The sequence below is a fragment of the Sphingobium sp. IP1 genome (assembly GCF_002708645.1).
Lineage (GTDB): Bacteria > Pseudomonadota > Alphaproteobacteria > Sphingomonadales > Sphingomonadaceae > Sphingobium > Sphingobium yanoikuyae.
Map to the genome: position 1 here is coordinate 1 of NZ_NOIW01000007.1, position 57,671 is coordinate 57,671.

The 57,671-nt window shown below is 65.1% G+C and carries 47 protein-coding genes and 1 tRNA gene (1 of these 48 running past the window's edge); 36 read left to right on the forward strand and 12 right to left on the reverse strand.

All coding sequences use genetic code 11. The annotated features are described in order from the left end of the window. Positions 1-313 precede the first annotated feature (313 nt). The 6 genes from CG471_RS03505 to CG471_RS03530 all read right to left on the reverse strand — a co-directional run bounded on the left by CG471_RS03505 (position 314) and on the right by CG471_RS03530 (position 7,946). Entirely contained in the window at positions 314-1,540 is a 1,227-nt protein-coding gene (locus CG471_RS03505) for an NAD(P)/FAD-dependent oxidoreductase (RefSeq protein ID WP_099230662.1), read from the reverse strand. Between the two features lie 123 nt (positions 1,541-1,663). Next, on the reverse strand, positions 1,664-2,701 hold the full coding sequence (locus CG471_RS03510) for a rod shape-determining protein (protein WP_004212110.1): 1,038 nt from the start codon (positions 2,699-2,701) through the stop codon (positions 1,664-1,666). Between the two features lie 144 nt (positions 2,702-2,845). Next, a complete protein-coding gene (locus CG471_RS03515; protein WP_099230664.1) occupies positions 2,846-3,889 on the reverse strand; it encodes a choice-of-anchor A family protein in 1,044 nt (347 codons plus the stop codon). Between the two features lie 220 nt (positions 3,890-4,109). After that, positions 4,110-4,499: a DUF4440 domain-containing protein gene (locus CG471_RS03520; RefSeq protein ID WP_099230666.1), complete on the reverse strand. Its 390-nt coding sequence runs from the start codon at positions 4,497-4,499 to the stop codon at positions 4,110-4,112. A gap of 140 nt (positions 4,500-4,639) precedes the next feature. Beyond that, positions 4,640-6,994 (reverse strand): TonB-dependent siderophore receptor, encoded by a 2,355-nt coding sequence (locus CG471_RS03525; RefSeq protein ID WP_099230668.1) that lies wholly within the window; start codon positions 6,992-6,994, stop codon positions 4,640-4,642. Between the two features lie 229 nt (positions 6,995-7,223). Next, a complete protein-coding gene (locus tag CG471_RS03530; protein WP_099230670.1) occupies positions 7,224-7,946 on the reverse strand; it encodes a GntR family transcriptional regulator in 723 nt (240 codons plus the stop codon). A gap of 157 nt (positions 7,947-8,103) precedes the next feature. Here CG471_RS03530 and CG471_RS03535 point away from each other — a divergent pair, with 157 nt between their 5' ends. From CG471_RS03535 to CG471_RS03570, 8 genes are all read left to right on the forward strand, one after another. After that, positions 8,104-9,591, forward strand: coding sequence for an aldehyde dehydrogenase (locus CG471_RS03535; RefSeq protein ID WP_099230672.1), 1,488 nt, complete (start codon positions 8,104-8,106; stop codon positions 9,589-9,591). Continuing rightward, positions 9,588-10,397, forward strand: a complete 810-nt coding sequence (locus tag CG471_RS03540; protein ID WP_099230674.1) for a carboxymuconolactone decarboxylase family protein — start codon at positions 9,588-9,590, stop codon at positions 10,395-10,397. Before CG471_RS03535 ends, CG471_RS03540 begins: the two co-directional genes overlap by 4 nt. Then, a complete protein-coding gene (locus CG471_RS03545) occupies positions 10,394-11,149 on the forward strand; it encodes an SDR family NAD(P)-dependent oxidoreductase (RefSeq protein ID WP_099230676.1) in 756 nt (251 codons plus the stop codon). Before CG471_RS03540 ends, CG471_RS03545 begins: the two co-directional genes overlap by 4 nt. Next, the gene (locus CG471_RS03550) at positions 11,146-11,955 is read left to right on the forward strand and encodes an NAD(P)-dependent oxidoreductase (RefSeq protein ID WP_099230678.1); all 810 of its coding nucleotides are present in this window, start codon (positions 11,146-11,148) and stop codon (positions 11,953-11,955) included. The genes CG471_RS03545 and CG471_RS03550 overlap by 4 nt, the downstream gene beginning before the upstream one ends. A 20-nt stretch (positions 11,956-11,975) precedes the next feature. Continuing rightward, positions 11,976-12,761: an SDR family oxidoreductase gene (locus CG471_RS03555; protein ID WP_099230680.1), complete on the forward strand. Its 786-nt coding sequence runs from the start codon at positions 11,976-11,978 to the stop codon at positions 12,759-12,761. 239 nt (positions 12,762-13,000) lie between these two features. Next, complete coding sequence (locus CG471_RS03560; RefSeq protein ID WP_257211411.1) at positions 13,001-15,286, forward strand: TonB-dependent receptor; 2,286 nt, start codon at positions 13,001-13,003, stop codon at positions 15,284-15,286. 98 nt (positions 15,287-15,384) lie between these two features. Further along, positions 15,385-17,034, forward strand: a complete 1,650-nt coding sequence (locus CG471_RS03565; RefSeq protein WP_099230684.1) for an amidohydrolase family protein — start codon at positions 15,385-15,387, stop codon at positions 17,032-17,034. Between the two features lie 39 nt (positions 17,035-17,073). Continuing rightward, complete coding sequence (locus tag CG471_RS03570; RefSeq protein WP_099230686.1) at positions 17,074-18,765, forward strand: amidohydrolase; 1,692 nt, start codon at positions 17,074-17,076, stop codon at positions 18,763-18,765. Positions 18,766-18,807: 42 nt separating this feature from the next. Here the strand turns inward: CG471_RS03570 and CG471_RS03575 are convergent, their stop codons facing one another. Next, complete coding sequence (locus CG471_RS03575) at positions 18,808-19,266, reverse strand: Lrp/AsnC ligand binding domain-containing protein (protein WP_010336120.1); 459 nt, start codon at positions 19,264-19,266, stop codon at positions 18,808-18,810. A 304-nt stretch (positions 19,267-19,570) separates the two neighbouring features. Between CG471_RS03575 and CG471_RS03580 the strand changes: the two genes are divergently transcribed. Both CG471_RS03580 and CG471_RS03585 read left to right on the forward strand, forming a co-directional pair. Beyond that, positions 19,571-21,985, forward strand: a complete 2,415-nt coding sequence (locus tag CG471_RS03580; RefSeq protein ID WP_099230688.1) for a membrane-bound PQQ-dependent dehydrogenase, glucose/quinate/shikimate family — start codon at positions 19,571-19,573, stop codon at positions 21,983-21,985. A gap of 92 nt (positions 21,986-22,077) precedes the next feature. Next, positions 22,078-23,376: a carbohydrate porin gene (locus tag CG471_RS03585; RefSeq protein WP_099230691.1), complete on the forward strand. Its 1,299-nt coding sequence runs from the start codon at positions 22,078-22,080 to the stop codon at positions 23,374-23,376. A gap of 26 nt (positions 23,377-23,402) precedes the next feature. Here CG471_RS03585 and CG471_RS03590 read toward each other — a convergent pair whose 3' ends face one another. Then, the gene (locus tag CG471_RS03590; RefSeq protein WP_004212135.1) at positions 23,403-24,023 is read right to left on the reverse strand and encodes a TetR/AcrR family transcriptional regulator; all 621 of its coding nucleotides are present in this window, start codon (positions 24,021-24,023) and stop codon (positions 23,403-23,405) included. Positions 24,024-24,109: 86 nt separating this feature from the next. On the opposite strand from CG471_RS03590, the gene CG471_RS03595 reads away from it, so the two are divergent. Then, on the forward strand, positions 24,110-25,435 hold the full coding sequence (locus CG471_RS03595; RefSeq protein ID WP_099230693.1) for an NAD(P)/FAD-dependent oxidoreductase: 1,326 nt from the start codon (positions 24,110-24,112) through the stop codon (positions 25,433-25,435). A gap of 137 nt (positions 25,436-25,572) precedes the next feature. Here the strand turns inward: CG471_RS03595 and CG471_RS03600 are convergent. Next, positions 25,573-25,649: transfer RNA gene (locus tag CG471_RS03600), tRNA-Met, on the reverse strand. 296 nt (positions 25,650-25,945) lie between these two features. Between CG471_RS03600 and CG471_RS03605 the strand changes: the two genes are divergently transcribed. From CG471_RS03605 to CG471_RS03620, 4 genes are all read left to right on the forward strand, one after another. Beyond that, positions 25,946-27,355 carry a circularly permuted type 2 ATP-grasp protein gene (locus CG471_RS03605; protein WP_004212139.1) on the forward strand — a complete coding sequence of 470 codons (1,410 nt, stop codon included), beginning with the start codon at positions 25,946-25,948 and terminating at the stop codon, positions 27,353-27,355. A gap of 91 nt (positions 27,356-27,446) precedes the next feature. Beyond that, positions 27,447-28,379 carry an alpha-E domain-containing protein gene (locus tag CG471_RS03610; RefSeq protein WP_004212140.1) on the forward strand — a complete coding sequence of 311 codons (933 nt, stop codon included), beginning with the start codon at positions 27,447-27,449 and terminating at the stop codon, positions 28,377-28,379. 21 nt (positions 28,380-28,400) lie between these two features. Continuing rightward, a complete protein-coding gene (locus CG471_RS03615) occupies positions 28,401-29,267 on the forward strand; it encodes a transglutaminase family protein (protein WP_099230695.1) in 867 nt (288 codons plus the stop codon). 27 nt (positions 29,268-29,294) lie between these two features. After that, the gene (locus CG471_RS03620; RefSeq protein ID WP_004212142.1) at positions 29,295-30,032 is read left to right on the forward strand and encodes a hypothetical protein; all 738 of its coding nucleotides are present in this window, start codon (positions 29,295-29,297) and stop codon (positions 30,030-30,032) included. 15 nt (positions 30,033-30,047) lie between these two features. On the opposite strand, the gene CG471_RS03625 is transcribed toward CG471_RS03620, so the two are convergent. Further along, on the reverse strand, positions 30,048-30,764 hold the full coding sequence (locus CG471_RS03625; protein ID WP_099230697.1) for an alpha/beta fold hydrolase: 717 nt from the start codon (positions 30,762-30,764) through the stop codon (positions 30,048-30,050). Positions 30,765-30,965: 201 nt separating this feature from the next. Between CG471_RS03625 and trxB the strand changes: the two genes are divergently transcribed. Next, positions 30,966-31,928 carry a thioredoxin-disulfide reductase gene (gene trxB / locus CG471_RS03630; RefSeq protein WP_004212146.1) on the forward strand — a complete coding sequence of 321 codons (963 nt, stop codon included), beginning with the start codon at positions 30,966-30,968 and terminating at the stop codon, positions 31,926-31,928. Between the two features lie 59 nt (positions 31,929-31,987). Here trxB and CG471_RS03635 read toward each other — a convergent pair whose 3' ends face one another. Both CG471_RS03635 and CG471_RS03640 read right to left on the reverse strand, forming a co-directional pair. After that, the gene (locus CG471_RS03635) at positions 31,988-32,275 is read right to left on the reverse strand and encodes an acyl carrier protein (RefSeq protein ID WP_099230699.1); all 288 of its coding nucleotides are present in this window, start codon (positions 32,273-32,275) and stop codon (positions 31,988-31,990) included. Between the two features lie 27 nt (positions 32,276-32,302). Continuing rightward, positions 32,303-33,307, reverse strand: coding sequence for a GNAT family N-acetyltransferase (locus CG471_RS03640; protein WP_099230701.1), 1,005 nt, complete (start codon positions 33,305-33,307; stop codon positions 32,303-32,305). A 48-nt stretch (positions 33,308-33,355) separates the two neighbouring features. Between CG471_RS03640 and CG471_RS03645 the strand changes: the two genes are divergently transcribed. From CG471_RS03645 to CG471_RS03740, 20 genes are all read left to right on the forward strand, one after another. Continuing rightward, entirely contained in the window at positions 33,356-34,903 is a 1,548-nt protein-coding gene (locus tag CG471_RS03645; protein ID WP_099230703.1) for an acyl-CoA ligase (AMP-forming), exosortase A system-associated, read from the forward strand. After that, positions 34,900-36,132 carry a pyridoxal-dependent decarboxylase, exosortase A system-associated gene (locus CG471_RS03650; protein WP_099230705.1) on the forward strand — a complete coding sequence of 411 codons (1,233 nt, stop codon included), beginning with the start codon at positions 34,900-34,902 and terminating at the stop codon, positions 36,130-36,132. Before CG471_RS03645 ends, CG471_RS03650 begins: the two co-directional genes overlap by 4 nt. A 130-nt stretch (positions 36,133-36,262) precedes the next feature. Continuing rightward, a complete protein-coding gene (locus CG471_RS03655; RefSeq protein WP_097382816.1) occupies positions 36,263-36,907 on the forward strand; it encodes an XrtA/PEP-CTERM system exopolysaccharide export protein in 645 nt (214 codons plus the stop codon). Positions 36,908-36,909: 2 nt separating this feature from the next. Next, positions 36,910-38,430 carry an XrtA system polysaccharide chain length determinant gene (locus tag CG471_RS03660; RefSeq protein ID WP_004212152.1) on the forward strand — a complete coding sequence of 507 codons (1,521 nt, stop codon included), beginning with the start codon at positions 36,910-36,912 and terminating at the stop codon, positions 38,428-38,430. A 14-nt stretch (positions 38,431-38,444) separates the two neighbouring features. Then, on the forward strand, positions 38,445-39,383 hold the full coding sequence (locus CG471_RS03665; RefSeq protein ID WP_099230707.1) for an AAA family ATPase: 939 nt from the start codon (positions 38,445-38,447) through the stop codon (positions 39,381-39,383). Next, the gene (locus tag CG471_RS03670; protein WP_099230709.1) at positions 39,380-40,984 is read left to right on the forward strand and encodes a hypothetical protein; all 1,605 of its coding nucleotides are present in this window, start codon (positions 39,380-39,382) and stop codon (positions 40,982-40,984) included. The genes CG471_RS03665 and CG471_RS03670 overlap by 4 nt, the downstream gene beginning before the upstream one ends. Positions 40,985-41,042: 58 nt before the next feature. Next, on the forward strand, positions 41,043-42,272 hold the full coding sequence (locus CG471_RS03675; protein WP_099230711.1) for an XrtA/PEP-CTERM system-associated ATPase: 1,230 nt from the start codon (positions 41,043-41,045) through the stop codon (positions 42,270-42,272). Positions 42,273-42,303: 31 nt separating this feature from the next. Continuing rightward, complete coding sequence (locus CG471_RS03680) at positions 42,304-43,152, forward strand: XrtA system polysaccharide deacetylase (protein WP_037507929.1); 849 nt, start codon at positions 42,304-42,306, stop codon at positions 43,150-43,152. Beyond that, entirely contained in the window at positions 43,149-44,219 is a 1,071-nt protein-coding gene (locus tag CG471_RS03685) for a FemAB family XrtA/PEP-CTERM system-associated protein (RefSeq protein WP_099230713.1), read from the forward strand. The genes CG471_RS03680 and CG471_RS03685 overlap by 4 nt, the downstream gene beginning before the upstream one ends. 60 nt (positions 44,220-44,279) lie before the next feature. Further along, positions 44,280-45,353 carry a FemAB family XrtA/PEP-CTERM system-associated protein gene (locus tag CG471_RS03690; RefSeq protein ID WP_099230715.1) on the forward strand — a complete coding sequence of 358 codons (1,074 nt, stop codon included), beginning with the start codon at positions 44,280-44,282 and terminating at the stop codon, positions 45,351-45,353. Further along, positions 45,350-46,579, forward strand: a complete 1,230-nt coding sequence (locus CG471_RS03695; RefSeq protein ID WP_099230717.1) for a TIGR03087 family PEP-CTERM/XrtA system glycosyltransferase — start codon at positions 45,350-45,352, stop codon at positions 46,577-46,579. Before CG471_RS03690 ends, CG471_RS03695 begins: the two co-directional genes overlap by 4 nt. After that, entirely contained in the window at positions 46,576-48,111 is a 1,536-nt protein-coding gene (gene xrtA / locus CG471_RS03700; protein WP_099230718.1) for an exosortase A, read from the forward strand. The genes CG471_RS03695 and xrtA overlap by 4 nt, the downstream gene beginning before the upstream one ends. 10 nt (positions 48,112-48,121) lie before the next feature. Next, positions 48,122-50,017 carry an XrtA/PEP-CTERM system amidotransferase gene (locus tag CG471_RS03705; protein ID WP_099230719.1) on the forward strand — a complete coding sequence of 632 codons (1,896 nt, stop codon included), beginning with the start codon at positions 48,122-48,124 and terminating at the stop codon, positions 50,015-50,017. Positions 50,018-50,361: 344 nt separating this feature from the next. Continuing rightward, complete coding sequence (locus CG471_RS03710; protein WP_099230720.1) at positions 50,362-51,732, forward strand: sugar transferase; 1,371 nt, start codon at positions 50,362-50,364, stop codon at positions 51,730-51,732. Between the two features lie 2 nt (positions 51,733-51,734). Further along, on the forward strand, positions 51,735-52,862 hold the full coding sequence (locus tag CG471_RS03715) for a glycosyltransferase (RefSeq protein ID WP_099230721.1): 1,128 nt from the start codon (positions 51,735-51,737) through the stop codon (positions 52,860-52,862). Positions 52,863-52,926: 64 nt separating this feature from the next. Beyond that, entirely contained in the window at positions 52,927-53,679 is a 753-nt protein-coding gene (locus CG471_RS03720; RefSeq protein WP_099230722.1) for a methyltransferase domain-containing protein, read from the forward strand. 14 nt (positions 53,680-53,693) lie between these two features. Beyond that, positions 53,694-54,977 carry a hypothetical protein gene (locus CG471_RS03725; protein WP_099230774.1) on the forward strand — a complete coding sequence of 428 codons (1,284 nt, stop codon included), beginning with the start codon at positions 53,694-53,696 and terminating at the stop codon, positions 54,975-54,977. Next, positions 54,974-56,113, forward strand: coding sequence for a glycosyltransferase family 4 protein (locus tag CG471_RS03730; protein WP_099230723.1), 1,140 nt, complete (start codon positions 54,974-54,976; stop codon positions 56,111-56,113). The genes CG471_RS03725 and CG471_RS03730 overlap by 4 nt, the downstream gene beginning before the upstream one ends. Beyond that, the gene (locus tag CG471_RS03735; RefSeq protein ID WP_099230724.1) at positions 56,110-56,856 is read left to right on the forward strand and encodes an FkbM family methyltransferase; all 747 of its coding nucleotides are present in this window, start codon (positions 56,110-56,112) and stop codon (positions 56,854-56,856) included. Before CG471_RS03730 ends, CG471_RS03735 begins: the two co-directional genes overlap by 4 nt. Next, positions 56,856-57,671: the 5' end (the start) of an MFS transporter gene (locus CG471_RS03740; protein WP_099230725.1), read on the forward strand. 927 nt of this gene lie beyond the right edge of the window; only the first 816 of its 1,743 coding nucleotides appear in the window; its start codon is at positions 56,856-56,858; its stop codon lies beyond the right edge, outside the window. Before CG471_RS03735 ends, CG471_RS03740 begins: the two co-directional genes overlap by 1 nt.

Consider the following 57,671-nt stretch of genomic DNA (forward strand, 5'->3'; position numbering starts at 1 on the left):
GGAAAGGTCAGCTTCTGCTCGCCTCCCGCTTGTCTTTCCTACTCGGCATTTTTCTGGTCCACCCTGTGGGATGGAATTGGCCGCTCCCATCGCTCCCATATGGACCTTGCCGCAGCGCCCTGCCGCGACAAGCCCGTCGCGTCATGGTCGCCTGATCGTCGCTTCGCTGGCGCGTCGGTGTCGCTTCACAGGCGCGCGATTGTCGCACCGCCGCCGCTTTCCGATGACCCTATGCCGGGAAAATGGCGCAAAACGGGGCGACGACACTGTGAACTTCGTAGGAAAATCCGATTGTCGCGTCGTCGCCGACCTATCAGGCCAGGCCCACTTCCTTGAGCGGGATGCCGGCATCGGCCAGTTGCGCCGGGTCGAGATGGGCGCCCGACAGCACATGGGCGCGGCCCTGGACATAGTCCTTGACCGCATTGACGCAGTCGAGCGCGATCAGCTTGCCGCCCTTCAGATAGACGACCGAGAAGCTGCGGGTGGCGGGATCGCCGCGCAGCACCGTCTGGTCGAAGCCGGTCGACAGGCCCACCGTCTGGAGCTTGAGATCATATTGGTTCGACCAGAACCAGGGCACGGCGTCATAGGCCTCTTCCTTGCCGAGGATGTGGGCCACGGCGGTCTTGGCCTGGTCATTGGCGTTCTGGACGGATTCGAGGCGCATCTGCGCGCCGCCGGCAAAGCGGTTGGCGTGCGATGCGCAATCGCCCACGGCATAGATGTCGGGCAGCGAGGTGCGGCAATATTCGTCGACGTCGACGCCATTGCCGCCGGCCGCGCCGGCCGCGATCAGCGGGCCGGTTTCGGGCACGATGCCGATGCCCACGATCACCATGTCGGTTGCGATCCGCTCGCCATCCTGCATCAGCACTGCCGTCGCCCGGCCATCCTCGACCGCGATACAGTCCATCTTCGCGCCGGTGCGCAGGTCGACGCCATGGGCGCGATGCTCCGCCTCGTAGAAGCGCGAGAGATCCTCACCCGCGACGCGGGCCAGCACCCGATCGAGCGCTTCGAGCAGCACCACGGTCTTGCCGAACTTGGAGAGGACGGCGGCCGCCTCCAGCCCGATATAGCCGCCGCCGATGATGGTGACATGGTTCACGCTGTCGATCTTCGCCATCATCGCGTCGACATCGTCGCGGCGGCGCACGGCATGGACATTGGCGGCTTCGGCGCCGCTGCAGGTGAGCATCCGGGGGCTGCCGCCGGTACACCAGATCAGCTTGTCATAGCCGATTTCCTCGTCGCCGACGGTGACGAACTTGCCGACCGGATCGACGCTCCTGACCCGCTTGCCCAGAAGCATGTCGATCTTGCGCTCGTCCCAGAAGGCGGCGGGGCGGATCAGGATACGGTCGAAGCTCTTGTCGCCGGCGAAATATTCCTTGGACAAAGGCGGGCGCTCATAGGGCGGATCCTTCTCGTCGCCGATCATGCCGACCGAGCCTTCGAAGCCGTGCTGCCGCAGCGAGATCGCCGCCTGCGCGCCGGCATGGCCGGCCCCCACGATCAGAACGTCATAATAGCTCATCCGCCCGCTCATCCTCTTTTATCCGGGGCTTTGCTTGGCGGCATTTGGCGGTGCTGGCAAGCGCCGATGTGGCGGGGCGGGCAAGCGATGCCCGCCAACCATCGTCGGGGCGGTGCGCGCCGGTCAGGACATGGTCAGAACGCCCTCATAGGCGCGATCTTCCAGCGCCTTGCCGGCACCCATGGCGACGCACATCAGCGGCGTGTCGGCGATCCGCACCGGCAGGCCGGTGGCTTCGGACAGGGCCTCGTCCAGCCGGCGCAGCAGCGCGCCGCCGCCGGTCAGGGTGATGCCCTCATCGATGATGTCGGACGAGAGTTCGGGCGCGGTCTGTTCCAGCGCGGTCATCACCGCCATCACGATCTGGCCGACCGGTTCGGACAGGGCGTCGCAGATTTCCGCTTCGCTGATGGTCATTTCGGCCGGGCGACCATTCACCAGGTCGCGGCCCTTGACGATGATCCGCTCGCCCTCGCCATCGGGCGGGGTGGCGCAGCCGATCGCGCATTTGACGCGCTCGGCGGTGGCTTCGCCGATCATCAGATTGTGGACGCGGCGGATGTGCGAGGCGATCGCGTCGTCCAGCTTGTCGCCGCCGACGCGGGCCGAATTGCTGTAGGCGATGCCGTTGAGCGACAGCACGGCCACTTCGGTCGTGCCGCCGCCGATATCGACCACCATCGCGCCGCGCGGTTCGGTGACCGGCAGGCCGGCGCCGATCGCCGCGGCCATCGGCTCCTCGATCAACTGCACCCGCGCCGCGCCGGCGTTGGAAGCCGCATCGCGCAGCGCGCGCCGTTCGACCATGGTGGAGCCGGTCGGCACGCAGATCACCACATCATAGCGGCGGCCGAAACGCCCGCCGTCCTGCGCCTTTTCGACGAAATGCTTGATCATCTGCTCGGCGACATCGATGTCGGCGATCACGCCGTCGCGCAGCGGGCGGATCGCCTGGATATTGGCCGGGGTCTTGCCCATCATCAGCTTGGCTTCATTGCCCACCACCTTGACCTTGCGGATGCCGCGGATGGTCTCGATCGCGATGACGGACGGTTCGTTGAGCACGATGCCGCGATCGCGGGCGTGGATGACGGTATTCACGGTGCCAAGGTCGATCGCCATGTCGCAGGCGGTCGAGGAGAAGAAGCGGGGCATTTTCATGGGAAAGCGGCGATCTGCAAAGATTGTGAAACAATGGCTCCCTGTGCCGCCGCCCGGCGGCGATCAGAAGGGCGCTGCGCCAGTCCGTCCGTTTCCCGCGTCTGGCCGAGGCTGAAGGGACGGAAAAGCACGGTAAAGGGCGGTTCAGGCGGTCTTGCGGATCAGTCGGCGACCCAGCAGCACCCCGGCGATGCCGAGCAGGAACAGGGTCCAGCCCGGCGCTTCGGGCACCGGCGTGCCGCCCGAGCTGCTGCCGGTCGGCGGATCGATCGGCGGGGTATAGGTTCCGGTATAGGTGCCTAGATGCATCTCGCCATTCTGGGTCAGGTTGCCGAACACGGCCGATCCCTGGATATAGTTGGCGGTGGTCGCATCGGCCCAGGGCGCCAGCAGCGATCCGCCCCAGCTGTTGGTGAGGTCGAGCGACTGGGCGTCGCCGAAATTCCAGATCACATGTTCGCCCAGATTGGCGGTGCCGCCCAGGAAATTGTCGTTGAGGCTGACCGTGCTGCCGCTGACATTGACGATCGCGGTGTCGGCGCCGTTCAGGTTGAAGGCGATCTCGCCCACCTTGTCGAGGTCGGCGGCGCTGATCGAGAAGACGGCCAGGCCGTTGGCGTCGGGGCTGGCGTTGAAGGTGGCGCGGTTGCCGCTGATGACCATGTCGCTGTTGGCGGCCAGGCCCGACAGGTTGGTCGACAATTGTTTCATGCTGCCGGCCAGCACCGTGCCCTGCGTCGCCAGGCTGGATGCGAAACCGGGGTCCGACGTGGCCAGGCCGGACTGGACGCTATTCTGGTTGATATTGGTGTTGCTGATGGTGCCGCCGACCTTCACCGTCTGGGCCGCGCCATTGAGGTTGAAGCCGCTTTCGACATTGCCGCCGACCAGCGCACCCGACCCGTTGTTCAAATTCTTGATGCCGCCGGTGACATTGCCGACCACGGTGAGGCCCGCCTGTCCGGTCGTGGAGGTGGCGGGGGTGCTGATCTGATAGCTGGAGGATGTGCCGGTGAGGTCGCCGCCAACGAAGGTGCGGCCCTCCACTTCGGAAGAGGAACTGAGGTCGCCCAGCACGATTAGATTCCATTCGCGTAGCGCGTCGGTGCCGGTGACGGGTGAGGCATGAGCGGGGGCGGCAGCCAGCAGCGCCAGCGACGCCGAAATCATGAAACCGGTCTTTTTCATAATAGATAACGCCAAGTCTTCGCATGTCGTCACAATGGATTGCGTGACGCGTGGCGAAGTCCCCCCTTCCGCTCTCTGGATTGTCGGCCCCGACTCCGGCGCCGGAGCGCCAAGGACAGGGTGGGCGCGCCATAGTCCTGTCGGGCCGGCGCAGCAATATTTTATTAACTATCTGCGAAGATCGATGTCGCTCGTCTTGCGGCGGAAAGGTGCGGACTTTTCAGGCCAGGGTCAGGTAAAGTTCCGCCTCGATCAGCCACTCGCTGCCAAGCTGCCGCCATTTGGCGGTATAGGCGCCCGAGGCGATGAGGATGCCGGACGAGGCGGCGACGCCCTGCCACTGGCCATGTTCGAAGGCAATCGGTTCGACGGGCGAGACGAGGATCGTGTCGGGCGTACGGGTGTAGATGCTGCGATCGGGTGCGGCAAATTCGCGCTTCCAGGCCATTAGCTGCGCCTTGCGCCCGGCGATGACGCCGCTGTCGGTGCCGGTCACCATCACGACATCCTGTGCCAGGATCTGCCCGATGGCGGCTAGGTCGGCATCGGCGAGGGCCCGGTTGAAACTGGCGCGGCGCAGGCGGATGGCAAGATCGGCGGTGGCGGTCATGGCGCTTCCCTTAGCAGGCAGCGCTGCCATCGCCATGCCCGAAGGTCAAAAAAAGAACGCCCGCAGCGGGCTGCGGGCGTTCCGTTCGCCAGACCGGGCCATGTCGAGGAGGGCATGGCCGGCCCGGCGGGGAGAGGGGGTTAGAGCTTGTAGCCCAGGGTCAGCACCCAGGAACGGCCTTCGCCCGGATTGGCCCAGCCATTGTTGCGGACGCTGGTATAGTATTTTTCGTTGGTGAAGTTCTGGACGTTGAGCTGTGCGGTCAGCTTCTCGTCGAACGTGTAGGACAGCATCGCGCGGTGAACGAGATAATCGTCCGCCTTGTACATCGGCGCGGTGCTGGCGTTGCTCAGATACCAGCTGCCCTGATAGGTCAGGCCATAACCCAGCTGCAGCCCGAAGGGCAGGGTGTAGGTGGTGAACAGGCTGCCCGAATGCTTGGGCGTGTTGGTCAGCGGATTGCCAGCCTGCGGATCGGACAGGGCGCAGGTGACATTGGCGGTCGCCCCGGTCGGACGATAGGTCGCGCCCGGATTGTCGAGGCAATAGTCCGAAATGCTCTGCAGCACCTTGCTCTTGAGATAGGTGTAGTTGGCAAAGATCGTCCAGTTGGACGTGATGTTGCCGGTAGCGCCCAGCGTGATGCCGTCCACCTTGTTGCGGCCGTCATTGACGTTGAGGTTGCCGATGGAGGGATCGTTGCTAGCGACCGAATAATTGGTGCGCTTGTTGCGGAACAGTGCGGCAGTCAGCTGCAGGCCATTGTCGAACAGATCGATCTTGCCACCGATCTCGAAATTCTCGGCCTTCTGCGGATCTACGCCGCACGGTTCGAGGCCAAGGTTGACCTGATCGACCGACGCCGTGCCGCAGCCCGCCCGCACGCTGCTCGATGTCGGCGTCAGGCTGTTGGCATAGGCGACATACAGGCTGGCATTTTCAGCCGGCTTGTAGACCAGGCCGACGCGGTAGGAGAAAAGATTGTCGGTCGCATTCTGCTGCGCGCCAGTGGTGTAGGCGCCGCCGGCGGCCGGCGTGGCGATCGTATCGGAGCGGAAGCGGGCACGGTTATGCTCCCAGCGTACGCCGCCGTTCAGTTCAAGGCCGTCGACGATCTTGGCCGCGGCAAAGGCGTAGATGGCAGCGTTGAACGTGTCGCCGACCTGATGACCCGACTGGATATAATTGACCGGGCCGGTGTAGATGGCGTTGGGGTTGCTGATGCTGATCGGATCGAGCGTCGGGTTCGGCGTCGCGCCATTGGCGTTGCGCTCGACATTGCCGTTGTTCAGTACATAGTCTTCCTGCTGCATCGACGTGCCGATGACCAGCGTATGGCCGCCTGGGATGTTGAAGGTCAGGTCGAGCTGGTTGTAGAGCGACTGGTTGACCGAATTGCGGAAGCCGCCACGCGGACCGCTGGGATAATAGGTGTCGGGAAGCTGGCCGGCCGCGCATGCGGCGCCGGTGGGCAGCGTGCCATTGGCCAGGCAGTAGGTGCCCTGGGGCGGGTTCACGACCAGATTCTGTTCCACCCGCTGCCAGCGCGACAGGTTGCGCAGCGACAGCAGATCGCTGAAGCGGTGATCAAAGATCGCCGTGGCCTGATCGATCGTCTGGTCCTGCTTGTCCAGATTCTTGTAGCCATAATAGCCGCTATAGGGGACGCCCGGCAGCGGGCCGTCATAGACCCCATTATTATAATAGGGCACGCCGTAGAGCGGCGTATTGTCATCTTCCTGGTGGGTGTAGAGCAGGGTCAGCGATGTCGGGCCATCAATGCCGAACTTGACCGAGGGCGCCACGCCCCAGCGCTTGTAGCGGTCGACGCTGCGCGCCGGCACGTCATTTTCATGATACATGGCGTTGACGCGGACGGCGATCATGTCGTTGACGCGGACATTGCTGTCGACCGTCGCGCGATAATAGTCCGACGTGCCGATGCCCGCCTGAACCAGCGTCTCGCTATCGGCCTTCGGGCGCTTGGTAACGAGGTTGATGTTGCCGCCGATTGCGCCCGAGCCACCGAACACCGAATTGGCGCCATTGGTGACTTCGACCTGTTCCAGGTTGAACGGGTCGGTGCGGCTATATTGGGCGCTGTCGCGCACGCCATCGATGCTGATGTCGGTGTTGGCGCTCTGGCCACGCAGGTTGATGCTGTCTCCATAGCCGCCGCCGCCTTCGCCCGCGCCGAAGGTGATGCCCGGGACGGTCGACAGCACGTCGCGCAGGGTGAGCAGGTTCTGCTTCTGGATGGTCTGGTTGCCGATCACCGTGATGGTCTGCGGCGTGTCCAGAAGGGGACGAACATATTTGGGCGATTCGGGCTTTTCCACCTTGATGGAACTGTCTTCGATCGCGGTGTCGGTGACGGTGACGCCGCCCAGTGCCTGGCCCTGGCCATTATCCTGCGCGTGCGCGCCGGATGCGAAGGCCATTGCGCCGACGCAGCTCAGTGCAAGGAAGGATGGAGTGTTTCCATATTTCGCCATTGTTTCAGAACCCCTTCGATTGTTGCAGGGGCTGCTATTGCGACCTATTCGCATTGTCAATGCTATTGCGAGTGGATATCTGTTTGACGATGCTTTTTTGCTAAATGATGTAAAAGTCGCACAGTCGGCAAAGTCGCTAACGGCCAATATATGGATCATGACGGCCAATCAGCGGCGCGTGTCTGTCAGTGGCGCCCGAACGCATCGCTTTATCGCGTGCGATGTCGCTTCAAAGGCGGTCGAATGCGCACAGGGTGGCCAGAATCTGCCGATTTTGGCGGTCCGCCTCGAAATGGGCGAGGGCCGGGTCATGATCGGCGATGGCGTCGATGATGCGCAGGCGACCGCGGCGCCATATGCTAAGGTCGAACATGTCGGCCCCGGTGCCGTCGCGCTCCACATCGCGCGCGCTCCCCAGCGCGACACGGGTCAACAGCTCGAACAGGGGCTGGCTGACCATTTTGAACAATATGTCCTGCAGCCGGCCTTCCAACTGGCCGAGCCCGTCCATGCTGTCGCACGCATCGATCTGACTGCGCAGATCGAGTAATTCCCTGTGAAGGGCCTGGTCGTCGCATCGCGCGGCAGCGGCGCAGAGCCGGTTGAACAACAGCGAGGTGATGTCGAGTATCTCGCGCCAGGAACCCGGTTCGCCGCACAGATAGGCGCCCAGCATCCGTTCCAGATCGGCCATTTGCGGTCGCCGGCCATAATAGCCGCCGCCTGGCCCGCGCCGGACCTCCAGCAAGCCTTCATGTTCCAGGATGCGCGCCGCCTGCTGGACCGTGACGATGCCGACTTCAAGCTCGCGGGCAAGGGTCTGTAGCGAACCGATCTGCTCGCCGGCCGGTGCAGCGAGGATGCGCCGGCGCAGGGCGTCGGCGGTATGGCGGACGATCTGCCGCTTGCCGGTCGCCGGTTCCATCGGGTCATTTTGCTGGATGAGGTTCATATGAATTAATGCGCATATTGATCGAAATTTCGCAAGGGCGATACTGAGAATGATCGCCTTGATGATCCAATAATATGCATATTAATGTCGATCCCAAGAGTCGCCGCCCGGTTCTGGAGCGGTGCCGCTGCGCTTACCGCGCCGGAAGGAGAGAGCCATGGCATTCAGGGATCCCGTGATCGACGCATTGCCGCGTCACCCCATCATTATCGGCGGACAGCGCGCGGTGCCGACCGGCCCGGCGCGCCATGCGCATGTCTATCCTGGCACCGGCAAGGTGACGCAGGAACTGGCGTTGGCGGACGCCGAGGATGTCGACCGGGCCGCCGCCGCCGCGCGCAAGGCTTTTCCCGCATGGCGCGCGATGCCAGGCGACAAGAGGCGCGACCTGATGTTCCGCATCGCTGCGCTGCTGGAGGCGAAGTCGGCGGATTTCGCGCCAAGCCTGATCGCCGAAAATGGATCGGTGGCGATGGTGGCGCCCTATATGGGTTATGATGCCGCCCAGAAATTCCGCTATTTCGGCGGCTGGTGCGACAAGCTGCACGGGCGCATCATCCCGATGTGGGGCGCGCCGGCCCATGATTATGTCAGCTATGATCCCTATGGCGTGATCGGCATCATCGTGCCTTGGAACGGGCCGCTGTTCGCCGCGACCATGGTGCTGGCGCCGGTGCTGGCGGCGGGCAATTGCGTGGTGATCAAGGCACCGGAACTTGCCCCCTACAGCGTCATGCAACTGGTCGAACTGTTGCATGAGGCGGGCCTGCCCGATGGCGTCGTCAATCTGGTCACGGGCGGCGCCGATGTCCGCGCGGCGATGGTCAGCCATCCCGGCATCGACAAGATCGAATTCATCGGATCGGGCGCGACCGCGCGCCATGTGCTGACCAATGCGGCCCAGTCGCTCAAGCCCGTCGGCGTGGAACTGGGCGGCAAGTCGGCCGTGGTCGTGTTCGATGATGCCGACCTGATGCTCGCGGCGAAGAAGGGGCTGACCGGGGCGATTTCCTCCAATGGGCAGGGATGCATCAATGGCACGCGGCTGCTGGTGCAGCGCGGCATTTATGACCGCTATCTCGACCTGATCGGGGCAATGGCGGGCCACGTCCAGTCGGGCGACCCGTTCGATCCCGCAACGGTGCTGGGTCCAGTGATCAGCCAGAATGCGCTCGACCGTATCAGCGACATGGTGGCGCGCGGCGTCGCCGATGGCGGCCGCATCATCGCGGGCGGCCAGCGACTGGACGGCGATTTTGCCGATGGCTTCTACCTGCCGGTGACGATCCTCGCGGATGTGCCGGACCAGTGCGAGATCGCCCAGAATGAGGTGTTCGGTCCGGTCCTGGTCGTGACGCCGTTCGAGGATGAGGAGGAGGCGATCGCGCTCGCCAATGGCACCGACTATGGCCTGGGCGCCTACGTCCACACCCAGAATTTGCGCCGCGCCCATCATATGGCGCGCGAGCTGCAGGCCGGCATGATCCATGTGAACGGTTCGGGTGAGGCGATGCAGCCCAATTGCCCGTTCGGCGGCTTCAAGAAGAGCGGTCATGGTCGACTGGGCGGGGTCGAGGGGCTGCATGAGTTCCTCCAGCCCAAGAATGTGTGGATGAGCATGGCCGCGCCGGAGGGCGGACAATGAGCCTGTGTGATCCCGCATCGCGCAGCGCGCTGGGCAGCAGCCTTCAGGCCGAACTGACAGGGCGGGATGATCCCGCGCCGCAATCGCCGATGGCGGAAAGCTGGCGCGACTTCATCTATGCCGAAATCTGGTCTCGTCCGGGGCTGGATCGGCGCGCGCGCTTCCTGATCGCGCTGGCTTCCGCAGCCGGCGCCGATGCGCCCGCCGACCGGCTGGATGGCTATGTGCTCGGCGCGCTGACGACCGGCGCGCTGACCCAGGCCGAATTGCGCGAGGCGGCGCTGCATGTCGCGGTCTATTCCGGCTGGGACAAGGGCGGCGCGATCGACGCTGCGATCGACCGGATCGAGGCAGAGAAGGGGCTGGCGCCGGTTCTACTGGCACCGATCCGCGCCGAACCCTGGGATGCGCAGCAGCGCATGGAGCAGGGCTTTGCTGAATTTCGTGCGGTGATGACCTTTGACGGCCCGCGCGTCGGCAATGGCCTGCCCTATCTGCAGGATGGCATATTGAACTTCGTGTTCGGCGAAATGTGGTGCCGGCCGGGCCTCGATCAGCGGTCGCGCCGCTTCCTCACGCTGGTGGGCGTCGCGGATTCCGCTGCCACCGTGCCGATCGCCAGCCATTTCCATGCTGCCATGGCGAGCGGCAACTGCACCGCCGCCGAACTCAACGAATTCGTCCTCCACTATGCGGTCCATGCCGGCTGGCCCAAGGCGTCGGTGATCCAGGGCGTGGTGCTGGAAATGGCGGGGAAGGTCGCCAAGGGCCTGGCCTGGAACGAGAAAGAGGGGGGCAAGCAATGAGCATCGCGATTGAAATGGACGGCAAGGTGGCGCTGGTGACCGGGGCAGCTTCGGGCCTTGGCCGCGCGACGGCGGTGAAACTGGCACAGGCCGGCGCCCGGCTGTGGTTGGTGGACGTCAATGCGGAGGGCTTGACCGAAACGCTGAGCCTGCTTCCTGAAGGCGAGCATCAAACCGCGATGGTCGATCTGGCCGATCCTGACGCTTGCCATCCGGCAGTCGATGCCGCTGCCGCCCATTTCGGCCAGCTTGATGCGCTGTGCAATATCGCCGGCCTCATCTATCTCGCCAACTCCCCCGACATGCCCAAACCGCTGTGGGACAAGACGCTGGCGGTCAACCTGACCGCGCCCTTTCTGCTGTCGCAGGCGGCAATCCCGCATCTGCTGACGGTGAATGGCGCGATCGTGAATGTCGTTTCCTCGGCCGCCTTCATCGGTGAGGCCTATGCCGCCGCCTATTGCGCGTCGAAAGCCGGCCTCCTGAACCTCACCAAGGCCATGGCGATGGAGTATCAGAAGCAGCCGATTCGCATCAACGCCGTCGCGCCGGGCGGCATGATCACCAATATCGCCACCAATTTCCGGCCGCCCGAAGGCTGCGACTTTGAACTGCTCAAGCGCTTTTCCGGCATGCGCGGCACGGTCGAGGTCGATGATGTCGCCGACATGGTCGCACTGCTTGCCTCGCCGGCAGGACGTGGCTTCCATGGCAATTGCATCTCGATCGATGCCGGGATCACCGCAGGATGAGCGGGATGGAACGGATCGGCTTCATCGGCCTCGGCAGCCAGGGCGGCCCCATGGCCGAACGGATCGCGGCCGCCGGCTATCCGCTCACGCTCTGGGCCCGCCGCCCGGATGCGCTGGCGCCCTTTCTCGAAAAGGGCGCCACAGCAGCGCCGGACATCGCGACTTTGGGTGCGATCTGCGATCATGTCGGCATCTGCGTCGTCGATGATGCCGGCGTGGCGGAGATCGTCGGGCAATTGCTGCCGGCGATGCGACCGGGCAGCCGGATCGTCATCCATTCGACGATATTGCCCGACCATTGCGTCGCATTGGCCGAACGCTGCGCGGAACGGGGTATCGCCTTCCTCGATGCGCCGGTCAGTGGCGGCGGCCCTGCCGCGGCGGCCGGCACCTTGACCCTGATGTGCGGTGGTGCGGTCGATGTCTTCGAGGCCGCCCGACCGGTGCTGGAAAGCTTTGGCGGCCTGATCGTGCGGATGGGCGATGTCGGCGCCGGGCAGCGCGCCAAGATCGTCAACAACGCGCTGATGGCGGCCAATATGGGACTGGCCCACGCCGCGATGGAGGCGGGCAGGGCGCTGGACCTGGATGGCACGGCCCTGCGCGACCTCATCAAGGCGAGCAGCGGCCGCAGCTTCGGCTTCGAGGTCTATGCCCGCCTGCCAACGCCGGGCGCCTTTGCCCATGGCGCGCCGCTGCTGCGCAAGGATGTCGGCCTGCTGATGGCCAGCCTGCCCGATGATGCCGGTGCCGAGGCCCTGTCCTGCGCCGCCATGCCCTTTCTCTCCGCCGCTTGCGGCGACTGACCTTTTCAGGAGATCCAATCATGTCCTTCACCCTTGATCAGTTCCGCCTAGACGGCAAAATCGCGATCGTCACTGGCGCCGGCGGGCGCGGCAATTCCATCGGCCGGGCCTATGCGCTGGGCCTGGCTGCGGCCGGTGCCGCGATCGTCGTTGCCGATCTCAATGCGGAAGGCGCGCAGGCGGTGGCCGACGAGATCGTTGCCGGGGGCGGCCGCGCCATTGCCGTCCAGGTCGATGTGGCTGACGAGGCATCGACTCTGGCCATGGCGACGGCGGCGACCGGTGCCTTTGGCGGTGTCGACATCCTCATCAACAATGCCGCGCTGATGGTCGACATCAGTTACGACAATATCGAAGCCGTCAGCCTCGACGCCTGGAACCGGGCCTTTGCGGTCAATCTCAATGGTGCGCTGCTCTGTGCCCGCGCGGTAATCCCTTCGATGCGGGCGCGTGGTGGCGGACGGATCATCAACCAGACGTCGGGCGGGGCATTTCCAGCGACAGGCCTCTACGGCATTTCCATGCTGGCGCTGGTGGGCCTCACGACCACGCTCGCCAAGCAACTGGGCAAGGACAATATCACCAGCAACGCGATCGCGCCGGGCAATGTCACATCGGATGCCGGCAAGATGCTGGTGCCCGACGATTCTCCGTTCATCCAGTTCCTGCAGATGAGTTGTGCCCTGCGCCCGCGCGGCGAGCCGGATGAACTGGTCGGCACGGCGCTGCTGCTCTGTTCGGACGCGGGGCGCTGGATTACAGGCCAGACGATCCATGTTGATGGCGGATGGGTGTTGCGCCCTTGAACGGAGGCTGGGCGTCATGGCACAAATTGCGATCAGGCCATGATGCCCGCTGCTGGATCGGCGTCCGCGATTCCCGTTCGCAAGATTATCGGCATTTTACCGTAATCGCCGAATAATCTGCGTATTATTTCCAAAATCGTCAAATGTTACGAAACACATTCGGCCGCCCCCTTGATACCGTTTCCTCCAGAAAAGAACAGAAATGTGGCGAGGAAAACAAATAAAAACAGGGGGTTTTTATGTTGTCATCTCACAAGGGTCGCCTTTTCAAGCTGTTGCAGGCCAGCAGTGCATTATCCTGCATGGTCGCCATGGCTGGCGGCGTCGCACAGGCCCAGGAACAGGATCAGGGCGAAATCGTCGTCACCGCGCTCAAGCGCAACACCCGCGTTCAGGATACCCCGATCGCCATCACCGCGGTCACAGGCGCCAGCCTGGAAGCGGCGGGCACCAGCAGCTTTACCGAACTGACCCGCGATACGCCCAGTCTGCGTATCGTCGATGGCGGCCCCGGCAATCGCCGCGTCATCCTGCGCGGTGTCACGGCAGCCGGTGAACCGACGGTCGGCGTCTATTATGACGAAGCGCCCGTATCCGGATCGGTCGGCACCACCAGCGATGCCGCCGGCGCCACCCCCGACTTCCGCATCTTCGACGTGGAGCGCGCCGAAGTGCTGCGCGGCCCGCAAGGAACGTTGTACGGGTCGGGATCGATGGGCGGCACGCTGCGCATCATCTTCAACAAGCCCAAGACCGACAAGATCGAGGCGGCCTTTGCCAGCACCATGTCGGCGGTCGAGGGCGGATCGATGGGCGCGTCCTTCGACGGGATGCTGAACGTCCCGCTGATCGAGGACAAGCTGGCCATCCGCATCGTCGGCAACGCCACCCAGGTCGCGGGCTATGTCGACAACAGCTATTATGGCTACAAGAATATCAACGATCCCTACACCTATGGCGGGCGCATCATGCTGCGCTTCACGCCGACAGAGGCGCTGACGCTGGACCTGAGCGCCAATTACGAGAAGGCGGCCGGTGAATCGCCGCGCTGGTATGCCGAAACCGGCAAGCGCTGGACCACGGACGCGCGATCGGAATCGGGCAATTACGACACCAACCGCATCTATAATGCGACGCTCAACTATGATTTCGGCCCGGTCGTGCTGACCGCCATCACCACCTACACCGACCGCGACCGCATTGTCGTCGGCGATGTCAGCGATACGTTCAACGGCCGCGACACCGCCGCCCGCTGTCAGACCTATCGCGGCAATGGCGCGGCCTGCTCCGCCGACGTGCTGGCCGATTATCTGTCCGACACCCGCGCCCTGCTGTCGTCCAGCCTGTATCAGCCGCAATCGGTCAAGAACTGGCTCAACGAAATCCGCCTGAGTTCGACCGGGGATGGCCCGCTCAACTGGACCGTCGGCCTGTTCAGCGAGGACCGCAAGACGGTGGTGCGCTCGACCCTGCTCAAGGCCGATCCGGACACCGGCTTCCTCTACGATCCGGACGATATCGCCAATCTCGCCTATGATCGCACCATCAACGACAAGCTGAAGCAGAAGGCGGTCTTCGCCGAAATTTCCTACAAGCTGTTCGACAAGCTGACGCTGACCGCAGGCGCGCGCTATTATGATTATAAGAAGACGGTCGGCGGTCGGATCGACATGGGCCAGGAACATTATGCCTCGGTCGTGACGCCCTATACCGAAGCCAAGTCGTCAGAGGACGGCGTGCTTACCAAGTTCAACATCTCCTATCAGGCGACCCCCGATGTGATGATCTATGCCCAGGCGGCGCAGGGCTTCCGGCCCGGCGGCGTCAACCAGGTGATCGGCCTGTCGGCGGCGCTGGCCGCCTACACATCGGACAGCCTGTGGAATTATGAGCTGGGCTTCAAGAGCAAGATCCTGCCGCGCACCTATCTCAATATGGCGACCTATCAGATCGACTGGAGCAACATGCAGGTGTCGGCCCGCACGGCAGGCACCGGATCGGTCTTCGGCCTCATCTCCAACGTCGGCGCGGCCCGCATTCGCGGCGTCGAGGCGGAATTCTCCACCGAGATTGCCGGCATCAGCTTCAGCGCCAACGGTTCCTACACCGATGCCAAGTTGACCGAGGATCAGGTCAGCACCATCGTCGTGGCATCGGGTCGCAAGGGCGACCGGATCGCCAATGTGCCGAAATGGAATTTCGGCGGATCGGCCGAATATAAGCATATGCTGACCGATGCGATGGATGCCGTCATCCGCACCGATGTCACCTATAATGGCAGTTCCTACAGCACGATCAGCCCGACCGACACCTATCGGCGCCGGCTGGACGACTATACGCTGACCAACCTGCGCCTGGGCGTGCAGGCCAGCGACAATAATTGGGGCGCCCATTTCTTCGTGAACAATCTGTTCAACGAACTGGCGGTGGTCAGTTCCAGCTCCAGCAGCAACACCGGCGGCAAGACGGTGGTGTTTACCGCGCCGCCGCGCACCTACGGCATCAACCTCACCAAGAAGTTCTGATCGCCTGGCACGGGGGCGGCCTGTCGGTCGCCTCCCTTTTCGGGGGCCTTATGGCGGCCCCATGATCGACACAGGGGGATGATATGTTCAAGCGACACATGTGTTTCGCCGGCCTTTCACTACTCGCGCTGGTTGCCGGAGGGGCGATCGCCCAACCCGCCAAGGCGCCCGTGGAAGCGATAAAGCCCCGCGCCGGCGCCAATCCCGCACCGGCGCGCGCTGCCGGCGAAGGCGCCGGTCCGTTCCGTAAGATGGTGATCCGCGGCGTCACCCTGATCGACGGCAGCGGTGCGCCGCCGCGCGGCCCCGTCGACATCGTGATCGAAAATGACGTCATCGCCGACATATTACCGGCCGGAACGCCGGGCCTGCCGTTCAAGCAGGGGCGCGCGCCGACCGACGCCGATTATGAACTGGACGCGACCGGCATGTTCGTGACGCCCGGCTTCATCGACATGCATGTCCATGGCTCCACTGACGACAAGGCGCCGGACCTGTCCTATTCCTACAAGCTGTGGCTGGCCCATGGCGTCACCACGGTGCGCGGCGTCGACCTCGCACCCATGGAAGTGTCCCTGAGCGAACGGGCGCGCTCCGCCCGTAACGAGATCGTCGCGCCCCGTATCTTCGCCTATCAGCGGCCGGGGCAAGGCAAGGGCTGGACCGGCGGCCGCACCAATACGCCCGAAAAGGCGCGCGCCTGGGTGCAATGGGCGGCCAAGCAGGGGATCGACGGCATCAAGCTGCTGGACGATCCGGACCAGCCCCCCGAAGTGATGGCCGCCATCATGGACGAGGCGAAGAAGCTGAAACTGGGCACCACGGCGCATCTGTCCCAGATCGGCGTGGGGCGCATGAATGCCGAACAGGCCGGCGATGCGGGCCTTGGCACCGTCACCCATTTCTACGGCCATTTCGAATCCCTGCTGAAAAATGGCCCGGTCCAGAACTGGCCGGTCGACTATAATTATGCCGATGAGCAGGACCGGTTCGGCAATGTCGCCAATCTGGCGGAAGAAAGCGTCGAGCCGGGATCGGACCGCTGGTGGGCCTATCTGGAGCATCAGAAGGCCAATCATGTCACCTTCGATCCGACCATGACCATCTATGCCGCCGGCCGCGATCTGATGTTGGCGCGCAATGCCGACTGGCACGACAAATATACCATGCCGCAGCTGTGGAATTTCTACATGTCCTCGCGCGAGAACCACGGCTCCTATTTCTATGACTGGACCACCGCGATTGAGGTCAAGTGGCGGAATTTCTACCACAAATATATGCGCCTGATTAACGACTACAAGAATATCGGCGGGCGCGTGACCACCGGCTCGGACTCCGGCTTCATCTTCAAGCCCTATGGCTTTGGCTATGTCCAGGAACTGGAACTGCTGCAGGAAGCGGGCTTCAATCCGTCGCAGGTGATCCAGTCGGCGACGCTGAACGGCGCGCTGACGCTCTATGATCCCAGGGGCGAAGTGCCGCCGATCGGCACGGTTCGCGTCGGCAAGCTGGCGGACCTTGTCATCCTCAAGGAAAATCCGCTGCAGAATTTCAAGACGCTCTACGGCACCGGCACGCTGCGCCTGAACGAACAGACCCAGCGGCTCGAACGGGTGGGCGGCGTCAGCTACACGGTCAAGGACGGCATCGTCTATGACGCGAAGAAATTGCTGGCGGATGTCGCGGACATGGTCGTTGCCGAAAAGCGGCGCACGGGCATGCCGGAACAGGGGCTGCCCCATCCCTGACGGGGCGGGGCATCATAATTCAACAGGGACGGGAAAAGAATGAAGAACAAGATGCTGATCCGGTCGGGCCTTGCTGCGCTCGCCCTCATGACGGTCGCCAGCGCCTCCCAGGCACATGATCCGGACGAATGGTATGTCGGCGGCGCGGCCGGCATCGTCAACGGCAAGAAGCCGACCTTCGTGCCCGCGCCGGCGCGCGGCAGCGCTGACAATGTCGGCCCCTTCCGCAAGCTGGTGATCCGTGGCGCGACCCTGATCGACGGCACCGGCGCGCCGCCGCGGGGGCCCTATGACATCGTGGTGGAAGGCAATAAGATCACCGCCATCACCCAGGCCGGCTGGCCCGGCCTGCAGCAGGCGAAGGGGCGTGCGCCGACCGACGCCGATTATGAGATCGACGCGACCGGCATGTATGTGATGCCCGGCTTCAACGACATGCATGTCCACACCCCCGCCAACGACAAGGCGCCGGACATGAGCTATGCCTACAAGCTGTGGCTGGCCCATGGCGTGACCACGGTGCGCGGCGTGCCGCTGGCCGATCCGGTCGTCGCCAGTTCGGAAAAGAACCGCTCTGCCGCCAACGAGATCGCGGCACCGCGCATCTTCAACTATCAGACGCTGGGGGCCGGCTGGGACGGCGGGCCGATCGACAGCCCGGACAAGGCGCGCGCCTGGGTTAAATGGGCCGCGGCTCATAACATCGACGGCATCAAATTCTTCAATCGGCCCGAGGAAACGCCGCAGATCATCGCCGCCGCCATTGACGAGGCGCACAAGAACAGGATGGGCACCACGGCCCATCTGTCACAGACCGGCGTCGCCAATTTCAACGCCTATGACGCGGCCGAGGCGGGGCTGGACACCGTCACCCATTATTATGGCCATTTCGAATCCCTGCTGAAGGACGGGACGATCCAGCGCTTCCCGTCCGACTATGACTATAACAACGAACAGCATCGCTTCGGCGAGGTGGCGGAAATCTGGAACCAGACGGTCGAACCGGAATCCGAACGCTGGTGGGATTATCTGAAGCATCAAAAGGAGAAGCATGTCACCTTCGACCCGACGATGAACATCTATGCCGCGTCTCGCGACCTGATGCGGGCGCGCAATGCCGACTGGCAGAACCTGTACACCACGCCGCAGCTCTGGGCCTATTTCCAGTCGACCCGCGACAATCACGGGTCCTATTTCTACGACTGGGGCACCGAGAACGAGTTTGCGTGGAAGAAATTCTACAACAACTATTTCAAGCTGGTGAACGACTATAAGAATATCGGCGGTCGGGTGACGGTCGGCACCGATTCCGGCTTCATCTACAAGGTCTATGGCTTCGCCTATATCGAGGAACTGGAACTGCTGCGCGAAGCCGGCTTCTCGCCGCTGGAGATCATGCGCTCGGCCACCATGTGGGGTTCGCAGACCCTCTACGAGCCCAAGGGCATGGCGCCGCCGACCGGCGTGCTGCGCGTCGGCATGCTGGCCGACATGGTCATCACCAGGGAAAACCCGCTGGCCAATCTCAAGACGCTCTATGGCACCGGTCATTCGCGCCTGAACCCGGAAACCAACAAGCAGGAAATGGTCGGCGGCGTCAGCTACACGATCAAGGACGGCATCGTCTATGACGCCAAGAAGCTGCTGGCCGAAGTGGCCGAGATGGTGAAGGCGGAAAAGGCGCGCACCGGCCAGGCTGGCGCCGGCCCGGCCAATCCCAACGCCATGTAATGGATCGAAAGCGGCGCCCTGGGAAAGGGCGCCGCTTTCATGTCATAGCGGCAGCGCCGTCGTCGACTTGACCTCTTCCAGCACCGCATAGGTCCGCGTCTCGCGCACACCCGGCATGTCGACCAGTTCCTCGGCCAGGAATTTCCGATAGGCGGCCATGTCCTTCATCCGGACCTTGATCAGATAGTCGAAGCCGCCGGCCACCATATGGCATTCCAATATGTCCCGCTGCCGCCGCGTCGCTTCGGCAAACTGGCGGAAGATGTCGCCGGTGGTGCGGTTGAGCAGCACTTCGATGAAGATCAGCAGCGGCCGCTGGTTGAGGTGCGGGTCGAGCAGCGCGACATAGGAAGAGATATAGCCATTGTCCCGCAGCTTGCGCGTCCGGTCGAAACAGGCCGATGGCGAGAGATTGCAATGCTTGGCCAGATCCTGGTTGGTTATGCGACCATCGGTCTGAAGCTTGTTCAATATCTTCCGGTCAGTTTCGTCCAGGTTCATCGAAACCCCCAAAACGCTAGCAGTTGGCCAAACCTCAACGATATCTGTGCAAGTCGCGGAAAATGCTGGGCTGCGATCCCATGGGCTCATGCCGGGGATAACGTATCGCTGTGGGAAACCCTCAGCGGCATCGCACGTCCCTCGCAGGATTAGCGCCCAACTTGCCAGCGAGGCAGGAGTGTACTAAATGGTACACAATGTCGCAGCCGTCAGGGCTGGGCGACTCGATCGGCCTGTGGACCCGTGGGCACCGCTCTCCGACGACCATAAGAGATGAAGGAGGTGCCGCGTGTCAGGCACGAAAATGCACGGCCAGCCGCTCGTTCGCGGTTGGCTGCTTCTGTTGGGGGCGGTGATCCTTGCCGCTGGCCTCTTTTTCGCCATTGGCGGCGGCAAGCTCGTCAGCCTGGGCGGCAGTCCCTATTTCCTGATCGCCGGCATCGCGCTGGTCTTTGCGGGCGGCCTCATCGCCCTGCGCAAGACCAGCGGCGGCCTGCTCTTCGGTGCCACCTTCCTGCTCACGGTCCTCTGGGCGCTGTGGGAAGTCGGCTTCAGCTTCTGGCCGCTCATTTCCCGCCTGCTGGCGATGGGTGTCGGCGCGACCGTCGTTGCGCTCTCCTATCCGCTGCTGCGGCGCGGCGACGGTTCGGCGCCCGCCTGGCGGCCTGCATTGCTGATGGCGGTGTTGGTCGGCCTCGGTTCGGCGGCCGGCGCGGCTGGCATGTTCATGGTCCATCCGACCGTGCCCTTTGCCGGGCAGATGGCATCGCTGGTGCCGGTCGATCCGGCGCGCGAGCAGAAGGACTGGACCGCTTATGGCAATACGCCAGGCGGCAGCCGCTTCGTCGCGCTCGACCAGATCACCCGCGACAATGTGAACAAGCTCAAGGTCGCCTGGACCTATCGCACCGGCGACATCGCGCAGAGTGACGGCAATGGCGCGGAGGACCAGAATACCCCGCTGCAGGTCGGCGACACATTGTTCATCTGCACCCCGCATAACAATGTCATCGCCCTCGACGCCGATACCGGGCGCGAGAAGTGGAAGACACTGATCAATGCCAAGGCATCGGTCTGGATGCGCTGCCGGGGCCTTGCCTATTTCGACGCCCATGCGCCGATCCAGCAGCCCAGCCTGCCCGGCGCAACGCCGGTGACGGCGGTGACCGTGCCGACGGGCGCGGCCTGCCAGCGCCGCATCCTGATGAACACGATCAATGCCGAACTGATTGCACTCGATGCCGACACCGGAAAGTTCTGCGCTGATTTCGGCACCAATGGCCGGGTCGACTTGAAGGCCGGCCTCGGCGCTGCACCCGATCCCCAATATCAGCTCACCTCCGCGCCGACCCTGGCGGGCACGACGGTCGTGGTCGGCGGCCGCGTCGCTGACAATGTGCAGGTCGACATGCCGGGCGGCGTGATGCGCGGCTTCGACGTCATCACGGGCAAGCTGCGCTGGGCCTTCGATCCGGGCAATCCGGCCATCACCGGCACCCCGCCCGTGGGCAAGAGCTACACCCGCTCGACCCCCAATGTCTGGGCCGCCATGTCCTATGATCCGGCGTCCAACACCGTGTTCATGCCGGTGGGCAGCGCCTCGGTCGATCTTTACGGCGTCACCCGCAGCGCCCTCGATCACACATATGGCGCGTCGATGCTGGCGCTCGATGCCACCACCGGCCGCGAGAAATGGCATTTCCAGACGGTCCATAACGATCTGTGGGACTTCGACCTGCCGATGCAGCCGAGCTTCGTCGACTTCCCCGTCGATGCCGCCCGTAAGGTGCCGGCTTTGGTCTTCGGCACCAAGGCCGGGCAGGTCTATGTGCTCGACCGCGCCACCGGCAAGCCGCTGACGGACGTCAAGGAAGTGCCGGTCAAGCCCGCGAACATTCCAGGCGAGCCCTATTCGCTGACCCAGCCCAAGTCGCTTGGCATGCCGCAGATCGGCGTGGGGCCACTGACCGAAGCGGACATGTGGGGCGCCACCCCGTTCGACCAGCTGCTCTGCCGGATCGCTTTCAAGGGCATGCGCTATGAGGGGCTCTACACCGCGCCGGGCACCGACAAGTCGCTGAGCTTCCCCGGATCGCTGGGCGGCATGAACTGGGGCGGCATCTCGACCGATCCGACCAGCGGCACCATCTTCGTCAATGACATGCGCCTGGGCCTGTGGGTGCAGATGTTCCCGCAGACCGCAGCGCAGAAGGGCCAGTCGGGCAGCGCGGGCGAGGCGGTCAATACCGGCATGGGCAGCGTTCCGCTGAAGGGCACGCCCTATTCGGTGGTGAAGGACCGCTTCCTGTCGGCGCTGGGCATTCCTTGCCAGGCGCCGCCCTATGGCACGCTGACCGCGATCGACCTCAAGAGCCGGGCGATCAAGTGGCAGGTGCCGGTGGGCACGGTGCGCGACACCGGGCCGATGGGCATCCGCATGGGCCTGCCGATCCCGATCGGCATGCCGACACTGGGCGGTACGCTGGCGACGCAGGGCGGCCTGGTCTTCATCGCCGGCACGCAGGACTTCTACCTGCGCGCCTTCAACGCGGCGACCGGGGCGGAAGTGTGGAAGGCCCGCCTGCCGGTCGGCAGCCAGGGCGGCCCGATGAGTTACAAGTCGCCCAAAAGCGGCAAGCAATATGTCGTCGTGACGGCGGGCGGTGCGCGCCAGTCGCCCGACCGGGGCGATTATGTGATCGCCTACACGCTGCGCTGAACCATGGGCGGGGCGGCCCGGCGCCGCTCCGCCTGTCTGTCGTCATCATTCATGTCACCGCGCGCAGATGTGCCGCGCGGAAGGGAGGGGCTTTGGCCCAACATCTTCACCTTCATGCCCGCCTGACACTGGCGATATTGCTGACCCTGCTGCCGGTTGCGGGCGCCCATGCGCAGGAGACCGCGCCGGCAAAACCGGTGGCGGCCCCCCGCGAAACGCTGACCGGCGACTGGGGCGGGCTGCGCACGCGGCTGAAGCAGGCGGGCGTCACCGTCCGCGCGGACTATGTCGGCGAAGCCTTCGCCGCGGTCGATGGCGGCCAGCAGCGGGGCAGCGCCTATACCCAGCAATTGCGGGCCAGCCTCGATTTCGACATGGACCGGATCGTCGGCCTGTCCGGCGGCATCGTGCATGTCACCATCAACGACCGGCGCGGCGTTGGCCTCTCCTCCGACATCGTCGGCAATCGCCTGCCGATCCAGGAGGCGGCCGGCGGCAATTATACTCGCCTGTCGGAATTCAGCTACGAACAGAATATCGACAATGGCCGGCTCAACCTGCGCCTGGGCTATTTTGCCATGGGCAATGATCTGGGCGGGATGATCCTGGGCTGCAATTTCGTCAATGCGGCCTTCTGTGCCCATCCGCTGTCGGAATCGGGCAATAGCGGCTGGTATAATTATCCCAATGCCCGCTGGGGCGCGGCGGCGCGCTATCGTATTCGGCCCGATCTGGCGCTGCGCACCGGCGTCTATCAGGTCAATCCACGCCTCAACGATCCCGACAATGCCTTCCGCCCCTTTGCCGGCGGCACGACCGGCGTGCTGCTGCCGCTGGAGCTGGAATATGATCCCGGCATCGCGCCGGGCAGCCATGTGCTGCCGGGTCATTATAAGATCGGCGCCTATTATGACACGTCGCGCGCCGCCCGGCGCGGCGAACGGGGCATGCTGCGGGGCCGCTATGGCGTCTATGCGCTGGCCGACCAGATGATCCTGCGCGAAGGAACGGGCAATCGCGGCCTCTCCGTCTTCGCCCAGTTCACCGCCAATCCGGAGGCATCGGCCCAGATCACCCACTGGTATGCGGCCGGGTTGGTCAAGACGGGCACTTTTGCCGGGCGGGACGCCGACAGCATCTCGATCGGCATCGTCCATGCGCAGGTTAATCCGCGCCTGCGCAGCGCCGAGGCCGATGCGCAGGATGTTCCCGGCGGTTATGCCGCGCTGCCGGTGGGCGAGACCGTGATCGAGATGAGCTATGGCATCCAGCTGCGGCGCTGGCTCAGCATCCGGCCAGACGTCCAATATATTCTCGATCCCGGTGCCTTTTCCTACCGCCGTACCAATGATGCGCTGGCGCTGGGCGGCCAGGTCAAGATGCAGTTCTGATCCGGCCCATGGTCTCGGCCCAGCCTTCAGCCTTCTGCCCGGCAATAGCGCAGCACATTGTCGATCACCTGCGCGCGGCGCCGCTCGGCCGCGGCTTCGCTGGTCATGTCGACGCCGAAGATCGCGTGGAAACTGTGGCGGTTGGACACGAAGTAGAAGGCGAGGGCGCTGATCGTCATGTGCAAATCGACGGCGTCCAGTCCGGCGCGGAAGCTGCCATCGGCAATGCCGCGATCGATCAGCGCCTGGGTCTTGGGCAGGACGATTTCATTATGCCCTTGCGAAATCTCGCCGACATGCGGGCCGCCCCGGATATTCTCGTCCATCACCAGCCGCACCAGTTCGGGATGGTTGAAATGATAGTCGAAGGTGAGGGCGGTCAGCCGCTCCAGCGCAGCGAGCGGCGGCAGGTCGCCCAGTTCGGCCTCAAGCTCGGCCGATCTGATGCCGCGATAGGCTTCGGTCAGGACCGCGCGATAGAGCCCGTCCTTGCTGCCGAAATGATAATAGATCATCCGCTTGGATGTCGCGGTCGCGGCCGCGATCTCGTCCACCCGCGCGCCGGCATAGCCTTTTTCCGCGAAATGCTGGGTCGCGATCGCGACGATGTCGCGCCGGTTGCGTTCGGTGAAATTCTGCTTGTCCACGCCTCGCTTTGCGACGCCGGGCGGCCTATTGCAATGCACAACCGGCGCGCCGGATCGCGATCCGCCGGCCCGTTGATCGAGGAGGAATGCGCTTGATCCGCGACAAGAAGACCCAGATCGTCATCGTCGGGGGCGGCGCCGCCGGCCTCGAACTCGCGCGCAAGCTCGGCGCCCGCTACGGTCGCAAGCGGCATGACATCATCCTGATCGATCGCAACCGCACCCATATCTGGAAACCGCTGCTGCACGAGGTCGCGACCGGGTCGCTCGACGCCAGCCTGGACGAGGTCGGCTATCGCAGCCACTGCCATCGCTGGGGCTATCGCTATCTTTACGGCACGCTGCAGGGCATCGATCGGACTGCACGGCGGGTCCATATCGCGCCGGTGTTCGATCCCAAGGGACGCGAGGTGGTGAGCGCCCATTCGGTGCGCTACGACTATCTGGTGCTGGCCTATGGATCGGTCACCAATGATTTCGGGACGCCGGGCGTCGCCGACAATTGCCTGTTCCTCGACAGCCGGGCCCAGGCTGACAGCTTCCGCGACCAGTTGCTCGACCATTGTCTGCGCGTGTCGCGCGCCATGTCGGCCGATCCCGCGTCGGATGCGCGGGTGCGGATCGCGATCGTCGGCGGCGGCGCGACCGGGGTCGAACTGGCGGCCGAACTCTATAATGCTGCCGATGCGCTGGGCTATTATGGACTGGAAGTGTTCGATCGCCAGCGGCTCGACGTCACCCTGCTGGAGGCCGGGCCGCGCATCCTGCCGGCCTTGCCCGACCGGCTGGCCGACGCCGCGCGCGAGGAACTGGAGGTGCTGGGCGTCAAGGTGCGCGCCGGCGTCGCCGTCACCGCCTCCACGCCTGAGGGAATGGAAACGAAGGATGGCGGCTTCGTCCCCGCCGATCTTCAGGTCTGGGCCGCCGGGGTCAAGGCAGCGGCGATCCGCGATGGCCTCGATGGGCTGCAACTGTCCCGCGCCGGGCAGGTGATCGTGCGCCCGACGCTACAGAGCCTGGCCGACGACCGCGTCTTCGCGATGGGCGATTGCGCCTCCTACACGCCGCAGGGCGCCGATCGGCCGATCCCGCCGCGCGCGCAGGCCGCGCATCAGATGGCCGACACGGTGTTCGCCAATCTCGGCCGGCTGATGGCCGATCGCCCGCTCAAGCCTTTCGTCTACAAGGATCATGGCTCACTGGTGTCGCTCAGCCGCTATTCGACGGTCGGATCGCTGATGGGCAAGCTGGTCGGCGGGCGCATGGCGGTGGAGGGGCGGCTGGCCCGCTTCGTCTATATGTCGCTCTACCGCATGCATCTGCTCGCCGTTCACGGCAACATACGCGGTCCCGCGCTGATCCTGGTCAGCCATATCAACCGCTTCGTGCGCCCCCGCCTCAAGCTGCATTGAGGCGCCGGGTGGCTGCGGCGGCAAGCGACGGGGTCATCGTTACAGTATTGCTGCGATCAAGTTGAGACGGGCGGCTGCCTGCTGCCTGGTCTCTCGCCTGAATGCGCCCCCAAGGGCCATTTTCGATGTCTTGGAAATGGTAGCGGAGGAGGGACTTGAACCCCCGACACGCGGATTATGATTCCGCTGCTCTAACCAGCTGAGCTACTCCGCCCCATGGGCCTCGCAGGGGGTGTTTCCCTGCGGTGAGGCGGCGCTATACGCAGGGGATGGACAGTGGTCAACGGGGCGATTGCAAAAATCTGCATTCTTTTTTGAACGCCCTGCCAGAGCCCTCGTCGCGCGCCGGTTTGCGCGCGTAGAAACGATCGGCGCGACCTATTTCCGCAATCCCGACATGGCCGACGGAACGCTTTTTCCGTTCCGCCATTTTTGTCTTGCAATCGCAACGATGCAGCGCACTATTGTTGCAATGCACAACCGGCCGAGGGCCGAGGGAGGAACGACAACTTGCCCTTCCATGAAATGTTTGAGCCTGATGGTTCGCTGCGCCCCTGTTACGACGAAGTGCAGAAATGGGTGGAGCGGACAGGCATAGCCGGGCTCAATCGTCGCATGGATGAGGCGGAAGCGATCTTCCGGCGCATCGGCATCACCTTCGCCGTCTATGGCGAGGGCGGCGACCCCGAACGACTGATCCCCTTCGACCTGCTGCCCCGCATCTTCACCGCGAATGAATGGCGCATCCTCGACAAGGGCATCCGGCAGCGCGCCCGCGCCCTCAACGCCTTCCTGCACGATGTCTATCATCGCGGCGAGATCGTGAAGGCGGGCATCATGCCGGCCGACATCATCTATCGCAACAGCGCCTATCTGGCCGAAATGGCGGACTTCACCCCGCCGGGTAAGGTCTACAGCCATATCGTCGGCATCGACATCGTGCGCACCGGGCCGGGCAGTTTCGAGGTGCTGGAGGATAATTGCCGCACCCCCTCGGGCGTGTCCTACATGCTCGAAAACCGCGAGATCATGACGCGCATGTTCCCCGAGCTGTTCGCGCAGGGCATGGTCGCGCCGGTCGATGATTATCCCGCCGAACTGCTCAAGAGCCTGAAGGAGGTCGCGCCGCCCGCCTGCAAGGGCGATCCGGTGGTGGTGGTGCTGACGCCCGGCTCGCTCAACAGCGCCTATTATGAGCATAGCTTCCTTGCCGATCTGATGGGCGTCGAACTGGTCGAGCCGGCCGATCTGTTCGTCGACAATGACCGGGTCTGGATGAAGACGACGCTCGGTCCAAAGGCGGTCGATGTCATCTATCGCCGCATCGACGACGAATATATCGATCCGCTGGTCTTCCGGCCCGACAGCCTGCTCGGTGTCCCCGGCATCTTCAGCGTCTATCGCAATGGCGGGGTGACGCTGGCGTCCGCGCCCGGATCGGGCATCGCCGACGACAAGGCGGTCTATATCTATGTGCCGGAAATGATCCGCTTCTATCTGGGTGAGGAGCCGATCCTCGACAATATCCAGACCTGGCAATGCTCCAAGCCCGACGAGATGGCCTATGTGCTGGAGCATCTGCACGAACTGGTGGCCAAGGAAGTCCATGGCTCGGGCGGCTATGGCATGCTGATCGGCCCCAAGGCGAGCAAGGCCGAGGTCGAGGCCTATGCCGAGCGGATCAAGGCCAATCCCGGCGAGTTCATCGCCCAGCCGACGCTCGACCTGTCGACCGTGCCGACGCTCGGCCCGGCCAGTGTCGTCGGCCGCCATGCCGATTTCCGTCCCTATTGCCTGGTCGGCAAGCAATTGCGGCTGGTCCCCGGTGGCCTCACCCGAGTGGCGCTGACCGAAGGGTCGCTGGTGGTCAATTCCAGCCAGGGCGGCGGGGTCAAGGATACCTGGGTGTTGCAGGACTGATGGGCCCGGCCGCTTCCTTCCTTCCGATTGCCCCTGATGATGCCGGGCCGGGCGCAACGACGCCGGCCCCCACGGTGAAAAGAGCCAAGACATGCTGAGCCGGACCGCCGAAAATCTCTTCTGGATGGCGCGCTATATGGAACGCGCCGAAGCCACCGCCCGGCTGCTGTCGATGGGGCAGCGCATGGCGATCCTGCCGGGCGCGCATCATCGCGACGAATGGCGATCGGTCGTGCGCGCGACCGGGGCCGGGCATCAGTTTCCCGATGGCGTGCCGGTGACGGAAAGCGATGTCGTGTCCTTCCTGATGCTGGACGCCGACAATCCCAGCTCGATCCGCTCCTGCCTGCTCAAGGCCCGCGCCAATGCCAAGTCGGCGCGCACCATGCTGACCCAGGACATGTGGGAGGCGCTGAACGACGGCTGGCGCAAGCTCGACAGCTATGACGTGGCCGAGGCCAAGGCGCAGCTGCCGGCGCTGATCGACTGGGTGAAGACCCGCGTCATGACCTTCCGCGGCGCGGCGCATTCGGGCCAGCTGCGCAATGAAGGCCATGACTTCCTGCGCTGCGGATCGGCGCTGGAGCGGGCGCAGATGACGCTGCGGCTGCTCGATGTGAAATATTATGTGCTGCTGCCCGAAACCGAGGTGATCGGCGGCAATCGCGACCATTATCAATGGACGTCGGTGCTTTATGCGCTGTCGGGCGCGCGCGCCTATCATCATGTCTATGGCGGCACCTATACGCCCTGGCAGATCACCGACTTTCTGATGCTCAACCGGCTGTTCCCGCGCAGCGTCGCCTATTGCTGCGATCAGCTCGCCTATCGGCTCAACCGGCTGGCCGGCTGGCACAATGCGCGCGGCACCTGTCATGACACGGTGAAGCAGTTGGTGAGCGAATTGGAGGAACTGGACGCGGGCGAGATTTTCCGCCGCGGCCTGCATGAAACGGTGCAGTATAGCCTCATGATGAGCAACCGGCTCGGCGTCGAAATCGCCGAAACCTATCATTTCGGCTGAAGGGGGGAGGGGAAGCGCGCCATGAAATTGCTCGTCCGTCACCAGACCGTCTATGGTTATCCCGCCTCGGCCGGCCGCGTCGCCATGCGGCTGAAGCTGGTGCCGGTCGATACGCCGGGTCAGAAAGTCCATGACTGGCAGGTCAGCATCAATGGCGAGGCGCTGACCAATTTCCGTCCTAACAGCTATGGCGAGATGGAGGCGGTGTGGGTCCGCCATGATAGCCTGAACGAGGCGGTGATCGTTGCCGAGGGGCTGGTCGAGACGCGCGAGACCCATGGCATTGGCGGCCTGCCGCAATGCCGGGTCGATGCCCGCTATTTCCTGCGCGACACGGCGCTGACCAAAGCGTCCGACGCGATCCGGGCCATGGTCGCCGCCCTGCCGGAGGGCGACGGGCCGCTGGCGCAGCTCCATGCCCTGTCGGCCGCGATCAGCGATGCCGTTCAGTATCGGCCGGGCGTGACCGGCGCCGACACGACCGCGGCGCAGGCCTTCGCGCTGGGGGCTGGCGTGTGCCAGGATCATGCCCAGATATTCCTCGCCGGTGCGCGCCTGCTGGGGGTGCCGGCCCGCTATGTCTCGGGCTATCTGCTCGCGTCCGAGGGCGATCTGCTGCACGAAACCCATGGCTGGGCCGAAGCGCTGGTGCCGGGGCTGGGCTGGGTCGGCTTTGATCCGTCCAATCGTGTCTGCGTCACCGAACGCTATCTGCGCCTGGCCAGTGGCCTGGATGCCGACGAAGCTGCCCCGATACGGGGCTCCGTTACGGTCGCGGGCGATATCAGCATTGACGCCGATGTCCGGATCGCGCAGGCGGAAGACGGAGTCGAGGAACGGCAATTGCAACGCCAGCAACAGCAGAGCACGCCCACGCCTCGCTCCTAGGGTAGAGATAAGCAGGACTTCGGGGCGATGACCTATTGTGTGGCGGTACGCGTGGACCAGGGGCTGGTCATGCTGTCGGACACCCGGACCAATGCGGGCATGGACAATATTGCCCGCTTCCGGAAAAGCTTCACCTATCATGTCGAAGGTGAACGGGCGATCACCTTGCTCTGTTCGGGCAATCTGTCGATCACCCAGGGGGTGAAGACGATGCTGTCGCGCGCGATCCGCGAGGCGGAGAGCGATCCCGAGGTCGAAACCATCCTCAATTGCGACACGATGCACCGCGCGGCGCAGCTGGTGGGTGACGCGATGCGCACCATGCAGGGCCGCTATCGCGAGAGCATCGCCATGGACGGATCGGCCGCCAGCGCTTCGATCATGATCGCGGGCCAGCGCAAGGGCGGCAAGCCGCGCCTCTATCTCATCTATTCGGCCGGCAATTTCATCGAGGCGACCGAGGACACGCCCTTCTTCCAGATCGGCGAGCATAAATATGGCAAGCCGATCCTCGACCGCATCATCCAGCGCGAGACGAGCCTGGAGGATGCGACCAAGGCGGTGCTGGTGTCGATGGATTCGACCCTGCGCTCCAACCTGTCGGTCGGCATGCCGCTCGACCTCACCGTGATCGAGACCGACACGTTCGACTTCCGCGTCCGCACCCGGATCGAGGCGGACAATGAGGAATTCGCCATGATCTCGCAGGGCTGGTCCGCCGCCCTGCGCAAGGGGTTCGAGGATCTGCCCAACGTCCTCGACTGAGGAGGAAGCGGGCCTTTAACCCGCCACCTCCAGCAGCATGGTCGCGACCGCCTCCGGCTCGGTGATCATCAGGTCATGGCCAGTGTCGATCTCGAAATTGCGATGCCCGTCCAACTGGCGGGCGCGGGCCTCGTCCGGGCTGTTCTGCAACGCATGGGTGCAATTGATATTGGTGCGTGGCAGGCGAAACGCCGCGTCGCCATTTTCCAGCCTTAGCGGCTGGCCGAAGCATTTCCACGGATGCGGCGTCAGCCGCGCCTCGGTCCAGGCAGCCTCGGCCGGATCGGTGATGCCGAAGAAGCCCGCCATGCCGGGGAAGGGCCACATCACCAGTTCGATCCCGTCGACGGTGCGGCCCATGGCGCGGGTCGGCTCCATCTGCGCGGGCGCCACTATTTCCAGCGATTCCCCGTCCCTGGGATGGGCGGCATCCAGATAAACCAGTTCGTGGATGCGCTCGGCCGCGCGATCGGCGACGCCGGTGATCACCATCCCGCCATAGCTGTGCCCGACCAGGATGACATCCTCCAGCCCCTCGAACGTCATCAGCGCCACCACATCCTGGATATGCGTGTCGAGATCGATGTCGGCGTTGAGCAGATGGGCGCGCTCGCCAAGGCCCGTCAGCGTCGGGCAATGCACCTCATGCCCCGCCGCGCACAGCCGCCGGGCGACCTTCTGATAGCACCAGCCGCCATGTCCCCCGCCATGCACCAGCACGAATGTTGCCATGCTCGGTCTCTCCCAATGACTATCGATCAGTCATTTGTGATACATCATGGATCATAAGGCAACGCGGCTTGTGCAACGCCTCGGCGATGCTGCGGCTCAAACTTTGGCCGTCCCAAGCAAATCTCCTGCCCAACTCCTGCTTGCGCGGGGGCTGGCAGGGCCTATCTCTGGCGGCCACACGAATCGCAGCTGGAATTATCGATGACCGCCACCCACTCCACCCGCATGCTCATTCTCGGTTCCGGCCCGGCCGGCCTGTCCGCCGCCATCTATGGCGCGCGCGCGGGCCTGGCGCCGATCGTCGTGCAGGGCATGCAGCCGGGCGGCCAGCTGACCATCACCACCGACGTCGAAAATTATCCGGGCTTCAAGGATGTGATCCAGGGCCCCTGGCTGATGGAGCAGATGCAGGCCCAGGCCGAACATGTCGGCGCGCAGATGATGTATGACCAGATCGTCGACGTCGACCTGTCCGAACGCCCCTTCAAACTGAAGGGCGACAGCGGCACCCTCTATGTTGCCGACACGCTGGTGATCTGCACCGGCGCCCAGGCCAAGTGGCTGGGTGTCGAGGGCGAGGAGCATCTGCAGGGCAAGGGCGTCAGCGCCTGCGCCACCTGCGACGGCTTCTTCTATCGCGGTAAGAAGGTCGTGGTCATCGGCGGCGGCAACACTGCGGTCGAGGAGGCGCTCTACCTCACCAACCACAGCCATGACGTGACCCTGATCCACCGCCGCGACTCGCTGCGCGCGGAAAAGATCCTGCAGCAGCGCCTGCACGCCCACCCCAACATCAAGGTGCTGTGGAACAAGGCGGTCGACAAGTTCGTCGGCGGCGGCACGCCCGAAGGTCTGGTCGGCGTCGATCTGATCGACACCGTCACCGGCGAAAAGTCGCACGTGCCGACCGATGGCGGCTTCGTCGCGATCGGCCATCACCCCGCGACCGAATTGTTCGACGGCAAGCTGCCGCTCGATGAAGGCTATATCGTGGTAGAGAAGGGCACGACCCACACCGCCATTCCAGGCGTGTTCGCGGCCGGCGACGTGACCGACAAGATCTACCGCCAGGCGGTGACCGCAGCCGGCATGGGCTGCATGGCTGCCCTCGACGTCGAACGCTTCCTCGCCGAAGCCGACTTCGAGCAGCTGGTCGAAGCGTAAGAAAAGAAAGGCTGGGCCGGAAACGGCTCAGCCCGAATTTTTTGGAGAAAAGGCGGCTTTCAGCCCAGCTTGGCGCGCAGGAAGGCGACCAGCGTGCCGAAAGTCTCGAACGTGTCGCCGTCGATATCCTCATCCTCGATCAGGATGTCGAAGCGATCTTCCATTTCGGTGAGCAAGCCGGCGACGGCCATCGAGTCCAGCTCGGGCAGGGCGCCGAACAGCGGCGTGTCGGCCTCGAACCCATCGGCCCGCTCCTGCGACAGGCTCAGCACGTCGCGCAGCAGCGCCCGCACCAGGGTTTCGATATCGTCTGTCCGGTCGACCGGCTGAGTGGTTTGCGCCCGCATGATGGCGGCTATCTAATGGCTCGCCGCCTATCCGACAAGCGCGGAAATGCAGGTGCGCGCGGCGGGAAACCAGCTGGATGCGCGGCGCGGATTGAACAGGTCGATCTGATGGAGGGGAATGCGCTCGTCCATCCATTCGCGCTTATAGTCATTGTCACCGGTGCCATAATCGATCGTCGCGACCCGGTCCTGGTCGATGGCATGGGCGAACATCGCATGGCTCAGCAAGGTGCCGGGCGATCCTTCGTCTTGGGCGCTGTCATGGGCCAGCTTGTGGATCAGCGCCGTGCCATGTTCCACCGTCCATAATTGGGTCGCCACGGCGCGGCCGTCCAGACGGGCAAAGCCCAGCCGCAAGGTGCCGGCATCGCTTTCCCGCTGCGCCAGGACGCGCAGGAAGTTGAGGCCAGGTTCGGGCGCCTTCCAGCTATGCGCCTGCACATCGACATAATCCTGCCACAGCGCGTTGGTCAGCTTGTCATGGATGCTGAGGTCATAACGGCCCAGTCGGGCCTTGCGCCGCACCTGGTTGCGCAACCGGCCGGGACGCTGCGCCCAATAGGTTGCGAAATCCCGGCCATCGACATGCAGCAGATATCGGCCGCCCATCGGCCGCTGCACCGCGAACCAGCCGGCGCGGCGAAAGGCGCCGATCAGTGGGCCGGGCAGGGCGAGCGGATAGAGGTTGATCTGCGCCTGTTCGCGCAGCAGATGGCGGGCGATATTCTCCAGCAGCCGGGCCTGTTGCCGCGCGTCCGGCGCCCCAAGGAAAATCGGGCTCCAGGCGAAACTATACCAATTGGCAAGGGCAGTTAGGCGACGAGCCGAGGGCGCGAGAAGGAACAACCAGGCCTCGCAGGCGTCCTCTGTCTGTTGGAACACCCTGAGCGGGGTGTCGCCAAGGCAAAGGGGGTGCAATGTTTCAAACCAGTCCAGCCGGTTGAACAGGCTGTCGATATGGGCGCGGTCCATCCGGCCGCCGATCGCCGACCGCACTTCCGACAGCGTCCGATATTCCCTTGGGACCAGCAACCTATTATCTCCCGGCACCTTAGCTGCCCTTAGGACCTAATTCTGGACATGACGTTAAGCGACCCCCTGTTGGCTTCCAAGGCGCCAATCGACGATGCCGATGTGCAGCCGATAGACCATCTGCTGCTGCGTGGCGATCCGGAACGGCCGGCGCTGGCGGGGCGGTCGGGCGCGCAGGATTATGCCGAACTGGAACAGGCGCTTGGTCGCCTCGCCGGATGGCTGGCGGGCTTCGGCCTCGCGCCCGGCGCGCGGGTGGCGAGTTGGGTGGCCAAGGGGCCGGTCGCGGCGCTGATGCCGCTCGCCGCGCCGCGCGCGGGGCTTGTCCATGTCCCCGTCAATCCGCTGCTCAAACATGCGCAGGTCGCCCATATCCTGGCCGATAGCGGCGCGGCGCTGCTGATCGGCACGGCCAGCCGCCTGTCGACGCTGGCCCCCGGCGATGTCCCGGCTAGCTGCCATCTCCATCGCGAGGATGATGCGGCGGCGGGGATGAGCGGCGGGGTGGCATTGCCGCCGTCCAATGCCGCGCCCGATGCTCTGGCCGCCATCCTCTACACCAGCGGATCGACCGGCCGTCCCAAGGGGGTGATGCTCAGCCACGCCAATCTCTGGCTCGGCGCGGTGTCGGTGGCCCATTATCTGGGGCTGGCACCGCAGGACCGGACGCTGTGCGTGCTGCCCTTCAGCTTCGACTATGGCCAGAACCAGCTGCTTTCCACCTGGTATGCGGGCGGATGCGCCTATCCGCTCGATTATCTGACCCCGCGCGACGTGGTGAAGGCGGTCGATCGCTGGGACATCACCACTCTGGCCGGGGTGCCGCCGCTCTGGGTGCAACTCACCGAACTGGATTGGCCGACGGAGATCGCAGCCAAGCTCCGGCGCCTGACCAATAGCGGCGGGGCGCTGGCCCGGCCGCTGGTGGCACGGCTGCGTGCGCTGTTTCCGCAGGCCGATCTCTATCCCATGTATGGCCTGACAGAAGCCTTCCGCTCCACCTATCTGCCGCCCGCGCTGGTTGACAGTCATCCGGATTCGATGGGCGCGGCCATTCCCTTTGCCGAGATATTGGTGGTCCGCCCCGACGGCACGCTGGCCGAGGATGACGAGCCGGGCGAACTGGTCCATGCCGGGCCGCTGGTGGCGCAGGGCTATTGGCAGGATGCGGCGCGCACCGCCGAGCGCTTCAAGCCCGCCCCGTTCGCTTCGCGCCATGGCGGCACCGCCGTATGGTCGGGCGACACCGTCCGCCGCGACGCGGATGGGCTGCTCTATTTCGTCGGCCGCGACGATGCGATGATCAAGTCGGCCGGCAATCGCATCAGCCCGACCGAGATCGAGGAGGCGGCGGTCGCCGTTCCCGGCGTGGCGGAGGCTGTCGCTCTTGGCGTCAAGGATGAGCGGTTGGGGCAGGCAGTGCTGTTGCTGCTGCGCGCCGCCGATCCTGATGTTGTCGCGGCTGTTGCCGCCCATCTGAAGGCCGAACTGCCCAATTTCATGCAGCCGCGCGAGACGCTAGTGCTTGCACAGTTCCCGCGTAACCCCAATGGCAAGATCGATCGAGTCGCGCTGGCCAAGGAGTATGCGTCATGAAGCCCATGGGCCCCATTCCCGCCTGGTTCGCCGAGGAAGAAGGCATGCTGCTGATCGGCGGCTGCGGCGCGGCGAGCCTGGTCGACGAAGCGGGCGACACGCCGCTGTTCGTCTATGACATGGGCATCATCGAGGCGCAGGTCCGCCGCTTCCGCGAGGCGATCCCCAAGAAGATCGATCTTCATTATGCGATCAAGGCCAATCCCTATGCGCCGCTGCTCTCGCGCATGGCGGGGCTGGTCGACGGGTTCGATATCGCATCGGGCGGCGAACTGGCGATGGCGCTGGAAGCCGGCATGGACCAGGCACGGATCAGCTTTGCCGGACCGGGCAAGCGCAATGACGAACTGGAAGCCGCCATCCATGCCGGCATCACCATCAACCTGGAGTCCGAGGGGGAGGGCGCGCGCGCGCTGACCGTGGCGGAGCGTCTGGGGAAGGTGCCGCGTCTGGCCGTGCGGGTGAACCCGGATTTCGACCTCAAAGGGTCCGGCATGCGCATGGGCGGCGGGGCCAAGCCGTTCGGCGTCGATGCCGATCGCGCGGCCGCGCTGGCGCGCGCGATGATCGATGGCGGCGCGGACTGGCGCGGCTGGCATATCTTCGCCGGCAGCCAGGCGCTTGATCCGATGGCGATCATCGAAACCCAGGCGGCGACCATCGACCTTGCCGCGCGCCTGTCCGATGCGGTCGGCGCTGCGCCGCCTCTGGTCAATCTGGGTGGTGGTTTCGGCATCCCTTATTTTCCCGGCGACGAGCGGCTGGACATCCGGCCGATCGGCGTCGCGCTCGACACCGCGCTCAACGCGCTGCCCGATATCCTGACCGACAGCGCATTCGCGATCGAGCTGGGCCGCTGGCTGGTGGGGGAGGCGGGCATCTATCTGACCCGTGTCGTCGATGTGAAGCAGAGCCAGGGTGAAACCTTCGTCGTCGTCGATGGCGGCCTGCATCATCAACTGGCGGCCAGCGGCAATTTCGGCACGGTCGTGCGGCGCAACTATCCGATCGCGGTCGCCAACCGCTTCGGGCGCGAACCGACCACCCAGCCGGTCAATGTCGTCGGCTGCCTTTGCACGCCGATCGACCGGTTGGGCGAAAAGGTCGCGTTGCCGCCAGTCGAGGTCGGCGATTTCATCGCGATCTTCCTTGCCGGTGCCTATGGCGCGTCGGCAAGTCCCGCGGCCTTTCTTGGCCACCCAAGTCCTCGTGAACTATTACTTGGCTAATCCATGTCCGACAGCAGGCCTAACCCTATCTTTACCCTTTTCCGGCATGACGAGGATGAAGCCATGGGCCTGCACGCGATCATTTTTTCCGGTCGCGCGTCGGCTATGATGGTATGAAGGGGTGAATTTTATGCGTTTCCAGCGGATTTCCAGGCTCCTGATCGGTGCATCGCTGCCTGCGGTGGCTCTGTCGGGCTGCGCTTCGACCGGCTCCGCGCCGCAGCTTCCCCCCGCATCCTTCGTCGCGACCCAGGAGGGGCCGGGCGAGGAATATATCATCGGCCCGCTCGATAACCTGACCATCTTCGTCTGGCGCAACCCGGAACTGGGCGCCAAGGTGCAGGTGCGTCCCGATGGCCGCATCACCACGCCGCTGATCACCGACATGCCGGCCGTCGGCAAGACGCCCAAGATGCTGTCTGACGACATCAAGCTGGCGCTGACCCAATATATCGAAAATCCGCTGGTGTCGGTGATCGTCGATAATTTCTCCGGCACCTACAGCCAGCAGGTGCGGATCGTCGGCGCGACCGAAAAGCCGGCCTCCATCCCCTATCGCGCGAACATGACGCTGCTTGACGCCATGATCTCGGTCGGTGGCCTCAGCGAATATGCGTCCGGCAATCGCGCCCGGCTGGTCCGCTTCGATAAGGCGAGCGGCAAGCAGAAGGAATATCAGGTCCGCATCGGCGACCTGCTCAAGAAGGGCGACACCAAGGCCAATGTCATGCTGGCGCCCGGCGATGTCATCATCATTCCGGAAAGCATGTTCTGATCATGGCGGGTCTGTACGACGAGCTGCTGGTCCTCCTCCACGGCATATGGAGCCGGCGCTGGATCGCGCTGGCCGTGGCCTGGGGCGTGTGCATGCTGGGCTGGCTGGGCGTGTCGCTCATCCCCAATGGCTATGAATCCAAGGCGCGGGTCTATGTGAACACCCAGTCGCTGCTGGAGGACAAGATCGGCATTACCCAGGTCCAGTCCCAGCAGGATCTGGACCGGGTGCGCCAGACGCTGCTGAGCGCGGAGAATCTGGAAAAGGTCGTGCGCGGCACGGATCTCGCCCAGACCATTTCCGGGCCGCGCGACGTGGCGGGCAAGATCACCACCCTGCGTGAGCATATCACCGTGCTGGCCCAGGCCGACCCCAGCATGATCGACATCAGCGCGACCTCGGCCGACAGCGGCCTGTCGGATGGCGCCAATGCCCGCATCGCCCAGCAGGTGGTGCAGAAGCTGATCGACATCTTCCAGGAAGAAAATCTGACTGGCGGTCGCACCGAAACCCGCCAGAGCCTGGCTTTCCTCGACCAGCAGATCGCCGGTCGCGGCAAGCAGCTCGAAGCCGCCGACAAGCGGCGCGTCGAATTTGCCCAGCGCTATGCCGGCGTGCTGCCGGGCGCCGGCACGATCAGCCAGCGCATGGATGCCGCTCGTCTGGAGATCAACAATATCGATGCCCAGCTGGTGCAGGCCCAAAGCGCGCTCAGCGCAATGAACGGCCAATTGGCCGGCACCCCGGCGACCCTGCCGGGCGTGGCGGTCGGTGGCGGTGCATCCCCGCTGGCCCAGGCCCAGGCCGAACTCGCCGGCATGCGCGCGCGCGGCTGGACTGCCAGCCATCCCGACGTGATCGCCGCCCAGCGGCAGGTCGACAATCTGCGTCGCCAGGGCGGCGCCAGTGGCGCGGCCGCTGCCGGCACGCCCAATCCCGCCTATCTGTCGATCAAGTCGATGCAGGCGGAGCGCGCCGCCACCGTGCAGGCGCTGTCGACCCGCAAGGCGCAGCTTCAGGCCGATCTCAACACCATGACCGCGCATCAGATCGATGAGCCGGGCGTGGCGTCCGAACAGGAAAAGCTGGATCGCGACTATGCCGCGCTCCAGACCCAATATGACAAGCTGCTCGCCGACCGCGAGGAAATCCGCCTGCGTGGCGACGTGAAGACGGAAACCGGCGCGGTGCAGTTCAGCGTTCTTCAGCCCGCCAGCCTGCCGACGGCGCCGGCTGCACCCAACCGGCCGCTGTTGCTGCTGGGCGTGCTGATCCTCGGCATCGGCGCCGGCATTGGCGTCGCCTTCGCTATCGGCCAGCTCAAGGGCACCTTCCCGACGGCCGCCCGTCTGGAACGGGCCGTGGGCATTCCGGTTGCCGGGTCGATCACCCAGGTCGCCAGCACGGCCCAGGTCGCTCTCGACAAGCAGCGGATGAAATGGTTTGCGGGCGCCAGCGGCGGCCTGGCTGCCCTGTGTCTGTTGTTGATCGTCGTCGAATTCATCCAGCGCGGTACGGCGTGAAGGAGCCTGATCCCATGAACCAGCATAGCCCCATCAAGGGCCGCGGCTCGCTGATCGAACGCGCCACCGAGATTTTCGATTTTCAGGCGGCCCTGCGTGGACGCGCAGCACCGGCCGTCGATGTGCCGGCCGATGCGCCGCCACCGCCGCCGATGTTCGATCCCGCGCCGCCGGCGCCGGCCCCGGTCGCGTCCGGCGAAGCGCCGATCTTCCGTGCCCAGGCCTGGACCAGCCCGGCCCAACCGGTCGATCGCGACCGGCTGACCGAAGCCGGCTTCCTGGTACCCGGCGCGCCGGTCACCGCGATGAGCGAGGAGTTCCGCCTGCTCAAGCGCGGGCTGCTGACCCATCTTCAGGACAATCCGCGCGGCAACCGCATCCTCCTCTGTTCGCCCCATAGCGGCGAGGGGAAGACCTTCTGCGCGATCAACCTGGCGCTCAGCCTGGCGGCCGAACAGGATCGCGAGATTTTGCTGGTCGATGCCGATTTCGGCAATCCCGGCATCCCCGAAACGCTGGGCCTGCAGGCCGGGCCGGGGCTGATGGACGCGCTCGCCGATCCGCTGGTCGCGATCGAGGATTGCGTGCTGCGCACCGACATTCCCTCACTGTCCGTCCTGCCGGCGGGCCAGCGCAGCCATGCCGATACCGAATATCTTGCCTCGGCGCGCACCGAAATGCTGTTGCAACGGCTGACCGAGGGTCGGCCCGATCGCATCATCGTGTTTGATTCCCCGCCTTTGCTCGCGGCCTCGCCCGCTGCCGTGCTGGCCAGCCATGTCGCGGTCGCGCTGCTGGTTGTGCGTGCCGACAAGACATCGGAAAGCGCGCTGCGGGAGGCGGCTGCGTTGCTGAAGGGCGGAGCGCAGGTCCAGTTGCTGCTCAACGCCGTCCGCTACACCGGCGGCGCTCGCCGCTTCGGTTCCTATTATGGCAAGGGGGAGGCGGGATGACCGCGCGCGCCCTGATCGCCGGCACCTCGCTGCTGGTGCTTGCCAGTGTCAGCGCCCCGGCGCTGGCGCAAGGCACGCCCGTGTCGACCAAGAAGGTCGATGTCACGCCTTATCTTGGTATCGACCAGGTGGTGATGGTGCCGCTCAAGGGCGACGGCGACGTCGTGACCTACACCAATCTCACCGCCGGCGTGACGGTGGAGGTCCAGACCCGTCGGCTCAATGCCGCGGCGGACGTCCAGTATATGCACAGTTTCGGCTGGGGTCACGCGACCGATTCCGACGTGCTGAGCGGTATCGCCAATGCCGGCTACAAGCTGACCCCCGAACTCACCCTGCAGGCCGGCGGCATCGCCTCGCGCGTGCGCACCGACGGCTATTCGGGCGCCGCGGCGATCGACAACCGTTTTAACAGCCAGATCTGGGGCGGCTATATCGGGCCCAGCTACGCCACGAAGGTGGGCGATCTCGACATCAAGGCTTCCTATCGGCTGGGCTATGCCCGCGTCGATGATGATGTCGATGTGAATGTCCCCGGCGCCGCGATCGCCAATGGCTCCTTCGCACAAAGCTGGTCGCATGACCTGAACGGCTCCATCGGCTTTGCGCCGGGCACGATATTGCCGGTCGGCCTGACCGCCAGCGCCGGCTACAGCCGCGAGGATGCCAGCCAGCTCGACCAGCGGTTCGAGGATGTCTGGGGCCGGGTCGATGCGATCATGCCGGTCTCGCCCACGGTCGCGCTGCTCGGCGGCATCGGCTATGAGGATATAGAGATCAGCCAGCGCGCGCCCTTGCTGGACGAGGATGGCGTGCCGATCATCCGCAACGGCCGCTATGTCACCGACAAGAGTTCGCCGCGCGAACTTTATTATGATTTCGGCGACCTGATCTGGGATGTGGGCGTGCTGTGGCGGCCCAATCGCCGCACGTCGCTCAAGGCGACGGTGGGCGAACGCTATGGCGGCATGTCCTATCAGGGCCAGTTCACCTGGCAGGGCCGCAACAGCAGCATCGGCATCGCCGTGTTCGACGGCATTGAAAGCTTCGGCCGGATGATCACGGCGGATGCCGCGGCCTTCACTGGCACCAACCTGATCGTGCCGCGCAATCCCTTCACCGGCGATCTCACCGGCTGCGCCTTCTCGCCGACCGGCGGGGGCGAATGTTTCAACGATGCGCTGGCCGGCATCACCGGCGCCAATTTCCGCTATCGCGGCGTCGCCGGCCAATATTCCACCCGGCGCGGCCCCTGGGGCTTTGGTCTGGGCGGCGGCTATTCCAACCGCAAGTTCATCACGCCGACGACCCAGAGCGTGCTGATCAGCGGCACCCGCGACCAGAATTGGTATGGCAATGGCACCGTCACCTACGCGTTCAACGATCGCGATTCCCTGGATACGGCGGTTTACATCAATTATTTCGATGCCAGCGGCGCTCGCGCCGATGTCTTGAACTATGGTGCCTTCACAAACTATTTCAGGGGCTTGACCAAGAAACTTACGGCATCGGCTTCGCTTGGCGTCGATGCGGCGAAGGCGGATGATTTTGACACGCTGATCAACGCGATGGGCCAGGTCGGCCTGCGTTACAGCTTTTAAGGAAATTCGGGCTATAACGGCGTCTGTACGACGCCGGTCGGCCGGATGGAGACGACAGATGTACGATCAGTTCTATGGATTGCAGGGACGCCCGTTCCAGCTGACGCCGGACCCGCATTTCTATTTCGAGAGCACGACGCATCGCAAGGCACTGTCCTATCTGGGCTATGGTCTTGCGCAGGGCGAGGGCTTCATCGTCATCACCGGCGACATCGGCGCCGGCAAGACGACGCTGGTCGGCCATCTGATGAGCACGATCGATCCGGCGCGCCTGACCGCGACGAAGATCGTGTCGACCCAGGTCGAGGGCGACGACATGCTGCGCCTTGCCGCGCAGAGCTTTGGCCTTGCCACCGACGGCGTCGCCAAGGCGCAGATATTGCGCCAGATCGAGGCATATCTGCAGGGCCAGGCCCGCGCCGGTCGCCGCTCGCTGCTGATCGTGGACGAAGCGCAGAACCTGCCGGTTTCGGCGATCGAGGAACTGCGCATGCTGTCCAACTTCCAGTTGGGCGGTCAGTCGCTGCTGCAGATCTTCCTGCTCGGCCAGCCGGAATTTCGCGACCTCGTCCGCTCGCCCGAACTGGAGCAGCTGCGCCAGCGCGTGATCGCGACCCATCATCTCGACCCGATGCTGCCGCAGGAGGTCGAACCCTATATCAGCCATCGCCTGACCTTGGTTGGCTGGACCGGCAATCCCTATTTCACCGATGATGCGCTCGACGCCATCTATGCCGCCACCGGCGGCGTGCCGCGCCGCATCAATGCGCTGGTCAGCCGCGTGTTGCTGCTGGGCGCGCTGGAGCAGCTGACCGAGATTGACGGTCAGGCGGTCCAGGCGGTGATCGAGGATATGGGCGTGGACGAGGATGTCAGCGCCGAGCCGATCGCGCCGTCCGTGCTGGATACTGCCGGCGAAACCGCCCCGGAGCCGATCGCACCGGCCGCATCGGCCGAACCGGTCGCCGCTGCCCCCGCACCGCAGGCGGTCGCCTGGCAGGCGCCGGCGCAGCCCGATCTCGTACCGCCCGCCGTGCATGAGGAGATTGAGGCGCTGCGCGCCGAGATCGCCGCCCTGCGCGCAATGCAGAACCATGCCTCCTACGCCGCGCCGACGGTCGATCCCGAAGCGCTCAAGGGCTGTTTCGCCCTGATTGAGGAGCGTCTGTCGGGCCTCGAATTCCGCGTCGAGGAACAGGATGCGGCGCTGCGCCGCGTGCTGACCCTGCTGGTCGACTGGGTCGAGCGCGACGAACGCGCCGCCGATCCGGAGCGCAACGCCGCCTGATCGCGCCCGCGCGCACAACCGGGACAAGATCATGATGCACAATGCCCTGTCCGTCGATGTCGAGGACTGGTTCCAGGTCGGCGCCTTCGAGCGGACGATCGACCGTTCCGACTGGGAGGGGCTGACGCACCGCGTCGAACGCAACACCGATGCGGTGCTGGACCTGTTCGCGCAGGCTGGCGTCACCGCGACCTTCTTCACGCTGGGCTGGGTCGCCGAACGCTATCCCGCTTTGATGCGCCGAATTGCCGAAGCCGGGCATGAAGTCGCCAGCCATGGCTATGACCATGCCCGCGTCTTCACCTTCACCCCCGAACAGTTTCGCGCCGACCTGCGCAAGTCCCGTGCGATCCTGGAGGATGCGAGCGGGCAGAAGGTGTCGGGCTATCGCGCGCCCAGCTTCTCGATCGACCCGCGCACGCCCTGGGCGCATCCGATCCTGGCGGAAGAAGGCTATGCCTATTCCAGCAGCGTCGCGCCGATCCGGCATGACCATTATGGCTGGCCCGACTCGCCGCGCTTCGCCTGGAAGCCGGTGGCCGGATCGGATCTGCTCGAACTGCCGGTCACCACGGCAAAGCTTGGCCAGCGCACGCTGGCGGCCGGGGGCGGGGGCTTTTTCCGCCTGCTGCCCTATGGTTTTTCGCGCTGGGCGATCCGCCAGGTGAATGGGCAGGCGCAGCGGCCCGCCATCATCTATTTCCACCCCTGGGAAATCGACCCGGATCAGCCGCGCGTCGCCGGCGCGCCGTTGCGCTCGCGGGTGCGCCACTATACCAATCTGTCCGTCATGGCCGCCAAGCTGCGCCGCCTGACCCAGGATTTCGCCTGGACCCGCGTCGATGCGCTGGTGGCGCAGGAAGCGGCGCGCGCCGCATGATTGCCGGCAACCGGGCCGATCTGGCGATCACCACGCTGGACCTCAATGATCCGGCACAGGCGCAGGCGGCCGATGCCTATGTGCTGACGCATGGCGCCAGCACGCCCTTCCATCGCCCGGCCTGGCTGATCGCGATCGAGCGGGCGACCGCGAACCGGGCGCTGATGCTCGCGGCGGTTGCGCCCTCGGGCCAGATTTGCGGCCTGCTGCCGCTTCAGCATGTGCGCAGCCGCCTGTTCGGCCAGGCACTGGTGTCCGCCGCCTTCGCCGTCGATGGTGGCATATTGGCCGATGATCCCGCCGTGATCGCCGCCCTGGCCGCTGCCGCCCGGAACGAGGCGCGGGCACGCGGCGACGTGCCGGTCGAACTGCGCGGTGGTGTCGCACCGGGGGAGGGGTGGCGCGTCTGCGCGGGCGAGCATGTCGCCTTCGTCCGCCCGCTTGCCGCCGATGACGAGGCCGAACTGCTCGCCATCCCGCGCAAGCATCGCGCCGAACTGCGCAAGGCGCTCGCCAATCCGGCGCTGACCGTCGATCATGGCCGCTCGGCGGCACATCTGCGCGACCATTATCGCATCTATGCCGAATGCGTTCGTAACCTCGGCACCCCGGTCTTCCCCGCGCGCCTCTTCCGCGAGGTGATTGCCGCCTTTGGCGCGGATGCCGACATCAGCATCGTGCGCGATGGCGATCGCCCGGTCTCGGCCGTGCTCACCCTCTATCATGGCGACCGGGTCATGCCCTTCTGGGGCGGCGGTGGCGCCGATGCCCGCCGGCTGCGGTCCAACGAACTCATGTATTACCGCCTGATGGGCCATGGCCGCGCGCGCGGCGCCGGCCGGTTCGATTTTGGCCGGTCCAAGGTCGGCAGCGGGCAGGCTGCCTGGAAGAAGAGCTTCGGCTTCGATCCGCAGCCGCTCGTCTATTTTGACTGGTCGCCCACCGGCCAGTTGCGCGACGTCAGCCCGACCAGCGAAAAATATCAGCGGCGGATCGAACTGTGGAAGAAGTTACCGCTGCCGGTCGCCAATTTGCTGGGGCCGATGATCAGTCGGGGCCTTGGCTGATTACCATATATTCAGCCCTTTGGGCCTATGCCGGTGCCAGGGTACTGAGGGAATGAGCAGATGAATGCGATTGTCGATCTGAGCGTCATCGTCGGAGAGGCGCGCCTGTCCGATCCGGCTGTCGTGGCGGAAATCGATGCCTGGGTCTGCGCCCAGCCGGGCTCGACGCCCTTTCATCGACCGGCCTGGATCATGGGTGTGGAGGCTGGCACCGGCCAGAAGGCGATCATGCTGGTCGCCCGCACGCCATCGGGCGAGATCAACGGCGTGCTGCCGCTCACTCATATCCGTTCGGCCCTGTTCGGCAAGGCGCTGGTCGGCAGCGGCTTCGCGGTCGACGGCGGCATCCTCGCAACGCACCGCAAGGCGATCGCCAAGCTGGCCGACGCGGCCTGGTATCAGGCGGAAAAGCTCGGCTGCGACACGCTGGAGCTGCGCGGCGGCGAAGCGCCCGGCGGCGCCTCATGGCAGAACAAGGCCGACGCCTATCTCGGTTTCTCCCGCGCGCTTGCGGCCGATGACGAGGCGGAACTGAAGGCCATCCCCAAGCGCCACCGCGCGGAAATCCGCAAGGGCCTCGGCAACGACCTCCAGTTCGAGACCGGCCGCGACCAGCGGCTGCGCGACATCCATTATCGCCTCTATTGCCAGAGCGTCCATAATCTCGGCACGCCGGTCTTCCCGCGCGCGCTGTTCGATGCCATCCTCGACCGGTTCGGCGCGGATGCGGACATCGCCATGGTATCGAAGGACGGCAAGCCCCTGTCGGCGGTCATCAGCCTCTATCATGGCGGCGCCTGCATGCCCTATTGGCATGGCGCCGGGTTGGAGGCGCGGGCGATGCGCTCCAACGAAGTCCTCTATTTCACCCTGATGCGCCAGGCCCGCGAGCGCGGCCTCACCCATTTCGACTTTGGCCGCTCGAAAGTCGGCACCGGTCCCGCCGCCTGGAAGAAGACCTGGGGTTTCGAGGGCGATCCGCTCGGCTATCATCTGCGCACCGCGCCGGGCAAGGAGACGCGTGACGTCAATCCGCTCTCGCCCCAATATCGGCGCAAGGTGGAATTGTGGAAGAAGCTGCCGCTGCCCGTCGCGAACCTGATCGGTCCGCATATCGCGCGGGGCCTTGGATGACGGGCGAGCTTCTTTTCCTCTGCCATCGTATCCCGTTCCCGCCCGACCGGGGCGACAAGATCCGGTCCTATCATCTGCTTCAGCGGCTGGCGCAGATGGCGCCTGTCCATGTCGGCTGCTTTGCCGATGATGATCGCGACATGGGCTTTGCCCCGGACATGGCGCAACTGACGGCCAGCCAGTGCGTGCTGATGCGCGACCGTTCGCGCATCGTCGCCGGCCTGACCGGCCTCGCGCGCGGCCAGTCGCTGCTCGTGTCGCTGTTCGATCATCCGGGCCTGCATCGCTGGGTCGCCCAGGTCATCGCCGAGCGGCCGATCCGCGCCGTCATTGCCTATTCGGCGCAGATGGCGCATTTCGTGCCCATGCTGCCGGCGGGGGTGCGGTTCCTGATGGATTTCGTCGATTTCGATTCGGCCAAATATGCCGCTTATGGCGCACAGGGTTCTGGTCCGATGGGCTGGATCAACCGGCGTGAAGGCCGCGTGCTGCTCGATTTCGAGCGCAAGGTTTCGGCCCGCGCCGATATCTGCAGCTTCGTCAGCGAAGCCGAAGCTGCGCTGTTCCGCGATGCCTGCGGCCTTGGCGCCGACCGGATCGTCGCGCTCGAAAATGGCGTGGCGCTCGACTATTTCGACCCGGCCGCCGATTTTCCGGCCGTCGATAAGGGGGCAGGGCCGCTGATCGTCTTCACCGGTCAGATGGACTATCGCCCCAATGTCGAGGCGGTCGAGAGTTTCGCGCGCCAGACGCTGCCCGCCATCCAGTCCGCGCGACCCGACGCGCGCTTCGCCATAGTCGGCCGCAACCCGTCGAAGCCGGTGCAGGCGCTGGCCGATCTGCCGGGCGTCATCGTCACCGGCGGCGTGCCCGATGTGCGCGGCTGGCTGGCCGCTGCCGATCTGGTGGTCGCCCCGCTGCGTATCGCGCGGGGCATCCAGAACAAGGTGCTGGAAGCCATGGCGATGGCCCGTCCGGTCGTCGCCTCGCCCCAGGCCGCCGAAGGCATTGATGCGGTCGATGGCCGCGATTTCCTGGTCGCGGATGACCCGGCGGCCGAAGCCCAGGCGGTCTTGTCGCTGCTCGCCGATCCAGCGCGAGGAACGCAGCTCGGCCTCGCCGCCCGTCGCCGTGTCAAGGACCGCTATCGCTGGTCGGCGACGCTGGGCGGTCTGCCCGACCTGCTGCTCGGCGCGCCGGGCAAGGCCGACCCGCAGGCCGCATGACCGATCGCGCCCGTTCCCTTGCCGACATGCCGCGCATGGGCCTTGCCGGCTGGCGTGGTCATCTGACCGCGCTGGGCGTGGTCGCGGCTGCCATCCTGACGCTCTTCTTCGACGATCTCTATTCGATGGTCTCGATCTGGTGGAATGCCTCCACCTTCGGCCATTGCCTCTTCATCCCGATCCTCATCGCCTGGCTGGTGCAGCAGCGTCTGCCCGGCCTGCGCCAGCTGGAGCCGGTCGCCTGGCCGCCGGGCCTGATCTGGCTGGGCCTTGGCGCCTTTGCCTGGCTGCTCGGCGCGGCGGCGGGCGTCGCGATGGTCCGCCATGGCGCGCTGGTCCTGATGCTCCAGGGCGCGGTGATCGCGCTGCTCGGGCCGATGGTGGCGCGCGCCTTGCTCTTCCCGCTCTTCTACGCCTTCTTCATGGTCCCCTTCGGTGAGGAGATCGTGCCGCATCTCCAGCTGGTGACGGCGCATCTCTCGATGATGTTCCTGACGCTGGCCGGCGTTCCCGCCCATATGGAAGGCATCTTCATCACCACCCCGACCGGCTATTTCGAGGTGGCAGAGGCCTGTTCGGGCGCCAAGTTCCTGATCGCCATGACCGCCTATGGCGCGCTGGTCTGCAATGTCTGCTTCCAGAGCTGGCCGCGCCGCATCCTGTTCATGGCGGGGGCGCTCACCTTGTCGGTGCTGGCCAATGGCGTGCGCGCCTTCGCCACCATATTGGTCGCGCATCTGACCACGGTCGATGCCGCCGTCGGTTTCGATCATGTCGTCTATGGCTGGGTTTTCTTCGCGATCATCATGATCATCGTGATGGCGACCGCCTGGCCATTCTTCGATCGCAAGCCCGGCGACCCCTGGTTCGATCCCGTGCCGCTGCAGCGTCCCGTCTGGCGGCAGGCGCCCGCCGGCATGATGGCGGCCATCGCGCTTGGCGTCATCGTTGCCGCGCCGCTCTGGCTGGCGGCCACCGCCGCCACTGCCCGTCCGCTGCCATCGCGCATCGACCTGCCGACGGTGCCGGGCTGGACCCGCACCAGTGCTGCCCAGGCCTATCCCTGGAAACCGCGCTTCGATGGCGCCGATCATTTCATCTCTGGCCGCTATACCAACGCGTACGGACAGGTCGTGGACCTCGTCGTTGCCGCCTTTGACCGGCAGGAGGACAAGCGCGAACTGGTCGGTTTCGGTCAGGGCGCGGTCGATCCCGACAAGGAATGGACCTGGTCCTCGCCCGCACCGGCACCCGCCGACGCACGCGGCGAGCAGATCACCGGTCCCGGCCCGCTGGTCCGCCATGTCGTCAGCTTCTATGTGGTGGGGCAGGGCGCACCGACCGGCAGCAAGCCGGAGGTGAAGGTCCAGACCATGCTCGCCCGGCTGCTCGGCCGCGATCCGCGCTCGGTCGCGATCCTCGTTTCCGCTGAAGAGCATCCCGGCCATCCCTCCGACGCGGCGATCGCCGCCTTCCTGCGCGATCTGGGCAATGTGAAGGAATTGGCTGACCGCAGCGCGGGCATAGGCTAGGACCGTAACAATGTGCGGAATTGCGGGCATCTTCCATCTCGAAACGGCCAAGCCGGTCGATCCTGCGCGGGTGCGCGCCATGCTGGACGTGATGCCGCATCGCGGCCCGGACGGCAGCGGCATCTGGACCGCGCCGGGCGTGGGCCTCGGGCATCTGCGCCTGTCGATCATCGATCTTGGCGGCGGCGCGCAACCGATGCTGACCGAGGATGAAAGCCTGGTCGTCACCTTCAACGGCGAAATCTACAATTTCGCCGAGGTCCGCGCTGAACTGGAGGCGAAGGGCCATGTCTTCCGCACCGACAGCGATACCGAAGTCATCCTGCACGGCTATCGCCAGTGGGGCGAGGAATGCGTCAGCCGCTTCAACGGCATGTTCGCCTTCGCCCTGTTCGACGCGCGCGCCCAGTCGCTCTGGCTGGTGCGTGACCGGCTGGGTGTAAAGCCGCTCCATTATGCCCTGCTGTCGGATGGCAGCCTGATCTTCGGATCGGAATTGAAAAGCCTGCTCGCGCACCCCTTGCTTCGCCGCGCGCCGGACCTGAGCGCGGTCGAGGATTATCTCGCCTATGGCTATGTCCCCGACGATGCCTGCATGGTCGCGGGCGTGCGCAAGCTGGGGGCGGGCGAGACGCTGCGTCTGGTGCGCGGTCGTCCGCTGGCCCATCCGCAACGCTATTGGGACATCAGCTTTGCCGATCGCAGCAAGGCCAGGCCCGAGGCGCTGGAGGAGGAACTGGTCGCGCTGATGCGTCAGGCGGTGCGCTCGCGCATGGTGTCCGACGTGCCGCTCGGCGCCTTCCTGTCCGGCGGCGTCGACAGCAGCAGCGTCGTCGCGCTTATGGCTGAGGCATCGAACCAGGCGGTCAAGACCTGCACCATCGGCTTCGATGTCGCCAGCCTGGACGAGACCGCCTATGCCGACCGGATCGCGCGTCGCTTCGCCACCGATCACCGCACGCGCATCGTATCACCCGATGATTATGGATTGGCCGACACGCTGGCCTTCCATTTCGACGAACCCTTTGCCGATGCCTCCGCGCTGCCCACCTACCGGGTCTGCGAACTGGCGCGCGAGCAGGTGACGGTGGCGCTGTCGGGCGACGGCGCGGACGAGGCGTTCGCCGGCTATCGCCGCCACCGTTTCCAGATGCAGGGGGAAAGGCTGCGTGGCCTGATCCCCGCATCGGTGCGCGAACCCTTGTTCGGCACGCTCGGCCGTTATTATCCCAAGGCTGACTGGGCGCCGCGCCAGCTGCGCGCCAAATCGACCTTCCTCGAACTGGCCGGCGATGGTGGCGAGGCCTATGCCGCCTCGGTCGGGGTCACGCCCCATGCGCTGCGCCAGCGTCTCTTCAGCCAGGACATGAAGAGCCGGCTGGGCGCCTATCGCGCCGAGGATCGCTATATCAAGGCGATGGCCAACGCCCCGGCGCGCGACCCGCTCGATCGCGCCCAATATGCCGATATCCGCATCTGGTTGCCCGGCGACATCCTGACCAAGAGCGATCGGATGAGCATGGCCGTCAGCCTGGAAGCGCGCGAACCGCTGCTCGACCATCGGCTGGTCGAATTTGCCGCGCGCCTGCCGGTTGCCCAGCGCATTCGCGGCAATAGTGGCAAGTACCTCATGAAGAAGGCGATGGAGCCCTTCCTGCCGCAGGATATTCTCTATCGCCCGAAAATGGGCTTCGTGACGCCGATCAGCGCCTGGTTCCGCGGCGTGCTGGCGGGCGAGGCGACGGCGGTCGCCGGCGGCTCGGCCCTCGCTCGCACCGGCTGGTTCGACACTAAGATGCTGGCGAAAATCGCGGCCGACCATAAGGCCGGCCTATCCGACCATGGCCGGCTGCTGTGGCAAATGGTGATGCTCGACAAGGCGCTCGGCCGGTTGTTCGGCGCGTGACCGGCGTATTGCGCGCGCCTTTTGGCAGTTTTTTGGCGTTGATAGGGCCGTGGCTGATCTGGCTGGGTTTTGCACATTTCGTTCGGCCTCATTGGTCCGGTGACTTGGCTGGCATCACGGCTGCGACACTGTCGATTTTCGTGGGGCTATATGGCCTGTGGCTATGTTTTCCGCCTCCGCCGAATGATAAATCGATATGACAACTGATCCTTTTCATAACCTATGCCGTCGGGATCGTCATTGCGCAGCCGATTATCGGTCTCGTGTCGGTTTGCACGACAGGTGACTGCATTTAGGGTGCAGGCCTTGCAACCGGCCCCGCCCGGTGCCAACGGGACAGCATAATGAACATGCAGGGCGCTTCATTGACTGTCTCGAAGGAAATTGTGCGGCTGCGCCTTTATGCGCTGTGCCTGGCCGGCGACATGGCGGGGCTGTTCATCGCCTTCCTCCTCGCCAACTGGCTGGTCGTCGGCGCCTTCCTGGGCGAGCCGGGCAAGCCCCATGGTCTGGTGATGTTCTCGATGGTCGCGCCGCTCTATGCGATCCTCGCGGTGCAGGGTGGAGCCTATGGCATCAACACGCTGGATCGCGTGCGCCGCGGCATCTTCCGCGCCCTGCTGGCGCTGGCGCAGGCGGCGCTGCTGATGCTGCTGATCGTCTATCTGGGCAAGATCGCCGAACAACTGTCCCGTCTGACCTTCCTCACCGGCCTGCTGCTCGGCGCGGCGACGCTGGCGCTGGTGCGCCTGGCGGTTGCGCGCCTGGCGGTTCGCCTGCTGGGCGATGTCCCGCACCTCACCGCCGTCATCATGGACGGGGTCGCGATCGAGACCGGCGCCCATATGGAGGTGATCCAGGCGGACGCCGCCAATCTCCATCCCGAACGCCATGATGCCGACATGGCCGCACGCCTGGCCGCTGCGGTCGGCATGGCGGAGCGGGTGATCGTCGCCTGTCCGCTCGAACGGATGGACGACTGGTCCGCTGCCTTGAAGTCGCTCTCGGCGCGGGGCGAGATCGTCGTCCCCGAACTGCTGCGCTTCGCCCCCGCGCGGGTGGATGAGTTTGACGGCCAGCCGACGATCATTGTCGCCGGCGGTCCGCTGCAATTTCGCGATCGCCTGATCAAGCGGCTGTTCGACATCCTCGTCGCCACCATTGCCACCATCGCGCTGTCGCCGGTCCTGTTCGGCGCCGCGCTGGCGGTAAAGCTGACCAGCCCCGGCCCGATCCTCTTCCGCCAGCCGCGCATCGGCAAGGATGGGCGGCCCTTTTCCATCTACAAGTTCCGCTCGATGCGGACCGAGGCGAGCGACCACAAGGCCGCAACGCTGACCAGGCGCGACGATGATCGGGTGACCCGCGTCGGCGCCTTCCTGCGCAAGACCAGCATCGATGAACTGCCCCAGCTCTTCAACGTGCTGAACGGCGACATGAGCGTCGTCGGCCCGCGCCCCCACGCCGCAGCCGCCAAGGCGGGCGACAGCCTCTATTGGGAGGTCGACGCCCGCTATTGGGAACGGCATTGCATCAAGCCGGGCATGACCGGCCTTGCCCAGGTGCGCGGCCATCGCGGCGCGACCGACCATCATCAGGATCTGATCGACCGACTCCAGTCGGACCTGGAATATGTCAGCGACTGGTCGATCTGGCGCGACCTGCGCATCATCGTCGCGACGCTGGGCGTGCTGGTCCATCACAAGGCTTATTAACCGTGACCAACCTGCTGCTCGCCCTTGTCCTGCTGGCCTCGTTGGTCGCTGTCGCCTGGCCCTTCCTCTGCTATCCGCTGATCCTGCGCCTGTTGCCAACCCGCGCGGAAACGCCGGTCGCCGGCCCGGTGTCCAGCGCGTCGCTGCTTTTCTGCGCCTATAATGAGGCGGGTGCGATGCCGGAAAAGCTCGCCAATCTGGCGATGCTGAAAGGCCGGCATCCCACGCTCGAAATCCTCGCCTTCGATGATGGATCGTCCGACGATACCGCCGCGCTGATCGCGGCGCAGGGCGATCTCGTCACTTTGCTGCGCGGGCCGGGGCGCAGCGGCAAGGCGCATGGCATGAAATTGCTCGCCGCCCGTGCGCGCGGCGACATACTGATCTTCACCGACGCCAATGTGCTGCTGGATGCCGACGCGATCGACAATCTGCTCGCCCGCTATGCCGATCCCGATATTGGCGGTGTGCTCGGATCGCTCCATTATCTGGGTGAGGGCGACAGCGCGACCGCGGCCGTCGGTTCGCTCTACTGGCGGATCGAGGAGAGGCTGAAGGACGAGGAGTCGCGCACCGGCAATGTGCTGGGGGCCGATGGCTCGATCTTCTCGATCCGTCGCTCCCTCTATCCCGAATTTCCCGATAGCGTGCTCGACGACCTCACCGTCTCCATGGCGGTGGTCTTTGCCGGCAAGCGACTGGTGAAGGCGAAGGATGTGATCGCACGCGAGCGGCTGGTGACCGGGCGCAAGGACGAATATCGGCGCAAGGTGCGGATCGCCGCCCGCGCCTGGCACACGCACAGTCATTTGCGCCCGCAACTGCGCCGCATGGCCGCGATCGACCGGTTCAAATATGCCTCGCGCAAGATCGTGCGCTGGTTCGGCGGTGCCTTCATCCTGACCGGCGCGATCGCCGCAGGCGCGCTGGCACTGCGCCTGTCGCCCATGCTCTACATGGCCGGCGCGATCGGCATCGCGCTGCTCGTCTGGATCGGCCTGCGCTCGCGCGGCGGGCCGCTTGCCGCGCTCGTCGATATCCTGATCGCCTACGCCGCCACCTTGCAGGGCGTGCTCAAGGCGATGAGCGGCCGCACCGTCACGATCTGGAACCCTGCCAAATCGCGTTGATCCCCTCTCGCCAAAGCCGCGCCATATTGTATAGGCCGGAAGCTGATACCGAGCGGAGAATGGCGTGATTACTGTCCAGCGGGTGGCCAAGGCCGCCGGCAAGCATCTGACCAAATTGGGTCTCGACCTGCGCAAGGCGCTGGGCGCGCGCGCCAATCGTGGCTGCCCGGCCTGCGGCACGACGGTCGTCGGCTTCTTCCGCTATGGCGACAATGGCGAATGGGGCTGCCCCAATTGCAACGCCTCGCCGCGCGAGCGGCTGATGAACTATCTCATCATGAAGGGCGTGTTGACCGTGCCGACCGACGGCGCGATCCTGCACATGGCCCCCAATGAGGGGAGCCTGGTCAAGCGCTTTTCTGAGGCGGCCGACTATGTCCCGGCCGATCTTGATCCCGCGCGCTATACCGTGCCCGGCATGCACAAGATCGACCTGATGGTGCTATCCGACAGCGATCGCTACGACCTCTTCTACGCCAGCCATGTGATGGAGCATGTGCCCGACGACATGGCCGTGCTGCGCAATATCCTGCGCGCGCTCAAGCCCGGCGGCGAAGCCTGGCTGATCGTGCCGCTGTGGGACAAGCCGACCGAGGATGGCAGCTTCGACATTCCCCCGCGCGAGCGCGAACGGCGCTTCGGCCAGTGGGACCATGTCCGCCAATATGGCCTCGACTTTGCCGATCGCATCCGCGCCGCCGGCTTCGAGCTGGAGGAAATCGACGCGCGCGACATCGACGCCGACACGCGCCATTTCTACGCGCTTGACGATCGGTTGTTCCGCGCGCGCAAGCCGCTGGGAACAGCGACGCAGTGAGCATGCTCGCGCGGATGGAGGCATCCGCCCGCATCCTCGCGCTGGTCAAGCTCGCCAATGTCGGGCTGGTGATGATCTGGGGCTTCGCCGTCACCTTCGTCTTCGTGCGGGTGCTGCCGCTGGCGGAGTTCCAGGCCTTCCTGCTGCTCGTCGCCTTCGGCAATTTCACCATCTCGGCGGAATTCGGTCTCACCAGCATCATCTATGCGCGCCTGCGCCGCTTCTGGCTGGGCAATGATGAGGATGCGGCGGACGGTGGCTTCCGGCTGGAGGAGATGGGTGTCCTCTTCCTCTTCCTCGGGCTGCTGATTGCCGGCGCGGTCGTCATCCTGCTCGGCGCGCTGGCGCTGGGCGGCCTGCATACCGCCATGCCGATGCTGTTCCTGCTCTTCTTCCTCACGGCCTGCCTCAATCTGCCGGCTTTGCTCGCCAAGCGGGCGCTGGCGGCGATCGACGGCAATTTCCTGTGGGAAGGGCTGGATTGCGCCCGCCGCCTGGTGACGATCGGCCTGCTGGCGGCGATCCTCTTCGGGCTCGACCCGCGCCTGTCGGTCGCGCTGCAACTGGCGGTCAGTGTCGCGGTGATCGGCTATGCCATCGTCCATGTCCATCGCCGCCTTGGCATGAACCGAAACCACTGGTTCGCCTTCCGGGTTGGTGGTGGGCATGTGCGCCGCCATTATCTGCGCGATATCGGCGCGTCGGCAGCCTTCACCGTCTCCGACATCGTCGCCTACAACGCCCCCTATTTCACCATCGCCATGGCGACCAGCGATGCCCGGCCGATGCTGCTGTTCGACTTCTTCTTCAAGATGTCGCGCTCGCTCTCGATGCTGGTGCGCGCGATGGTGGAGGCGGCCCTGCCGCGCATCACCCGCGCCTATCATGCCGGCGAAAGCGCGCGGGTGCGCCAACTCCTGACCCGCGCGCTCGGCGCTGCGCTCTTCTTCGCGCTTGCCGGTTCGGCGCTGCTGATGCTGATCGGCGGATGGCTGTTCGACAAGCTCTTCGACGGCCGCGCCGCGATCGACCAGGCTGACCTCGGCCTTACCGCTCTGGCGCTGGTCGCGCTCTCGGTGATCTGCGTCTCGGTCTATGTCCAGGCCGCGCTCGGTCGCTTCGCCCATCTGCTCCAGCGTTCGCTGCCCTTCCTCGCCGGTTCGCTGCTCAGCGTACCGCTCGCCGGCGCGTTCTGGCCCGATCGCTTCGACCTCGGCTTCCTCGGCCTCTATGCCCTGACCCTGATGCTGGCCGCCGGCCTCCATCTCGTCTCGCTGCGCCGGCTGGTGCGCGCATGAAGATCGCCATGCTCGATCCGTCGCTCTTCACTGGGCGCTATGATGACGGGCTGTGCGCCGGCCTGGCGCAGGCGGGGGCGGACGTCACCCTGCTCGGCCGGCCGATGCGCGCCACCGATGCGATCTTGCCGCAGGGCTATAGCTACGCCCAGCGCTTCTTCCGCCGCAGCGAGGCCCTGCGCGATCGGCTGGGGGAGGGGCGCGCCTTCCGTCTCGCCAAGGCGGCCGAATATGGCCTGACCTGCGCGCTCGGCAATCTCGACGCGATGACCGGCGCGGACGTGACCCATGTCCAGTGGCTGCCGCTGGCGCCGGCCGACCGGCTGATGCTTGATCGGCTCAAGGGCCGCACCGCGCTCGTCCACACCGTCCATAATGCCGATGCCTATCATGCTGACAGCGGCCTGCAGGGGCGCGGCTATCGCGCGCTGCTCGATCGGTTCGACGCGCTGATCGTCCATGGCGACACGACGCGCGCGGCGCTGGTCGGGCAGGGCGTCGATCCCGCACGCATCCATGTAACCCCGCACCCGCCGATGCGGCTTGCGCCCGCCCCCCCGGCGGCCCTCGCCACCATTCCCGAACCCGCCGCGCCCCGCATCCTCTTCTTCGGCACGATCCGCCCGTACAAGGGCGTAGACCTGCTGGTGGAGGCCTGCCTGTCGCTCTGGCGCGCGGGTCATCCCTTCGAACTGGTGCTCGCCGGCAAGCCCTTCATGGATGTCGCGCCGATCCTCGATCCGGTCCATGCCGCCGGTTTCGGCGACCGCCTCATCACCGATTTCGGCTTCCTCACCGAACCCCGGCTGGACGCACACATGGCAAAAGCCGACCTGATGGTCTTTCCCTATCGCCATATCGATTCGAGCGGCGCCTTCCTGTCGGCGCTGCACCATGGCAAGGCGATGGTCACCTCCGATGCCGGCATGTTCGGCACCCTGCCGGACGGCGTCACCACGCGGGGCCCGGCCGGAAATGCGGCGGCGCTCGCCCAAGCCCTCTTGCCGCTGATCGAAAGCGCGGCCATCAGGCAGGCAGCGGGTGCGCGGGCGCGCGCCTATGGAGATATTATGGGCAATTGGAAGGACATGGCCTTGGCGACGATGGAAATTTACCGCCAGGTGCTGCGCGCATGAGCCGCTATGTTCGCGAATTGTCCGACCGCGCGCTGGCACTACGCCTGGCGCTGGCCGGCCGCGTCCATCAATATCCCGAAATCCAGGCGCTCAAGCGATTCCTGTCCGCCTTCGCCATCGACTGCCTGTTCGACGTCGGCGCCAATCGCGGCCAATATGCGACCATGGCGCGCAAGGATGCGGGCTTTGCCGGCACCATCCTCTCCTTCGAGCCGAACCCGGACGTCTTCGCAGAACTGAGCAAGGCCGCCGCGTCGGACCGCAAATGGCATGTCTTCAACATGGCCCTGTCCGATTTCGACGGCACCGCCAGCTTCAACATCATGGCCGCCGACCAGTTCAGTTCCCTGAAGGCCCCCTCGGGCGCACAGGACGCGATCTTCGCCGATCGCAACAAGGTGATGAAGACGGTGGAGATGCAGTGCCGCCGGCTCGACAGCCTGCTGCCCGAACTGCGCGCGGCGCACGGCTTTGCCCGGCCCTTCCTCAAGATGGACACGCAGGGCCATGACCTGTCGGTCTGCGAAGGGGCGGGGAGCGTCATCGCCGACATGGCCGGCATCCAGACGGAACTGGGCGTGCGTCCCATCTATGAAGGCGGCACCGGCTATCGCGCGATGATCGACTGGCTGGAGGCGCGCGCCTTCGTCCCTTCCGCCTTCTTCGCCAATAACAAGGGCCATTTCCCGCTGCTGGTCGAAATGGACGGCATCTTCGTCAACAAGGCGCTGCTGGACAGCTGATGCCGAAGGGAATGCCCTTCGTCAGCGCGCGGCGCCTGTTCCTTGCCGGGGCGATCGGCCTTGCCCTGTGGCTGGGCGCGACCTTCCTGTGGCACGTGACCTGGCGTCAGGGTGTCAGCCTCGCTGTCATCCTGTTCCTGGATCAGGATTTCCCGGCGCTGATGATCGGCCTGTTCCTGCTCGCGCTGGCCGCCCCCTTTGCCGAGGGGATGGGCTTTCGCCTGCCGCAACCGCGCGCGCGCATCATCGTGCCGATCATCGTCTTGCTGGGGCTGGCCGCCTGGGCTGGCCATTATGCGCTGTTCCAGGATTATTCTGTCTCCCGCGATGAAGAGGTCGCGCGCTTTGCCGCTGCCTATATGCGCGAAGGCCTGTTCGCCCGACCGATCCCGGTCGAATGGGAACCTTATCGCCGGGCGATCATGCCCGAATTCTTCTCGCCCTTCGGTGCCGCCGATTACTGGACCGCCGCCTATCTGCCGGTGAACAGCGCGATCCAGGCCCTGTTCTGGCAGATGGGCGACCCCAATCTGGCCGGCCCGGTCTTGCTGGTGCTCGGCCTCTTCTCGCTATGGCGGGTCGCGCTGCATCTCTTCCCCGACCGGCCCGATGCCGTCTGGGTAACGATGCTGCTCGGCCTCTCCTCGGCTCAGCTCTGGGTCACGGCCATGACCCCCTATGCCATGACCGGCCATTTCGCATTGAACATGGTCTGGCTGGCGCTGGTGCTGCGCGGCGGCATTGCCGGCCATCTGTCTGCCGGCGTGGTCGCGCTGATCGCGGCGGGCCTGCACCAATGGCATTTTCCGCCCATC

Coding starts and splice junctions, on each gene's coding strand:
- CG471_RS03635 (WP_099230699.1), bottom strand. CDS start 32,275: ATGCGGGCGCAAACCACTCAGCCGGTCGACCGGACAGACGATATCGAA.
- CG471_RS03540 (WP_099230674.1), top strand. CDS start 9,588: ATGAGCCTGTGTGATCCCGCATCGCGCAGCGCGCTGGGCAGCAGCCTT.
- CG471_RS03560 (WP_257211411.1), top strand. CDS start 13,001: ATGTTGTCATCTCACAAGGGTCGCCTTTTCAAGCTGTTGCAGGCCAGC.
- CG471_RS03710 (WP_099230720.1), top strand. CDS start 50,362: ATGAACATGCAGGGCGCTTCATTGACTGTCTCGAAGGAAATTGTGCGG.
- CG471_RS03555 (WP_099230680.1), top strand. CDS start 11,976: ATGTCCTTCACCCTTGATCAGTTCCGCCTAGACGGCAAAATCGCGATC.
- CG471_RS03680 (WP_037507929.1), top strand. CDS start 42,304: ATGATGCACAATGCCCTGTCCGTCGATGTCGAGGACTGGTTCCAGGTC.
- CG471_RS03730 (WP_099230723.1), top strand. CDS start 54,974: ATGAAGATCGCCATGCTCGATCCGTCGCTCTTCACTGGGCGCTATGAT.
- CG471_RS03610 (WP_004212140.1), top strand. CDS start 27,447: ATGCTGAGCCGGACCGCCGAAAATCTCTTCTGGATGGCGCGCTATATG.
- CG471_RS03675 (WP_099230711.1), top strand. CDS start 41,043: ATGTACGATCAGTTCTATGGATTGCAGGGACGCCCGTTCCAGCTGACG.
- CG471_RS03515 (WP_099230664.1), bottom strand. CDS start 3,889: ATGAAAAAGACCGGTTTCATGATTTCGGCGTCGCTGGCGCTGCTGGCT.
- CG471_RS03725 (WP_099230774.1), top strand. CDS start 53,694: ATGGAGGCATCCGCCCGCATCCTCGCGCTGGTCAAGCTCGCCAATGTC.
- CG471_RS03650 (WP_099230705.1), top strand. CDS start 34,900: ATGAAGCCCATGGGCCCCATTCCCGCCTGGTTCGCCGAGGAAGAAGGC.
- CG471_RS03535 (WP_099230672.1), top strand. CDS start 8,104: ATGGCATTCAGGGATCCCGTGATCGACGCATTGCCGCGTCACCCCATC.
- CG471_RS03580 (WP_099230688.1), top strand. CDS start 19,571: ATGCACGGCCAGCCGCTCGTTCGCGGTTGGCTGCTTCTGTTGGGGGCG.
- CG471_RS03655 (WP_097382816.1), top strand. CDS start 36,263: ATGCGTTTCCAGCGGATTTCCAGGCTCCTGATCGGTGCATCGCTGCCT.
- CG471_RS03530 (WP_099230670.1), bottom strand. CDS start 7,946: ATGAACCTCATCCAGCAAAATGACCCGATGGAACCGGCGACCGGCAAG.
- CG471_RS03525 (WP_099230668.1), bottom strand. CDS start 6,994: ATGGCGAAATATGGAAACACTCCATCCTTCCTTGCACTGAGCTGCGTC.
- CG471_RS03510 (WP_004212110.1), bottom strand. CDS start 2,701: ATGAAAATGCCCCGCTTCTTCTCCTCGACCGCCTGCGACATGGCGATC.
- CG471_RS03735 (WP_099230724.1), top strand. CDS start 56,110: ATGAGCCGCTATGTTCGCGAATTGTCCGACCGCGCGCTGGCACTACGC.
- CG471_RS03665 (WP_099230707.1), top strand. CDS start 38,445: ATGAACCAGCATAGCCCCATCAAGGGCCGCGGCTCGCTGATCGAACGC.
- CG471_RS03660 (WP_004212152.1), top strand. CDS start 36,910: ATGGCGGGTCTGTACGACGAGCTGCTGGTCCTCCTCCACGGCATATGG.
- CG471_RS03565 (WP_099230684.1), top strand. CDS start 15,385: ATGTGTTTCGCCGGCCTTTCACTACTCGCGCTGGTTGCCGGAGGGGCG.
- CG471_RS03705 (WP_099230719.1), top strand. CDS start 48,122: ATGTGCGGAATTGCGGGCATCTTCCATCTCGAAACGGCCAAGCCGGTC.
- CG471_RS03550 (WP_099230678.1), top strand. CDS start 11,146: ATGAGCGGGATGGAACGGATCGGCTTCATCGGCCTCGGCAGCCAGGGC.
- CG471_RS03505 (WP_099230662.1), bottom strand. CDS start 1,540: ATGAGCTATTATGACGTTCTGATCGTGGGGGCCGGCCATGCCGGCGCG.
- CG471_RS03545 (WP_099230676.1), top strand. CDS start 10,394: ATGAGCATCGCGATTGAAATGGACGGCAAGGTGGCGCTGGTGACCGGG.
- CG471_RS03620 (WP_004212142.1), top strand. CDS start 29,295: ATGACCTATTGTGTGGCGGTACGCGTGGACCAGGGGCTGGTCATGCTG.
- xrtA (WP_099230718.1), top strand. CDS start 46,576: ATGACCGATCGCGCCCGTTCCCTTGCCGACATGCCGCGCATGGGCCTT.
- CG471_RS03670 (WP_099230709.1), top strand. CDS start 39,380: ATGACCGCGCGCGCCCTGATCGCCGGCACCTCGCTGCTGGTGCTTGCC.
- CG471_RS03615 (WP_099230695.1), top strand. CDS start 28,401: ATGAAATTGCTCGTCCGTCACCAGACCGTCTATGGTTATCCCGCCTCG.
- CG471_RS03575 (WP_010336120.1), bottom strand. CDS start 19,266: ATGAACCTGGACGAAACTGACCGGAAGATATTGAACAAGCTTCAGACC.
- CG471_RS03625 (WP_099230697.1), bottom strand. CDS start 30,764: ATGGCAACATTCGTGCTGGTGCATGGCGGGGGACATGGCGGCTGGTGC.
- CG471_RS03695 (WP_099230717.1), top strand. CDS start 45,350: ATGACGGGCGAGCTTCTTTTCCTCTGCCATCGTATCCCGTTCCCGCCC.
- CG471_RS03570 (WP_099230686.1), top strand. CDS start 17,074: ATGAAGAACAAGATGCTGATCCGGTCGGGCCTTGCTGCGCTCGCCCTC.
- CG471_RS03685 (WP_099230713.1), top strand. CDS start 43,149: ATGATTGCCGGCAACCGGGCCGATCTGGCGATCACCACGCTGGACCTC.
- CG471_RS03520 (WP_099230666.1), bottom strand. CDS start 4,499: ATGACCGCCACCGCCGATCTTGCCATCCGCCTGCGCCGCGCCAGTTTC.
- CG471_RS03595 (WP_099230693.1), top strand. CDS start 24,110: ATGCGCTTGATCCGCGACAAGAAGACCCAGATCGTCATCGTCGGGGGC.
- CG471_RS03690 (WP_099230715.1), top strand. CDS start 44,280: ATGAATGCGATTGTCGATCTGAGCGTCATCGTCGGAGAGGCGCGCCTG.
- trxB (WP_004212146.1), top strand. CDS start 30,966: ATGACCGCCACCCACTCCACCCGCATGCTCATTCTCGGTTCCGGCCCG.
- CG471_RS03645 (WP_099230703.1), top strand. CDS start 33,356: ATGACGTTAAGCGACCCCCTGTTGGCTTCCAAGGCGCCAATCGACGAT.